Here is a 57,671-nt window from a genome sequence, read left to right as displayed (position 1 = left end):
GCGCCGTTGGTCGGCTTGCTGGGGCGCTAGGTCTGAGCGGATCATCTTCTCTGCTGACTCTCGTCACGCGGGCACCGGCACGGTTAGCGGCACGTGGCGGCTGGGGCGACCAGAGCGTGGACCTCCCTGAGGGGCGGTGGCACGATGTGTTGACCGGTCGAGCCGTGGACGGTGGCCCGACCCGGGTCGCTGCGGTGTTGGCCGAGCTCCCGGTGGCGGTGCTCGTGTCCCGTTGATCTCGTCACCGCCCGGCGAGCGCCGCTATCCCTGCCCGATGTGCCCCTGATCGAGGACCCCATGACGATGTCGCGTGACAACTTGACCGAACCTGATCCGATGTCACCTCCTGGGGAGGTCGACGTACCGGTTGGGGACGATTCTGAGGCGTTGGGGATCGTCCCGGAGCAAGAAACGCGGGTGCCGGTGGCGGTGAGCCCGGACGAAACGTTGGTGTGGGCGCCGTTGGCGCAGCATCGTGTGGATTTGATTGTCGACGGGGATGCTCGACCGATGACCCCGGTGGGTCAGGGGTGGTGGTGTGCCCAGACGGTGGTGGAGCCGGGGTGCCGATATGGGTACAGTCTCGATTCCGGTCCGGTCCGGCCGGGGCCGCGGACTCGTCGACTCCCTGACGGCCCGCACGCTCTGGGGGAGGTGTTCGATCCGCACCTGTGTGATTGGACAGATCAGGACTGGGCTGGGGTCGAGTTGGCTGGCAGTGTTTTATACGAGATGCATGTGGGGACGTTCACCGCTGAGGGCACCTTCGATGCGGCGATCACTCGGTTGGATCACTTGGTGGACCTGGGAGTGGACGTCATTGAGCTGATGCCGGTCGCGGCGTTTCCCGGACGGCACGGCTGGGGGTACGACGGGGTGGCGCCGTGGGCGGTGCATGAGCCGTACGGCGGACCTGCTGGTTTGCAACGGTTCGTCGATGCGGCTCATCGGCGTGGTCTGGGGGTGTGTTTGGACGTGGTGTACAACCATCTGGGCCCTGACGGTGCGGTGTTGCACACCTACGGCCCCTATTTCACTGATCGGCACGAAACGCCGTGGGGTCAGGCGTTGAACCTGGACGGTCCGGACTCTGATGCGGTGCGGGAGTTCATCGTGGACAACGCAGTGTCGTGGTTGCGTGATTTTCACGTGGACGGCCTGCGTCTGGACGCTGTCCATGAGTTACATGATGAGCGAGCGGTGACCTTGTTGGAGGAGGTGTCAGCTCAGGTCAGGGCGCTGCGTGCCGAGCTGGGGCGTCCGGTGTGGGTGGTCGCAGAGAGCGATCGCAACGATCCGCGGACGGTGATCTCGACCGAGCAGGGCGGAGTGGGTCTGGATGGGCAGTGGGCTGACGACGTCCACCATGGTTTGCATGTCGCGTTGACCGGTGAAAAGCAAGGGTATTACGCCGATTTCGCAGCGCCGGGGGCGTTGGCGGAGGTGCTGCGTACCCCGTTCTTCCACGCCGACACCTGGTCTAGTTTCCGCGGTCGTCGTCATGGCCGGCCGGTCCCACCCGGCGTACCGGGGTCTCGTTTTGTGGTGTTTTTGCAAAACCACGATCAGATCGGTAACCGGTGCGTCGGGGACCGTCTCTCGGAGACCTTGTCGACGCGTCGGTTGCAGTGTGGCGCAGCGTTGTTGCTGACTGGGCCGTATACGCCGATGGTGTTTATGGGGGAGGAGTGGGGGGCGAGTACGCCCTGGCAGTACTTCACCGATCATGTGGACCCTGCTCTGGCGGATGCGGTCAGTCAGGGGCGGCGGCGTGAGTTCGCGACGCATGGATGGGATCCTGACCGAGTCCCGGATCCGCAGGACCCGGTGACGAGGGGACGGTCGATCCTGGATTGGGGTGAGGTCGATGAGGGGGAGCATCGGGTCTTGCTGCGGTGGTATCGCGCGTTGATCGCGTTGCGTCGCTCCCGGGCTGATTTGCGTGCCGATGACTTGTCGGCGGTGCAGGTGCGCCATGACGAGGACAGTGGTCTCGTCGTAGTCCATCGGGGTCGGCACCGGGTGGCGGTGAACCTGGGTGCGCACAGCGTTGACGCGGACCTTGAGATGGAGTCGACCCGAGGCATGGTGGTGCTCTTGGCGACTGACCCGACTGTCACGTTGACCGAGGAGGGGCTGGTCACGTTGGCTCCTGATGGGGTGGTCATCGTCGGACCGAGCAGCGCCTCATGACGGGTGTGCTCAGGATGGCCGTCGGTGGTGTTGCGGGTGGATGAGCGACCGGCCCGGCGGATGCATCGGCGACCGGTGTATCTCGATCATGCTGCTTGGGAAGGGTTCGGCGTGGAACGTCTGGACCCAGCCGTGATCACTGAGGTCGCCCATGAGACAGCGGCGGTGCTGGTGCACACCGGTCGGGCAGCGCAGGATCCGGAACTCACCGACAGGTTGGTCCGCCTGGTTGAGGAGATCGGGTTGGATACCGTGGCTGAGCTGTGGTCGGACCGGCCGGGCCGGAGCCTGCCAGGGGCGTTATGGCGTCTCTATCTGCTGCGCGAGTGGGTACGTCGGGATCCGGCGGGGGCGGGACGCGATTTTGAGGACGGAATTGGTCACGCCGATGTCGCGGCGGTCATCGCTGGGGTGGCGGGATCGGGCGGGTCGGTGTTGCCGGGGACGCCCGGCCCGCCACAGGTGCGTGAACTTGCCGACGAGATCCTCCGAGGGGTGTACGACGGAGATCTCGCGTTGGCATTGGAGCGGGCTGCCGCATTTTGTGTGGTGGTCGCTGCGGGGCGTGCTTCTCGGGAAGAACCGGGGCCGACGACTGTGGTCTCTGCGGCGCGTGGTCCTGGGTGGACACAGGTCGATCGGCAGGCGTGGTCTGCGGCAGCGATCCAGACGATGGGAGAGGATTTGCAGCGTTCAGCGGCGTCCTGGCGTCGAGGTGACCTGAGCTGAGCGTGCCTGGTACGGCGGCAACCTCACTGCGGCGCAGTTCATCTGCTGGTCATGCAGTGGTCGAATGGCACCTACCACACGTGCGTGTCTTGTTCACTCGCTGTTCATGGTGTGCATGGCCGGGGGTCACCCGCCCTTCCTAGCGTGCTGACCGGTGGGCGTCGTGCGAACACCGACGGGTGGCCGGGCCCCGGCTGCCCCCGACGACCGGGGAGAGGTACAAAACACGTGAAGACGCAGCGCAGGTCATGGGCGTTCGGCGTCGTACTGGTGGGGGCACTGGCCCTCAGCGGATGCGGCAGCGACGCGACACCGGCGGCAGGTACCGCCTCCGACACCGGTTCGGGGTCCTCAGCGACCGCGAATTGCTTCAGCGGGAACCTCACGGGGGAAGGCTCCTCAGCCCAGAAGAACGCCATCGAAGTGGCGATCTCGCAGTACAGCCGGAAGTGTGCCGACGCAAACATCTCCTACAACCCCTCCGGATCTGGCAGCGGGATCAAGCAATTCACCGCAGGTCAGGTGGACTTTGGGGGCACTGACTCTGCGTTGACCACCGAGGAAAAAGCCAAGGCAGACAAGATGTGCGGCTCCGAAGCCATTGACCTGCCGATGGTGGTCGGCCCGATCGCAGTGGCTTTCAACGTCAAGGGTTTACCGAAGGTGGCTCTCGACGCGCCCACGGTCGCCAAGCTCCTCAGCGGTCGCATCACCAGCTGGAATGACCCGCAGATCGCCACGCTCAATCCTGGGGTGGATTTGCCGAGTACTCCGGTCAAGGTGTTTTTCCGTTCCGATGACTCCGGCACCACCGACAACCTCACCAAGTATTTGCACGCTGCCGCTCCGACCGACTGGCCACATGCCCCGGCGAAGAAATGGACCGGGGCGGTCGGCGAAGGCAAACAGGGCAGCGCTGGTGTCGCCCAGGCCGTCAAGGGCCAGGACGGCGGCATCGGCTATCTCGAATGGTCCTACGCCTCCCAGAACTCGTTGTCCACCGCAGCGATCTCTACCGGTAGTGGGACAGCAGTGCCGTTGACCGCTGAATCTGCGGGACGGGCTGTGGCGGCAGCCCACCAAGTCGGTGAAGGCAAGGATCTGGCCCTCAAACTGGATTACACCACCAAGGCTGAAGGGGCCTACCCAATTGTGCTGGTCACCTACGAACTGATCTGCAGCAAATACACCGACCAGGCGAAGGGCGCCAAAGTGAAATCGCTCATGTCGTTCATGGCGGACCCCCTGACCCAACAGGCTATGCAAGCCAAGGGATATGCCCCATTGCCCTCGCAGGTCCGGGAGAAAGTCGCTTCCACGATCGCTGCGGTGTCCTGACCGCAGACCGGTATCCCGGGTCGGCCCCACAGGGACACCGGCCCGGGATACCGTGCATCCACCCCGTCCAGTAGATGACGGGAGGACGATGATGGTGCAGGGGAGGCGGCGTGGGGCCGCCGGGTGAATCGCGGACGACGGAGGAATGGGTGACACGGCACAACAGCCCACCGGCCCCGAACGAGGACGCCGGACAGCAGGAACCAGCAGAAGGCGAACCCGCTAGCGGCATCACGGTGGTTGGTCTGGGACACACCGGCGACCGGATCTTGGCCTGGTCAACCTGGGGAGCTGGAGTGGGGGTGGCCTTGGTGGTCACCATGCTTGGAGCGTTCCTAGCAGCGCAAGCTTGGCCAGCGCTCCAAGCCAACTCGGTGGATTTCCTCACCTCACGGGAATGGCAGATCGACGGCACCCCGCTGCGTTTCGGTGTTCTTGACCTGATCTGGGCGACCGTGGTGTCCGCCACTGTCGCCATGGCTGTCGCCGTACCTTTCGGGGTGGCGATCGCGCTTTTCCTGACCCATTACGCGCCCCGGTGGCTCCGCGGACCAGGAAGCACCCTGATTGACTTGCTCGCCGCGATCCCCTCCGTTGTCTACGGGCTCTGGGGTCTCGCCACGGTCATTCCCCTGTTTACGCCGATTCAGACCTGGTTGCAGACCCATGCGGGGGGCTTCCCGCTCTGTGCCAACGCCGGGATCACCGGCGGAACACTCCTGCTCATTGGTCTGGTGCTGGCAATTATGATCCTGCCGATCGTCACAGCGCTGTCTCGTGAAGTCTTCGCCCAGGTCCCGCCCTCCCATATCGAAGGTGCCTTGGCGTTGGGAGCGACCCGGTGGGAGATGATCCGAGTGGCGGTCCTGCCCTACGGTCGACCGGGCGTGATGAGCGCGGCAATGCTCGGCCTGGGTCGTGCCCTCGGTGAGACGATCGCGGTGACCTTCTTGGTCTCCTCGTTGCCTGTCGGGTCGGCGTGGAGCTGGTCGTTATTTAACGGTGGCGAGACCTTCGCATCGAAGATCGCCAATAACGCCGCCGAGTTCAACGACCCGACAAAGACTGGGGCGTATATTGCCGCCGGTCTGGTCCTTTTCGTGTTGACCTTTGTGGTCAATGCACTCGCTCGGCTCGTCATCGACCGCAGGAAGGCCTTCGCCGCATGACTTCGACCACCAAGAGCAATGGATCAGGGCAAGGTGAGGCCTGGGTGGGCGTGGGTGGCAGTCGGCGGGCCCGTAACGTCCTGGCTACCGTGGTGGTCTGGTCAGCCTTCGGGATCGCGCTGGTCCCGCTGATCTCCATCATTGGGACGGTCTTCACCAAAGGCATCTCCGTGGTCGCCACCTCGCAGTGGTGGTCGCAAAACCAGCGGGGCATGTTGGCCGACGTCGCCGGTGGCGGAGCATGGCATGCGGTGCAAGGCACCTTGCTCCAAGGCGCAGTCACCGCCCTCATCGCTTTGCCGATCGGGGTGCTGACCGCCGTTTATCTCGTTGAATACGGTCGCGGACCGTTGGCGCGAGTGATCAGTTTCACCGTCGACATCCTCACCGGCGTTCCATCCATCGTGGCGGCCCTCTTCATCTATTCACTGTGGGTGGGGCTATTTGGTTTTGGGCGGGTCGGTTTTGCCGTGGTCCTGGCTTTGGTGCTGTTGATGATCCCCACGGTCACTCGTTCCACTGAGGAAATGCTCAAACTTGTCCCGCAAGAGCTGCGGGAGGCGTCGTACGCCCTGGGAGTGCCGACCTGGGTGACAGTGATCCGAGTGGTGCTGCGCACTGCCGCCTCCGGGATCATCACCGGTGCCCTGCTCGGTCTGGCCCGAGTGATGGGGGAGACCGCGCCTCTGCTGATCTTGGGGCCGTACACCAAGAACTTCAACCTGGACCTGTTTGACGGCAACATGGCGACGTTGCCGACGATGATCGCCTTCGACCGGCAGAACATCGCCTTGGAAGCGACCGCTGCCCGGCTGTGGGCGGCTGCGTTGACCTTGATTCTGCTGATTCTGCTGCTCAACGTGATCGGTCGTGCTATCGGTCGGTGGGGCGCGGTGAAACGGTGAGCCTTGCAGCACCAGTCGGGGCCGTCGTACGCAGCAGTCCTGCCACGCCCCGGACCGGCAGATCCGTCCCGTCCGTCACCACGATTAACTGAGGAACCCATGGCCAAGCGCATCGACGTGAACGACGTTTCCGTGTTCTACGGCAGTTTCACCGCGGTGGAGGGCGTCACCATGACGATTGAGCCCCGGTCGGTCACCGCGTTCATCGGTCCGTCCGGATGTGGCAAGTCCACGATGCTGCGCACCCTCAACCGGTTGCACGAAGTGATTCCCGGTGGTCGGGTCGAAGGGGAGATCACCTTGGATGGCAAGGACCTCTACGCTCCAGACGTCGATCCCGTGGCGGTACGACGTACCGTCGGGATGGTTTTCCAGCGACCCAACCCCTTCCCGACGATGTCGATCTTCGACAACGTCGCCGCTGGACTCCGCCTCAACGGAGTGCGCCATCGCAAGCTGTTAGCTGAGGTCGTGGAAAAATCGCTGCGCGGCGCGAACCTGTGGAACGAGGTGAAGGATCGCCTCGACCGTCCTGGTGCCGGACTCTCCGGTGGACAGCAGCAACGGCTGTGCATTGCACGCGCTATTGCCGTCTCTCCCGAGGTGCTGCTGATGGACGAGCCATGCTCCGCGCTCGACCCGATCTCGACGTTGGCCATCGAGGACCTGATCAACGAGATCAAAGAGCGTTACACCATCGTCATCGTCACTCACAACATGCAGCAGGCAGCTCGGGTCAGTGACCGTACGGCGTTTTTCAACCTCGCGGCGACCGGTCAACCGGGCCGATTAATTGAGATTGGTGACACCCACAAGATCTTCAGCAACCCGACCCAGCGAGCTACCGAGGACTACATCTCCGGTCGTTTCGGCTGAGCCGTGCGGAGACGCTGCGGCGGCCGGGGCATCCGGCTGCTTCATGGGATGAAGTAGTCGTCCGGTATCTCCCGGTGCGGCAGCAACCCCGTGCCATGATGAAGCCACCGTGGTCGTCCTCTCCGCGAGTTTCGGGAGGTCACATGGCCTTCAGGCCTGTGTTCAGCGTCAAGAGGAAGGTGATGCGACCCGTGTGTGATGACAGGGGTGGTCCTCATCCAGCACGGGTCTCCTTCCACAACGAGGTCATGCTCGACGCCCTGGTGTGTTGCATTGACCGAGGATCGTTTGCCCATGGCCGATGTGCCCACTGTGGGTGGGTTGGTCCGGCTCGGCGATCTCGGCATCGCGCGGTGCGGGATCTGGTGGGGCATCGGGTCTCTGGCTGTGTGCTCGCCCCGGAGATTGAGGCGCCGGACCGGGAGCGCCTCTCGGCGCGCGGCCGCTCGTAGCGGCGTATGTTGGGACCCGGGGCTACCGCGGCCCGGCGCATCACCACGGTAACGGGTGAAACCGCCAGGCGCCCAACCCGGGGGTATACCCAGGCGTGTCGGATGGCGCGATCTCAGTGGTCCACGCAGGCGCCCTCGCCCTCGACCCTCCATCTTCCAGATACCTATTTTTTGCCATGAATTGAATTCTCTTACACGGTTTTTCGATCAACTGCGGGGCTACATTGAGGGCGATCCGCATCCCTGTCACGGATCACCGCCAGTGGTGATCGTTCCTGGGCTTCTGCCTGCCCCGATCGCCATGTCGTCATGACACTGCAGCGACCTCCCCAGTCGAAGGAGACTGTTCATGAAGAAGATCACCCGCCCCTTCCTGGCATTGACCATGGCCTGTGGGATCGGACTGGCAGGAATGCCGGCAGCAGATGCTGCCCCCACCTTCAAAGACTTCGACGCCACCATCAACATGGGTAATTGTTCTGGTTCGATCGTGCGTTTCCCCGGCGCCTCAGATCAGGACCGTGCCTTGGTTCTCAGTAACGGCCACTGCCGCAAAGCTGGGATGCCAGAACCGGGGACCTTCATCCTCGACGAGCCGGTGACCCAGACCGTCTCTATCCTGGCTGGCGACACGGGCGAACGAGTCGCCCGCATGGACCTCGACCGGATCGTCTACGCCACCATGACCGGCAACGATGTCAGTCTCTACCGGTCCACTAAGACCTACGCCCAGCTCAAGCGCAGCGGGATCAACGCTCGCCCGATCAGCACGGCCCATCCCGCCGACGGGACGGCCATCAAGATCCCGTCCGGCTACTGGCGCAAGAACTACACCTGCAAGATCAACGGCTTCGTGCCGACCCTGCGGGAAGCCGGTTACGAGTGGACTGACGCCGTGCGTTACAGCTCATCCGGGTGTGACACCAAGCCCGGGACCAGCGGATCGCCGGTCGTGGATGCCCGCACAGGCACCGTCATCGCGATCAACAACACGATGAACGAGGATGGCGAGCAGTGCACGATGAATAACCCGTGCGAGGTCGATGAAAACGGTGAGATCACCGTCCGTCATCGTCAGGGCTATGGCACCCAGACCTACACTGTGACGACCTGCTTCGACCGTGGCCGGTTTGACCTCAACATGGAAGGCTGTCAGCTGTTCGGCGCGGGTGAGGGCGTACGCCGCTCCTGACTATCCCCTCTAAGCCGCCGCTGCGGCACTATATCCGGCAAGGGCGCGGTACCACCTAGGTGTCGCGCCCTCGCCGTACCTCCCCAACGGCCAGGAGGGCAGGATCAAGCTCGTGTTACCGGGTCCGTTGCTGACGACGATGTGAGTGCTCCTCGATCAGCACAGACTGCAGATCCGTCAACGGTGCCCCCTGCGCGTCCCGATGCCGACGCGTCCATCGTCCGGAACCGTCCAGATGCCAACTGGAGATCTCATCGCTCATCCCCGTCGCGATGACCCATACCAGCTGCTCCACATGGCCTGGATCGCGCACCTCTACTAACGCCTCCACCCGCCGGTCCAGATTGCGATGCATCATGTCGGCGCTGCCGAGAAACACTCCGTCCCGGCCCTGACGGCCGAACGCAAATATCCGACTGTGCTCCAGGAACCGACCCAGCACCGACCGCACCCGAATCCGTTCAGACAAGCCCGGGATGCCGGGACGCAAGGCGCAGATCCCTCGGACCAACACCTCCACATCCACCCCGGCCTGCGAAGCACGGTACAACGCGTCGATGATCCGCTCATCGACGATCGAATTGACCTTCAGCCCGATGTAGGCGCTCTTGCCAGCTCCCGCCCGAGCGATCTGCTCTTCAATTTTCTCCAGCAAACCAGACCGCAATGACCTCGGCGCTACCAGTAGTCGGGAAAACCTACTGCGCGGTGCCCACCCCGACAGCTGGTTAAACAGGCGGGTCAGGTCCTCGCCCACGTCTGGTGCGCAGGTGAACAACCCGAAATCCTCATATAACCGTGCAGTCTTCGGATGGTAATTACCGGTCCCGACATGGCAGTACCGGCGAAGACCATCACTTTCTTGACGCACCACCAAGGACAGCTTGCAATGCGTTTTCAAACCCACCACGCCATACACCACATGAACCCCGGCGTGTTCGAGCTTGCGAGCCCACTCAATGTTGTTTTGCTCATCAAAACGGGCCTTGATCTCCACGACCGCCAACACCTGTTTGCCGGACTCAGCAGCATCGATTAGCGCATCCACGATCGGAGAGTCACCACTAGTGCGGTACAACGTCTGTTTGATGGCCAGCACCTTCGGATCGGCAGCGGCCTGCTCCACAAAGGCCTGCACTGACGTGGAAAAACTGTCGTACGGATGCTGTACCAACACATCTTTGGCTCGCACCGCCGCCATGATGTTGGCAGCCTTGCTGGACTCGACCCGGGCAAGATCCGGATGGGTCCGCGGCACGAACCCTGGATACTTCAACTCGGTCCGATCCAGATCTGCGACATCCCCCAAGCACCGCAAATCCAACGGCGATGGCAACCGGAAGACTTCCTTCGGCCCGATCTGCATCTCGCGCGTCAACATGTGCAACACGTGATCGTCGATGTCAGTGTCGACTTCCAAGCGCACCGGCGGGCCAAACCGACGACGGATCAACTCTCGCTCTAAGGCTGTCAGCAAGTTCTCCGCGTCGTCTTCCTCCACCTCCAAATCCTCGTTGCGTGTCACCCGAAACGTGAAATGCTCCTGCACGTTCATCCCTGGGAACAACAAATCCAAGTGCGCCGCGATGATCTCCTCCAACGCCACAAACCGGGCGCCGTACAGATCCTCCTGACCGTCTTGAGACTCCACCCGCACCAGCCGTGGCAACAACGGCGGCACCTTCACCCGGGCGAAATGTTCACTACCCGTCTTGGGGTCTGTCAACGTCACCGCCAGGTTCAGCGACAACCCAGAGATGTAAGGGAACGGATGCGCTGGATCCACCGCTAGCGGCGTCAACACCGGGAAGACCTGGGACTCGAACCACGCCGACAACGACGCCCGCTCCTCATCGGACACGTCGATCCACCGGCCCAGGACAATGCCCTCCTCGGCCAGCGCCGGCTGTATCTCCTCGGCGAACACCCGCGCCTGGGTCTCCGACAGTTTCCGCGCCCCCACCAGGATCCGATCAAGCATCTCCCGCGGCTCCAAACCTGACGCCGAACGCACCGCCAACCCAGTGGCAATCCGGCGTTTCAGCCCAGCGACCCGCACCATGAAGAACTCGTCCAGGTTGCTGGCAAAAATCGACAAGAACCGGGCCCGCTCCAGCAAATACAAGTCGGGATCCATTGCCAGCTGCAACACCCGCTCGTTGAACTGCAACCACGAGATCTCCCGATCCAGGAAACGTTCGTCCGGCAGCGCCCCATCCTCACCGGATTGGCGCTCCTGCTCGGGCAAACGCACAAAACGCCCATTGGCGCCCCGCGGCCGGGGCGGCACCGGAGCTGCGGTTAATGCGGTCTCCACATGCGAGGTTTCTTGTCCCTCACAAGGATCAGGTACCGCACTGGAGATCGCCGTCGGAGCCAAAGTGGCTTCATCGGCAGGAGCAGGGTGAGCTTTCTGCGAGCGCGCCATGACCCCTATCGTGGCATTGTGGCCGCCCATTGAACATCCTGGCCCACCCGGATAAATCCGAGCTTCTGACCGGGGTTGTGATGGTCAAGATCCGATTGCTTGAGTTGAGATGGGTTGGGGATCAGTACGTCGTGTCCGCGGGCCTGGCTGCCCACCGTTGATGACACGGTAGGCGCGGTGGTCGCCTCGCTGTGAGCTGCCGTGTCTCTGGTTTGCCTCGCCGAGCGCCGCATGTCTGGCAAAGTGCCTCATCAGCGAGTCGGATCGCATCGACGCGTGCGGCGGTTGTGCTCGAGTGCAGGAATGGTCTCGATCGACGGCCTTCAAGACGAGGTGACCTCGGGGGGCGAGTCAGGCATGTTTGCAAACCTTTGTTTGCAAACAAATCTCTGCAAGCGGTATCGTGGCGCCATGGAGTCGTCCAGTGGACATGCCCCGACCCCCGAGCAACTAAGGGGGCTTGCCCACCCCACCCGGTTGAAGATGCTCGGGCTCCTTCGTAGCGACGGCCCGCAGACCGCCACGATGCTGGCGGGCCAGCTGGGCCTCAATACCGGAGCGACGAGCTATCACCTGCGCCAACTCGCCTCACACGGGTATGTCACGGAAGCGCCAGAGTTGGGGACCGGTCGGGAGCGCTGGTGGCGGGCGGCCCACCGCTCCACCCGGCTCGAGGACAACACGTCGCCAGCAGCGGGCGCCTTCTTGCAGTCGGTTGTCATCCGTCACACGCAGACCCTGCAGCAGGGGGCCGAGGAATTTGATGAGCTGCCTGACGCGTGGAAGCGCGCATCGACGCATAGCGACTGGTTGATGCGACTCTCCTCGAAGCAGGCTCGAGAGCTCGTGATCCAGATTTCGGATTTGCTCACCGATGCGATGCACGCTGCCGAGGAGGAACCCGAGAACGGTGCAGCCTCCGGGGACGGTATTGAGCAGGTCATGTTTCAGTTCCACGTGTTTCCGCGCCCCGGCCGCATCCCATACCGCACGGACGCCGATGACCCGACCAGGTCCGCTGGTGACGCCGTCCGAGGTGACTGAGATGGACCTCCAGCAGTCGACCGGCCTGCCACGCACGCCCGGTGGACGTCATGTTTTTGCAGCGTGGGCCGCCGCCGACATCGTGTCCGTGGTGGGCAGCCGTATCGCGTCTCTCGCCATACCCTGGTTCGTCTTGACGACCACCGGGTCAGCAGAACAAACAGGGGCGGTTGTCATGGCACAACTTGCCCCTATGGTGGTCACGAAGGCCTTGGCCGGGCCGGTCCTCGACAGAGTCGGCCCTGCTCGAGCGGCCCCCTGGCTTGATACAGCTAGCTCACTGACCGCATTCTGCATCCCGGCATTGCACGCGACACAGCACCTCAGCGCCGCCACGCTACTCTTCTTGGCCGCAACTTTGGGCACACTACGCGGGCCCGCAGATGCCGCCAAGTATGCACTCGTTCCGGACGTGGCACACGTGGCCCAGCAGCCCATGGAGCGAGTCACCGGCATCGCCGGCACCACCGAGCGGCTTGCCAGTAGCGCCGCCGTAGCGGGCGGTGGGTGGCTCATCGCCGCCATGGGAGGCCCAGGCGCGATTGTCGTCACCGCTGTGGGGTTTGCCGGGTCGGCAGCTCTTCTGGCGCTTGTCGTGCGACCGTCTATCGCCGCCCCCGGCATTGCCGAGACTAGCAAGGGCCCAGCTGCCGGGCTACGCTCGTACGTCCGGGATCTCGCAGACGGTGGGTCCTTCGTCCGACGAGAGCCCGTCTTGCGTGCGATCGCGATGATGACGGCCGTGACCAACATGATCGACCAAGCATGGATCGCTGTCCTCGTACCCGTCTGGGCGGTGCATCACCAATACGGCTCAGACACGGTCGGCACCATCCTCGGCACCATGACCGGGGCCGCGATCATCGGGTCGCTGGCCGCGGCGGGACTCGGCCCCCGGATGCCCCGTCTGGCGACCTATTCGGCGGGTTACCTCATCGCCGGACTGCCCCGGTATCTGGTCTTCGCTCTGGACCTTGACTTGCCGGTCATCCTGACCGTGCTCGCTATCGCTGGCATCGGCTCTGGCGTGCTCAACCCGATCATCTCGGCTGTCCAGTTTGAGCGCACCCCGACCTCGGCAGTCAGCCGGGTTAGCTCCCTCATGACAGCTACGGCATGGATGCTGATGCCCTTCGGGGGATTCCTCGGTGCGAAGCTGCTCGGCTGTCTGGGCCTGAGTGCCGCCCTCACCACATTGGGGACGGTCTACCTCGCCGCTACTCTCGCGCCGCTAATCCGGCCTTCCTTCCGCGCAATAAGCCATCGTCCCTGCGAGGCCAGCGACGGCGGAGAACGCACGGACAACGTTGCGCCGCGCCCAGCCTGACACATTCATCAAGCCCATCAGCAGGAGCAGGGTGAGCTTTCTGCGAGCGCGCCATGACCCCTATCGTGGCATTGCGGCCGCCCATTGAACATCCTGGCCCACCCGGATAAATCCGAGCTTCTGATATGTGCGGATGGCAGCGATATTGTCCCCGTCGACGTACAACTCGACGGTGTCCAGGCCACGAGCACGCAGATGCGACAACCCCACGGCGGTGACAGCTTTGCCTAGCCCCAGGCCCTGCCGGTCGGGGTCGACTCCGACGACGTACACCTCCCCGATGCCGTCCTCGACTTTGGTCCAGTGGAAGGCGACCACACGATTCTCGGCGTCTCGGACCAGGAAGAACCCTGCCGGGTCAAACCATGGTTCGCGCTCTCGGGTGCGCAGGTCATCCAAGCTCATCCGGCCCTGCTCGCCGTGGTGGGCGAACGATCGAGCGTTCAGGGCAACCCAGTCGGGGCCGTCTTCCGGGGTGTACGTCGTCACTCGGTGCCCGGGCGGCCAGGTGGGTTCACGGTCGTCAATGCCATGCAGCGGTCGGGACATCCGCCACAGGTCACGTACTGCCACCAGGGCGTGGGTGTCTGCGATTTCCTGGCTGCCGGGGAGCATGCCGTGCGACCAGATCCGAGCGGCTGGGCACCGCTGCAGCACCTGAGTGGTCAGTTCGTGACCCAGCCCTTGCCGGCGTACGGCGGGGTTGACGACGAGTTCCGCTGCGGGCTCCCCACCGGGGCGCGCGTCGATCTGGGCGTATCCAGCCAGCGAGGGGATGTCGCCCTCTGAGGACGTGGTGTATGCCGTCAGGTGGCGCACCCCGTCCTGGGGGCTGGCGTGCACGTTGAGCAGTCCCTGCTCGGAGATCGGCGCGACCCCGTCGGCGCGGGTTGCCGCTGCCGCGAGGGCATCGATCGCGGCAGCGTCGATGTCGTCAGGTCTGTTCTCTTCCACCACCCACATATCGCCATTGCATCATGCGCGCTGTGGCCGGTGACGCTGGCCTAGGGTGACTAGTGACCGTCCCGGTGGCACATCGAGGTGTCACCGACGACTTCGAGGAGTGCCAAGTGATGTCTTCTCGTCGTACGCGCGCCGTGGCTGCAGCGTTAACTGTCTTGTCGTGTGCTGCAGTCGCCGCTGTAGCTGATCCGCGCTCGGCGCTTGCTGAGGATGAGCGAGCACGGTCTGGGCGATACCGGGACGTCCAGGTTTTGGCGTTCAACGATTTTCATGGCAATTTGCAACCGCCCTCGGGCAGCGGCGGCCGGGTCGTGGTCGGGCATACCGTGGGGGCTGGGGGTGCGGTCACTGACGCGACGGTGGATGCGGGTGGAGCAGCGTTTCTCGCCACGCATTTAGGTCGGCTGCGCGCGGGGCGGCGGGCTACGTTCACGGTGGCCGCGGGGGATCAAGTCGGGGCGTCGCCGCTGTTGTCCGCGGCATTCCATGATGAACCGACCATGGAGGCGTTGCGGTCCATGGGGGTCAGTGCCGCGTCGGTGGGCAACCACGAATTCGACAAGGGAGAGAAGGAACTGCTGCGGCTGGTCCGCGGAGGCTGCGCGGACGACTCTGCGCCGGGCACGTCGTCGTCCGCGGCCGCGTCAGTGGAGAGCGGTCGCGCCCAGTCGTGTCCGCAGGGCCGTTATCCCGGTGCGGGTTTCCCAGTGCTTGCTGCGAACGTCTACCACAAAGGCACGACACGTCCGATTCTGCCCGGTGGGGTGGTGTTGCGGGCCGGGGGGATCCGTCTCGGGGTGATCGGGGTGGTCCTCAAAGACACCGCCACTATCGTCACGCAAGAGGGGATCCGTGACCTGACTTTCGGTGACGAGGTGGAGGCGATCAACCGGCAGAGCGTGCAGTTACGGCGGCAGGGAGTCGATGCGATTGTCGCGCTGGTCCACCAGGGCGGGCCGATTCCGAAGCAGCCGTGGACTGCACCGGACGGGAAGACCTACCCCGCGAATACGACGTACGACGCGAGCTGCTCACCTGGGCGCACCGACCTGCTCACGGGCTCCCCGGTGCTGCCCATCGCGGCGAAGGCGGATGCCTCGGTCGATGCGATAGTGACCGCGCACAGCCATCAGGCGTATGTGTGCAGCGTGCCGGACCCGCGGGGACGTCCGCGACTAGTCACTCAAGCAGCGTCGTTTGGTCGTCTCATCACAGACCTGCACTTGACCTATGACACGCGGACCCGGGCGGTGGCGCGGGACCGCAGCTGGGCGGCGCAACAGGTCGTGACCCGTGATGTTCCTGCTGATCCGGGCGTGAGCGCGCTGATCGACCGATACAGCCAACGCGTCGCGCCTATTGCTGGCCGAGTGGTGGGCCGGATCAGCACGGACGTGACGGCCGCGCAAAACCCTGCCGGAGAAAGCGCCCTAGGTGACTTGATCAGCGACGCGCAGCTGGCTGATCCGTCAGTCGCCACGAAGGGCGCCCCGGCGGTGGCCTTCATGAATCCTGGTGGGATCCGCGCTGACCTGACCTATGCCCCCGGCGGCACTGACCGCCCAGGGGAAGTCACCTATCAGGAGGCCTTCGCGGTCCAGCCGTTCGGCAACTATCTGGTGTCGATGGACATGACAGGTCGGCACATCTATGACCTCCTCGGGCAGCAATTCACCGGACCGAATGCTGCCGCCCCGAAAGTCCTCGCGGTCAGCAAAGGGTTGACCTATCGCTGGCGCCGCGGGCAGAGCGGCCCGGACATCGTCCCCGGAAGCGTAGCGATCGGCGGGGTCCCAGTGGATCAAGCCAAGACCTATCGAGTTGTCGCTAATTCGTTCCTCGCTGACGGTGGCGATGGGTTCGCCGCGTTCACCCAAGCCACCAACAAGGTCGTGGGGCGCGCTGACCTGATGGCGTTCGAGGCGTATCTGACGGCGCATTCGCCGTACACTCCTGGACCGTTGGAACGGATCACTCTGGGGTGAGCAGCGCCCCTCCGTGAAGATCGCTTAGCGGGGAGTCTCCGCAGGCACGAAGCGGTACCCGACGTTACGGACCGTCCCGATCAATGCCTCATGCTCGGTGCCCAACTTGGCCCGCAACCGGCGGACATGGACATCGACGGTGCGGGTCCCGCCAAAGTAGTCATATCCCCAGACTTCTTGAAGCAACTGAGCCCGAGTGAACACCCGCCCCGGATACTGCGCGAGATACTTGAGAAGTTCAAACTCCTTATACGTCAGGTCCAACAGGTGCCCGTTCAACCGGGCCGAGTACGTCGCTTCGTCGATGACGAGGTCCCCGGACGAGATCGTCGCAGCCAGGTCATCGTCGGCATTCTGACGTTTCGTGGTAGCCAACCTGAGTCGCGCTTCAACTTCGGCCGGGCCTGCCGTGTCAACCAGCAGGTCCGTCAAATGCCAATCAGCTGAGACCGCCACCAACCCGCCCTCAGCGACGATCGCCACCACTGGCGCGGACACACCGGTCGTCGCGAGAGTGCGGCACAACGTCCGCGCTCCTGCCAGATCTCGGCGGGCATCAACCAGGACCACATCCACGGACGGGTCGGCCAGCACCGTCCCGACATCACCGGCAACGATCCGCACCTGGTGAGGGAGCAGCCCCAGGGCGGGCAACACATCTGCGCCGGGTCCCGGTGCAGAAGTCATGAGGATCAGCTCCGCCATCACACCAGAATAGGCAGTCTCGCGGTATGGCCTCCTTCCGCTCGGGGCGCGAGACACGCAGCACTCGTCCCGGTCGGAGCAGCGTGAGGACCGTGGCAGGCTAGACCCGTGAGTCAGTCCACCGTCACAGTGCGTTATTGGGCAGCAGCCAGAGCCGCCGCCACCGTCGCCGAGGAGGAACGCCCTCCCGGCAAGGTGTCGGAGGTCCTTTCAGCCGCCTCGGCCGATCACCCCGACCTGGTGCCAGTCCTGGCTGTGGCCTCAATCCTGCTCAACGGGATGGCCGTCACCACAGACGACAACGCCCCCGCGGGCAGCCTGCTCGAAGTCCTCCCGCCGTTTGCCGGTGGGTGAGCTGACAATGACCCAGCCGACCGACCGCAGAGATGACATGACCGATCCTTCCGAGCAGGCCGCGTCCGTCCCGGGGACATCCCATCCGGCCCCGCTGCCCAGCGCGCTCGCCGGCCCGTTAATGCCGGTCCGCCCCTGGCGGCCACTGGTCACCGGCACAGCCGTCGCCGCTGCGCTCGCCTCAGCAGGATCAGCCTTAGCCGGACGGCCGCTCGGAGTGGCCCTCGTCGGAGGCGTCGGCGTCCTCGCTCTCGTCCTGGGATGGGCTCCCCTCCTCAACCTGCCCAGTCCCCGCGGCACCACCGCGGTCCTCGCGACCGCAGCCGCCACCGTCGGAGTGACCGGGTGGCTAGCCCGCCCAGTCCGCTCTGGCATCGGTGACCTTGACACGGTCCTCGCCGCCCTCGCCGTGGCCATCACCGCAACCTTCATCCACCAACTCGCTCGCCGGGACGGACGCCCCCGCCTCGTCGAATCACTGGTGTCCACCGTCGCCGGGGTCCTCCTCATCGCCTCCTGGGCGGTCAGCCTGCCCGCGCTGACCCGTCCCGGAGCCCTCGGGATCGTCGTGGTCGTCGCCGCCGGAGTCGTCGGAGCCGCATTCGCTGACATCGTGCGAGGCCGGTGGGTCGACGACATCCCCGCCGTCATGACCGCAGCCCTCCTCGCTGCCGTCGGCGCCGGTGCCTGCGGCGGCCTGGTCGACGCCGCCGCGCTCAACCGACCGATCCTGATCCTCGGTGGGGTCATCGCTGGCCTCGGCTCCTACTCCCTGCGACAAATCTTCTTCGTCCAACCCACCCAATCGCGGCGGCGACCCCAACTCGCCTCCGGAGCTGGCTCATGGCTGCTGGTGGGCGTCGTCGTCAACGCTCTGGTCGCATTGGCATCCTGAGCTGCGATCACCCGCACTGGCACCACCCCCGCACGCCGGGAGACAATAATCCGCCCCCTTCCACCTGCCCAGGAGCGATCATGGCGTTCGAACTCGATGTCACCCTCAACCCGATCATGGCGCCACTGGCCTGGATGGTCGGCCGTTGGGAAGGCGCCGGCGTGATCGGATACCCCGGAATGGAATCAGCCAACTTCGGGCAGGAAGTCATCTGCAGCCACGACCAGCGGGCCTTCCTGCGATGGGAAAGCCGCACCTGGCAGCTCGACGATGCCGGCAACCAAGTTGCCCCGTTAGCGACCGAACTAGGATTCTGGCGCGTCCTCGACTCCGGCGAGATCGAATTCCTGCTCGCCCACCCCACCGGCATTGTGGAGATGTACGTCGGGGATCGTGACGCTCACCGCCCTGTGGTCAACCTGCGCACCGACGGCGTCATGCGCAGTCCTCAAGCCAAGGAATACAACGCGGCAACCCGGATGTATGGCTTCGTCGAGTCCCAACTAATGTGGGCGATGGACATGGCCGCACAGGGACACCCGATGCAAAGCCACGCCTCCGCGACCCTCAAACGCGTCGGCTGACCTCGCAGCCCGCACCCCGGCTGAATGCTGCGGGAGGTGCCCCACGATCATCCCCGGAAGGTCGACATCCGATCCTCAGCGAGCGCCGCCCCCAAGGCTTTCATCCGAGGCAGATCGACCACATCGATCGCTGCACCATCAGGTCGAGTCGCAAATCCGGAGATGGGTGCGGTCACAAAGCTGATGTCGCCACCTCGCAACGACCGCATCTGCACCGCCAACGAACGCACCACGTCCGCAGTGAGCTGATCGTCAACCGTGGTATGCCGAGCCACCGCATCGACAAAAGCGGTCGCTTTGCGCGGATCACCCACGGTCTGCCCCGACACTGCTTTCAACAGCAAACCCTTCAAGAAGGCCTGTTGACGACGTCCCCGGGAGATATCCCCTTCAGCGAGGTGATAGCGCTCGCGGACGAAGGCCAAGGCCTGACTTCCGTCCAGGTGGGCCCGCCCCACCGGAAAACCAGGTGAGGCTTCGGCGACGTCGACATCGATTCCGCCGATCGCGTCGGTCATTGCGGTGAAACCGTCGAAATCGGTGATGGCGACATGGTTGATGGTGATGCCCATCAAGTCCTGGACGGTGCGGACCAGCAGCGTGGATCCGCCCAACGCGTAGGCAGCGTTGATTTTGTCGGAGCCGTGCCCTGGGATGGGCACCTGCATATCCCGGGGCAAATGGATCAAGGTCACATGGCGGCGGGCGCCGTCAAGATGTGCCACGACCATGACGTCTGAGCGACCGACGCTCTCCCCGTGACGTTTGTCTGAGCCGACGACCAGGATGTTCATCGGGCCGTCATCGCGGGAAGCTCCGTCGGCGGTGCCATGGTCCGAAGGCAACAGCGACTCTCGGGTCAGGGACGACTGGACCAAATGATCAAGGTAGACGCCGTACCCGATGATGCTGCCTAGCACGAGGAGCACCACGGCGATCGCGGCGACCACCACCCGCCGTAACATGCGGTGGTTGCGTCCTCGCGGCGCCTCTCCGGGCTCAAGGTGCGTGCCGGGAAGCTCGATCTCCGCTGGTGGTCTTTCTGGTGACGGCACGTCATGGGTACGTCGTGACACAGCGATATCCCCTCCTGCCCTGTCGTCGCAGTCCGCGATTCCGGGCTGTCATCCCCTCCGTGTCGTGCTGATCCCGGCGGGATCGCGCCGACCTGCTGTCAGGCGGGTCGTTCCTGATCCGGCGATGGATCTGTGATGCAGACACGAACGCTTCATGATCGGGTCGGTCGTCCAGGACGGTCAAGTTGCTGAGCTGCAGACCAGCGACACTCCCACCGCGGCGCCCGCCCACACCACGGATAGGCTTGGCCCCCATGGGGACGGCGAGCACAGCGGCTGATGAGCCGGATGACGCCTTGGCACCAGAGGTGACCAAGGCGCTTCGGGCCCGGGGGATGCGGATGACCACGCAGCGGGAACGGGTCCTCGCCGCAGTGAGCTCGGTGGTCCATGCCACCCCGGACGCCTTAGCGGCGGTCATCGCCGCTGACGGGGGGCCGCCGTTGTCCTTGTCGACGGTCTATCGCAACCTGGAGGCGCTGCAGCGTGTCGGGGTCGTCAGCTGCACCAGCATGGGGCAGCGAGCTCCGTCGTATCATCTGGCCACGCACACCGACCACGTGCACTTGGTCTGTCGTGGCTGCGGTGAGATCGCTGAAGTGACCGGGCGATTCGCCCGTGATCTCGCCGAATCTGTGGAGAAGGAGAGTGGTTTCGTGGTGGACAGTCGTCATTTGGCGTTACAGGGATGGTGTCGCCACTGCGCCGACGTCACTGCCGCCCGGAGCGAGGCATGAGGTCGCCGCTGCTGGACCGACCCGGGGCAGTGGAAGCAGACGGCGTTGATGCTGGAGTTGCCGCCCATTACGGCGATCCGCTGCGTGAGCAGCGCGCGTTGCTGGCCGGCGAGGCTGTGGTCGATCTGAGTCACCGTGGGGTGGTGACGGTGTCAGGCCCGGACCGGCTCACGTGGTTGCATTCGTTGACCACTCAGCATCTGACTGAGGTCGCTGCTGGGGTGGGAACGGAGAGCTTGGTGCTCAGCCCGCACGGGCATATCGAACATGCGCTGCATCTGGTCGACGATGGTGCGACTGCGTGGATCACCGTCGAACCGGGGACAGCAGGGGCATTGACAGCCTGGTTGGACTCGATGCGTTTCATGTTGCGCGTGGAGGTCACCGACGTCAGCGATCAGTACGCCGTCCTGGGGGTCGCTGCGGAAGTCGACGCTGACAGGTGGCAACTGGCCGGGCCGACCTGGGTGGATCCGTGGCCGGGACCGGTAGGTGACACGGCGACCTACGGTCCGGTGGCGGATCACCCGGCGGCAGGACGACGGTGGCGGGAGTTGCTCGTCGCACGCGCCAACCTGGCCGAGGTGGTGGGCGATCAGCCGATGGCTGGCAGCTGGGCCGCGGAGGCTGAACGGATCGCGGCATGGCGTCCTCGCTGCGGCGTGGACAGTGACCATCGGACCATTCCGCACGAGCTGGATTGGTTGCGGACAGCGGTTCACCTGCACAAAGGCTGTTATCGCGGGCAAGAGACCGTGGCTCGCGTGCACAACTTAGGACGACCGCCCCGGCGGCTGGTGTTCTGTCATCTGGATGGGTCAGGACATGTGCTGCCGGAAGCAGGTGCGGAGTTGCGCGATGCCCGTCGAGTCGTGGGACGACTCACCAGTGTGGCCCGTCATCACGAGGACGGCCCGGTGGCCTTGGCGGTGGTACGTCGAGCCACCGATCCCGATGCGGTGCTTCATGCTGGCGAGGTCACGGTCGCGCAGACCACCATCGTGCGTCCCTGACCGGAGGAGCAATGACGTGGCGAAGATCGCATCGTGCACCCTTGCCGGGCGCTTGCACCGGTGAGCAGACTGGGGGAGGTGACCACCCTTCCTTCCCCTGCTCATGGGATGCGCGACCTGGGGGCGTATCTGCGGCAGCAGCGTGTGGCGGCGAATCTGTCGGTGCGTCAGCTGTCCGCACTGACCGGGATCAGCAATCCCTACTTGTCCCAAATCGAACGAGGGTTGCGTCGACCCAGCGCGGACATTCTTCGGCAGATCGCCCAGGGTCTGTCGTTGTCCGCCGAATCCTTGTATGTGCGCGCCGGTCTGTTGGATCTGGAGCGGGCGCCGTACGGGACGGACACGCGCACTGCGATCCGGCGAGACTCCCGGCTGGATGGTGCGCAGCGGCGGGCGCTGCTCGACGCCTACGCTCGGGTCGTGGGGACACCTCCGTACGCAGTGGTTGATACACCAGCGGTCGATGACGCCGCTGCATCCAGCGGTCCGGTGCGGCCGGACCTCAGGCAACACGACTTCGAGGAGCCCCTCATGAAGGACCAAGCCCGGACATCCGGTCAGGGCAGCGCCCGGCTGCGTGCCGCCGCGCCCTCGCTGACCCCGTTGTACGCCGTCGTCGGTGCTTCCGACCTGGCGGTAGAAAAGCTCCGCGAGATCGGGACGCGAGCTGCTCAGGACACTACCCACGGTGTGGCTGGGCTGCCTCATCGGGCCGGGGATGACCTGGCACGGGTGGTGCACGGCGCCCGCCAGGTGCCACAGCTGGCGTTGAACCAGGCGTTGGGCATGGTCAGCAAGGGACTCCAGCAGTACGACGCACTGGCCCGTCGTGGCCGGGCGGTAGATATCCCTGGTCAGGCGCTCGGCACAGCAGCAGTCCTGGTGCGTCAGGCTGGCGAATTGGTCAGCCAAGGTCGGCGTCAGGCCGGTCATGTCGTCGATCAGGGCTTGAACACTGCCGGTCACGTCGTCGAAGAGGGCCGTGCACAGGCTGGTCACGTGGTGGAAGCTGTGACGCATGTGGCGCGTCGTCCGGCCGGGTCGAGCTCTGGAGAGGTCACCCGACCGACTGCTCGTCGTCGGCGTTCCCCGGGGGCAACGTCCGCTCCGGCCGCGAAGCCGACGACCTCGCGGCGGGCAGCTCCAGGACGAGCGGGGAGTCGCACGACAGCTGCTGGTACGGCGGCAGAACCTCCGGCGAAGAAAGCCGCTCGGTCGAGCACCGCACCGGCGACGAAAACGGCTGCGGCGTCGCGGTCGACTGGCCCTGCGGCGGCTAGGCCCACGGCACAACGGTCGGCGCCAGGACGGTCCAGTGCGCGGGCTGCTGCGGGGAAGACCCCACGGGCTCCACGGGCGGTGAAACATGCTGCGACGACGCCGACCTCGGTGTCAGTGACTCCGCCCGCGGCATCGGCAGCTCCGACGGGAATGCCGCCGCGAGCTGAGGGCGAGAAGACGGCCACGTCCGAGTGAGAGTCCCCCCGGGGAGGGTGAGCGACCTCCGGATGGGGTGGGCTCGCAGGCCTGCCCTTACCCTGGGGACATGACGGCCATACACTCCCTGCAACAGCTGGTCATGCTGGTCTTGGGCTTGGCGGCGTTGGGGATGGAGATCTTCGCGTTCGTTGAGGCAGTGCGCTATCCCGCGGCGGCGTACGCAGCAGCGGAGAAGCTCACCAAGGCCGGTTGGGTCGGCATCACGGGTGTGGCGGTGCTTGTCGGGTTCGTGAGTGTGAATGCGGTCCTGGGGATTGGGTTGATCGCGGTGGTGGCTTCAGGGGTCTTCCTCGCCGACGTGCGGCCTGCAGTTCGCAGGTATGCGCCGCGCCGCCGCGGTAAGGGCGGCCCGTCGGGGCGCGGGCCGTACGGCTCCTGGTGACCGGAGCGCGCTCGAGGACGGATGCGTCCGGGCCGATCCGGTGGCAGACCTTCGGCGCGGGGGAGCCAGTGACGGTTTTTGCCCACGGGTTGGGGTCCAGCATTCACCAAACCCGTCCGTTTGCCTCCGGGGTGCGGGGTCAGCGGGTGTTTTTTCACTTCCGTGCGCATGGGGGTTCACCGGCCCCGCCAGGACCGTGGTCGTACGCCGATCTCGCCGAGGAGCTGCGATCGGTCGCCGATGGTACGGCGGCGACGCGGGCGCTGGGGGTGAGCATGGGAGCGGGGGCCTTGTGCAGGTTGCTGACCGAGGATCCGACCCGTTTCGAGCGGGTGGTCTTGGCGTTGCCGGCGGCATTGGACCGGCCACATCCGGTGGGCGAAGTCGAGCGATATCACGCCTTGGCTCGGCTGGTGGAGCAAGGAGATCGCGCTGCGGTGGCGGCCTTGGTGGCCTTGCAACCTGCGGGGGTGCGGGCGCGATCGGACGTCATTGACTGGGCCCTGGAGCAGATCAGCGACTGGCGGGGCAGCGCGGTGCCATTGGCGCTACGCCAGGTGCCAGGGATGGTGCCGGTGCCGGATCGGCGGCAGTTGGCGGCGGTGACAGCGACGACATTGGTGATTGCTCAGCGAGGAGATCCAGCACATCCAGTGTCGGTAGCGGAGGAGATTGCGCAGGTCATCCCGGGTTCTCGGCTGGAGATCTTGGATGACGGGGGTGTGTTGTGGGCCCATCGCGCTAAGCTGAGGTCGCTCGTGGGCGAGTTCCTCGGGGGGTGAGAAGCCCGCCATCCCCAAGGCGTCGCGTGGGCAGTGAATGCGGGCGAGCTGGTGAGCAGATCTCTGCGGGAGGAGCCGTACATGAGCATCGAGGACAAAACCCAGGACGTCTTTGGGGTGGATCGCCCGTGGGGTGATTTCCGGAGTTTCTGCCAGAACGAGCAGGTGACAGTGAAGGTCATCACGGTCCGTCCAGGGCAGCGGTTGTCCTTGCAGAAGCATGGGCAGCGGGCGGAAATGTGGACGGTCCTCGATGACGCGCCGATGCAGATCACGGTCGACGACCGGACGTGGGAAGCCAGTCAGGGCGAGCTGATTTGGGTGCCGCAGGGTGCCGTGCACCGGATGGCTAATACCGGTGATCGGGAGGCGCGCATCCTGGAGGTCGGGTTCGGTCATTTCGATGAGGACGACATTGAGCGTCTTGAGGACGACTACCAGCGCGCTTAAGCCGCGCGAGGGGTCATGGGCGGGGTCGGACAGCTTCCCAGGCCACAGTGATCTCCCCGAGGCGCCAGCGATGGGCGCTGTCACACAGGGGCCACCCGTCGCTGCGCAGCTGGTGTGCTGTCGCCAAGAAACGTTGTTGGCGTCCGTACGCCGACAGCGGGGCGTGATAAGTCCATGCCCGGTCTAGGGCGTGGAGGTAGTCATAAATCCGTTCGCCAGGGATGTTGCGGTGAATGAGAGCTTTGGGGAGTCGTTCGGCGACGTCTGATGGGCGATCTATGGCGGTCAACGCGACGGAGATGGTGAGCGACACTGGACCGGACCGTTCCAGGGCGATCCAGGTGGCTCGGCGCCCGAGTTCGTCGCAGGTGCCGTCGATGACCACCCCATCTGGGGTGAGTCGCCGTTGCAAAAGCGACCAGGCAGCAGGCACCTCGGTTTCGTCGTACTGCCGTAGGACGTTGAAGGCCCGGATGATTTCGGCGCCGCGCCCTCCGGGCAGCGGGACCTCAAAGCCACCGCGGACGAAGGTGAGTCCAGGACCACTGAGATGGTGGGCGGCGGCAACGCGTTGCGGATCGATTTCAATGCCGACGACGTGGAAGGTCGGGCAGACCGCTAAGAGGCGGTCACGCAGTTCCACCGCGGTGACCGGAGAAGCGCCATATCCCAGGTCCACGGCGATGGGGGCCTGGTCATGGCGCCATCGCCACGCCCGCGTGCCGGTGAGCCAGCGGTCGCAACGCCGTAATCGGTTGGGGTTGGTCGTCCCCCGGGTGATGCTGCCGACCACGTCCCCTGTTTTCACGACGACCACGGTACGACGTACTGCGCCCGGGGTGGGAAGTCCTGGGGCTGTCCTGCTGTTGCCTTCCACGGCGGCCAGGTGTCGTCATTTGCGCGGCGTGCCGGTGTCGACGGTGCGTCCTGTGATCGGAAGGACGTGGCATGAGCCCCCAGATTGAGCGTGTGGCCATGATCGCGGTGCACACCTCACCTTTGGCGATGCCGGGCACTGGTGATGCCGGGGGGCTGAATGTGTATGTCTTGGCGACCGCGGTGGAGATGGCTAAACGTGGCCTTGAGGTTGAGGTTTTTACCCGCGCTACCTCCGGGGATCAAGGTGATGTGCATGCTGCGCCGGGTGTGGTGGTCCGCCATATCCCAGCTGGCCCTTTTGAAGGGCTGGCCAAGGAGCAGTTGCCCAGTCAGCTGTGCGCGTTTACTGCCGGGGTGATGCAGGCTGTCGCGGCGCAACCGGAGGGATATTACGGGGTGGTGCATTCGCACTATTGGCTGTCGGGCCAAGTGGGGTGGCTGGCAGCGGAACGTTGGCATGTGCCGTTGGTGCACACCATGCACACGATGGCACGGGTGAAGAACGGTCATTTGGCCTCCGGGGATCGTGCCGAACCGGAAGTGCGGGAGATTGGCGAATCGCAGGTGGTGGCGGTGGCTGATCGGTTGGTCGCCAACACCGCAGCGGAGGCTGGTGAGCTGATCGAGTTGTACGACGCCGACCCTGACCGGGTGCAGGTGGTGCATCCGGGGGTGGACCTGTCGGTGTTTTCACCGGGTGATCGTGGTGCGGCCCGGGCGGCGCTGGGCGTGGATCCGGAAGATCTGGTGATCGCCTTTGTGGGACGAATCCAACCGCTGAAGGCTCCAGATCTGTTGATTGCTGCGGCGGCAGACCTGATTCGTCGTCGGGCGGATCTGGCGGGGCGGGTGCGGGTGGTGATCAACGGTGGCCCGTCAGGGACTGGGCTGGAGCGGCCTGATGCTTTAGCGGAGTTAGCCGCTCAATTGGGTGTCGCTGATCGGGTGCGTTTTGAGCCGCCAGGTCCCCGGGAGCGACTGGCCCAGTGGTATCGGGCGGCCGATGTGGTGGCCGTTCCGTCGTACAGCGAGTCTTTTGGGCTGGTCGCACTGGAAGCGCAGGCTTGCGGGACCCCAGTGGTCGCCGCTGATGTGGGGGGGTTGCCGACCGCAGTCGGTGGGGGAGTGCTGGTCAAGGGACATGAGGTGGCGACGTGGAGCCACACTCTTGAGGCACTGCTGGACGATGTGCCACGTCGTCAGGAGCTGGGTCTTCGCGGGGTGGAGCATGCACGTCGTTTCGGATGGGATGTGGCGGCAGCCCAATTGGCGCAGGTGTATGAGCAGGCTGCGTCGAGCCGACGTTTGGATACGGCGATGGCCTTGGCCCGGGCCAGTGCGCAACGGCGGCGTCGCTGATGGCAACCCCACGATTCGCGGGATCTGTCGAGCAGCAGCGGGTTTGGCGGTTAGTCGAGTCTTTTGCCCAGGCGCAGGGCCTCGAGTTCGAACCTGGTCGGCGAGATGACGAGATGGTGGTGGTGCTTCCGGGGGAGCAGAAGCTGCGGACAGTGTGTTCGGTGACCGTGGGGACCGCAGACCTGTCAGCGGTGGCCTTTGTCATCCGTCACCCTGACGAGAATCACACGGAGTTCTTTCGGGCCTTGTTGCGGCGTAACCTGCGTCGGCGACCGGTGGGATATGCCCTCGATGCTCTGGATGATGTCTATGTGGTGGGTCGGCTGCCGTTGGCAGGGGTGGACGAAGACGTCCTGGACCGATTTTTTGGAGCAGTGTTGGAAGCCGCTGACGGGGCCTTCAACGACCTGTTGCTGCTGGGTTTTCGGACGTCGATGCAGCGGGAATGGGCGTGGCGGATCGCGCGGGGGGAGTCACTGCACAATTTAGAGGCGTTTCGAGACGACCTGGCTGGCAGTGAGCACGACCCACGGTTCGCGATCACTACGACGCCAGGGCTAGACCTGCATCAGGCGGGCCGTCCGTCCCCAGAGGGCTCTGCTGGGCCGAACTAGAGTGGTGCCATGACCTACACCCTCGTGTTGTTGCGTCACGGCGAGAGCCAGTGGAACGCGAAAAACCTGTTCACCGGCTGGGTCGATGTTGACCTGTCCGACAAGGGCCGTGCGGAGGCCGTCAAGGGCGGCGAGCTCCTCAAGGCCAAAGATGTGCTGCCTGACGTGGTGCACACCTCGGTGTTGCGGCGCGCCATTAACACTGCCAATGCTGCTTTGGACGCCGCAGACCGGCACTGGATCCCGGTGAAGCGCAACTGGCGCTTGAACGAACGCCACTATGGTGCCTTGCAGGGCAAGGACAAGAAGCAGACCCTGCAGGAATTCGGCGAAGAGCAGTTCATGTTGTGGCGCCGTAGCTATGACACCCCGCCGCCGCCCATTGACGCGGACGACGAGTTCAGCCAGGCCCATGACGTGCGCTATGCCCACATTGATGGGGAAAACCCGGCGACCGAATGCCTCAAAGATGTCGTCGCTCGCCTGGTGCCCTACTGGGAGAACGAGATCATCCCAGATCTGAAAGCGGGCAAGGTGGTGCTGGTCACGGCACACGGCAACAGTCTGCGGGCTCTGGTGAAGCACCTTGATGGCATCTCGGACGAAGACATCGCTGCGCTGAATATCCCGACTAGTCAGCCGCTGGTCTACCGCTTGGACGACAACTTCGCCCCGATCGTGAAGGGCGGGGAGTACCTCGACCCCGAGGCGGCTGCGGCGGCAGCGCAGGCGGTGGCCAACCAGGGACGCTGATCGTGGAGTGTCACGATGCCGGATCGCGGTGGCGGTAAGCGCCGTCGCGATGTCCCCAGTGGTGAGGGTGTCCCCGGAGGGGCCCCTCACCACTGCCGGTGTGCGGGCGGGTGCTCAGATCGGCGGAGCGTCATGTCGTTCGACGAGTCGTTCATCGGCGGCACGGACCTCAGGACTGCGCCACTGCCCGGTGACTAAGTAGGCGACGCGGTGGGTGACCAGGACGGCGTGGTCGGCAAAGCGTTCGTAATAGCGGGCCAGCAAAGTGATGTCGATGATCGTTTCGACAGATAGCCGGGTGTCTTCGTCGCGCAACAGAGTAAAAACCTGCTTATGCAGTTCATCCATGCGATCGTCGGCTTGGGTCAGCGTCGCGGCGCCGTGGGCGTTCTTACTGGAGATCACCGCGCCGGTCTCGGTAGCGATGGAGCCCGCGACCGAGTTCATCTCTTCGATGATGCCGCGGAGATGGTCGGGGACGGCATGGTCAGGGAAACGTAGCCGGGCCACTTTGGCGATGTGTTTGGCGAGATCGCCCATCCGTTCCAGGTCGGCTGCCATCTGCATCGCGGTGACCACCATGCGCAGGTCTGTGGCGACGGGCTGTTGACGTGCCAGCAGATCAACCGCGCGGTCATCGACCTGGGACCGGATCTCGTCCAGATGCTGGTCTTCGGCGATGACCCCTTCAGCCACGGAAATATCCGCATCGAGCAGGGCGATGGTGGCCTGGGAGATAGCTGTCCCGGCCAAGGCCGTCATCTCGACCAGTTGGTCGGAGATTCGGTCAAGATCCTCGTGGAACGCGTCTCGCATGAATGTCCTCTTGTCCATCGACGGTCGATAAGCGAGCCTGTCCGAGGCTTGCAGCCTCGGGTGAACGAGCCCGAACTCTGAGGTGAACACTAAGCGCCACCACCCTAGACGTGCAGGTGAAACGCAGGGACAGGACAACCTGTTGCGTAATCTCGTGGCGTGAACTTCTCCGGATGGGCGTTGCTGACCTTGACCATGGCGATCTGTGTTGCCGTGGGCTTGGTCATGGGTGCGGGGGGTGTGCGGCGCTCCCGGCCAGGGGACGATCCCGGCGCCGAGGTGACGCCGTCTGAGGCATTACGGCAGGCCAGAGCGGCTGGAGTGGCCGATGTCCTGCATGTGTTGCGCAGCGGCGCCATCATCCTCGACGCCGGGGACGCGGTGACCGTAGCCAGCCAAGCGGCCCGGGCGCTCGGTCTGGTCCGGGGCGTCAACCTGATGCATATGGAGCTGCGGGACATGGCACGCGCGGTGCGCCGTGACGGGGTGACTCGGGAAGCTGAGCTCGAACTGGCCCGTGGCCCGCTGGGACCGGGAACGTTGACGGTGCAGGTGCGGGTGGCGCTGCTGGGAGAGGACGATGTCCTGCTCTTGGTGGAGGACCACACCCAGGCGTTGCGGTTGGACGCCGTACGACGGGATTTCGTGGCGAATGTCAGTCACGAGTTGAAAACCCCGGTGGGAGGGATCTCGTTGCTCGCTGAGGCAGTGCTGGACGCTAGCGACGATCCGGAGGCCGTGAGTCGGTTTGCTCGCCGGATCCGCGTTGAGAGTTCTCGGTTGAGTCGGCTGGTGCAGGAGATCGTGGACCTGTCCCGGTTGCAGTCTTCTGATTCATTGTCCGAGCCAGTGCTCGTAGAAGTCTCCCCTGTCGCTCAGGATGCAGTGGAGCGAATCGGTACTCTCGCTGAGGCCAAGGACATTCAGGTCGTCCTCGCCACCGAGGATGAGGTCAGTGTGTACGGCGATGCGCACATGCTCGGCACTGCCATCGACAACCTCCTCACCAATGCTGTGAACTATTCCGCGGAGAACACCCGGATCGCCGTGGGGGTCAGGCAGGTCGACGGGATCGTGGAGATCATGGTGGCTGATCAAGGACAGGGAATCCCTGAGGACGATCAGGAACGAATCTTCGAACGGTTCTATCGGGTGGACCCTGCTCGGTCGCGGGCCACCGGTGGCACCGGATTGGGACTGGCAATCGTGAAGCACATTTGCGCCAATCACGGAGGAGAAGTGCGAGTGTGGAGCAAGGAAGGTCAGGGCTCGACGTTCACCTTGCGGATCCCTGCCGCTGCCGATGTCCGCCCTGCCCCCGATCGGTCCCGACGGGTCGCCGCCGAGACGACCTCTGCAGTGGCCCGCTCACAGCTCGACCAGGCGACTCACAGTTCGCCGCTGCCGAGTCGGTACGACGTATCGACTTCGACAGCACACGACAGCCGCGCCGAACGGCCGGCGGAAAGGTGAGGCGATGACCCGCATCCTGGTGGTCGAGGACGAGATCTCGTTCTCCGACCCGCTGTCCTACCTGCTCAAGAAGGAGGGCTATGAGGTCACGGTGGCTGATACCGGGCCTGCTGCCCTCGAAGAGTTCGAGCGGGTCGGTGCGGACTTGGTCCTGCTCGACTTGATGTTGCCCGGCCTCTCTGGAGTTGACGTCTGCCGGGCCCTTCGGCAGCGGTCGACGGTGCCGGTGATCATGCTCACCGCGAAGGACGGCGAGATCGACAAAGTCGTGGGGCTGGAGATCGGTGCCGACGACTATGTCACCAAGCCGTATAGCAGCCGGGAACTTTTGGCTAGAATCAAGGCAGTATTGCGTCGGCATTCTGACCCGGAGGAACTATTGCCCACGGCTTTGACGGCCGGGCCGGTGCGAATGGATGTTGAACGACACGTGGTGACAGTCAATGGGGCGCAGACACCATTGCCACTGAAAGAGTTTGAACTTCTGGAGATGCTGCTGCGCAATTCTGGTCGGGTGCTCACCCGCATGCAGCTCATTGACCGAGTCTGGGGCAGCGATTATGTCGGGGACACCAAGACATTAGATGTGCATATCAAGAGGTTGCGCGCGAAAATCGAACCAGATCCCGGGGCGCCGCGCTACATCGTCACGGTGCGCGGGCTGGGGTACAAGTTTGAGGAGGGGGAGGGGCCAGATCACGCGGCTCGGCTGGAGCGACAGGTTGTCGTGGACTGATTCCGTCGCCGATCGGAGGTCCACGTCGGCAGTGGACCTCCCGCAGGGCGGACCTCCTGCGGAGAGGTCGAGCGGCGTTGAGTCGTCGAGCGGGACGGTGTCAGTGGGCTGACGTCGCGTTCGGGGCGGGGCTAGCGCTCTCGGTCGGGGCCGGGGATGGCGATGTTCCCGGCGCGGTGGAGGGTGCGGTGCTGGATGTCGATGGCGTCGGGGAAGCGGTGCCCGTCGGAGCAGCGGTTCCGCCAGTGGGGCCGCTCGCGCTGGGAGTGGCGGTGGGCGTGAGCGTGGCATACGGCCCGTTCGGGGCAAGGATGGGGACGCTCAGCTCGGTGACCAGGCCACCCTCGCTGATCAGCGAAATGTTCATCATCGCGCCAGGGGCAGCCGGGACCTTGCCAATCACAGCGGGGCGGGCCGATTCGCCAGCACCGAGGCGCACCGACTGCCGAGCTGGCACTTCAACCGCAGGCAGGGATTCCTGTCCGATGCGAAACATCAGGTGTCCGGTGGTGTTGGTGTCGGTATTGGCGATGGTGGCCACCAGAGTTCCAGGCGCCCCTTCTTTCGACGCGACGACCAAGGCGTTACGGATGTGCAAAGAGCCGATGTCGACCTGGCTGCCGTCGGCAGGGGTGTAACTGAGCTGGGTGGTGATCGGAGAAGTCCACTGGCAGGCACTCAGCAACAAGGCCGTGGCCAGTGCTCCCCCGGCACTGAGAACGGTTCGGGCGGTACGGCCGCGAGGGAGGCGACTGGCCTGGACGCTGCGTTCCTGGTCGTTAGGTCGGATCACGCCTGGCAGCGTAATGGTCACTGACAGCGGGTACGGCGGGAGTCGCCGCGGAGGAGCGGCGGGCGGTCAGGCAGTGCGACAGGCGGTCAGGCAGCTGCGGTGGACTGTGATCGATGGATCGCCAAGGAATCATGGTGAGGCGTATGGCGCGGCGCTAGGGGGTTCCGGCATCGGCTATCTGACCTGGGCAAACGAAATGGACAGAGTTCCGGCGGTGGTGACAGGCATGTTACGATCGTTACCGCGAAAGGGGATTTGAACACATGGTCTTCAATGTCGGCGAGACGGTTGTGTACCCGCACCATGGTGCCGCTCTGATCGAAGAGATCAAGACACGCACGATCCGAGGCGAGGAGAAGCTCTACCTAGTTCTGAAGGTCGCGCAGGGAGATCTGACGATCGAAGTGCCCGCCGACAACTGTGAGGACATCGGCGTTCGTGATGTTGTCGGCCAAGAAGGCCTGGACCGCGTCTTCGCCGTTCTTCGCGCATCTCACACTGAAGAGCCCACCAACTGGTCGCGCCGCTATAAGGCGAACTTGGAAAAGTTGGCTTCTGGCGATGTGATCAAGGTGGCCGAAGTGGTCCGGGACCTGTGGCGTCGCGAGAAGGGCCGGGGACTGTCCGCAGGTGAGAAGCGGATGCTCGCCAAAGCCCGGCAAATCTTGGTGTCCGAATTGGCGCTGGCCGAAAAAACCGACGAAGGTAAGGCCGAATCCATGCTGGACGAGGTGCTCGCCTCCTGAGTACCGCAGTTGTCATCGTGGCAGCCGGGGCGGGACATCGCCTCGGCTGTTCTGTCCCTAAAGCTTTTGTCGAGGTGGCCGGCCAGCCTCTGGTGCGTTACGCCCTAGATCGAGCGCTTGCTCTGGGCCCAGACATCCATGTTGTGATCGTCGTGCCATCGAGCCATCGTGACGCCACTGATGCGCTGCTGAGCGTCGATGAGCAGGCCCGAGTCCATAGTGTCTCCGGTGGAGCTGAGCGCTCCGAATCCGTCGCCTGCGGACTGGCACTGTTGCGCCCCGAAGATGACATTGTCCTGGTTCACGACGCAGCTCGATGTCTTGCGCCGACAGAGCTGTTTGCTCGCGTTCGTGACGCCGTCCGCGCTGGCGCACCTGCGGTCGTCCCTGGTCTGCCCGTCGTGGACACCATCAAGCAGGTCGATGATCAGGGCTTGGTCGCCGCGACGCCTGATCGGAGCACCCTCAGGGCAGTGCAGACACCTCAAGGTTTTTCCCGAGAGGTGCTAGTCCGGGCACATGCCAGCGGTGCAGATGCCACAGATGACGCTGCGCTGGTCGAGGCACAGGGAGTCCCTGTTCTCGTGGTCCCAGGTGACCACTTGGCGTTGAAGGTGACCGCGCCGGAAGATCTGGACCTTCTGGCACGGATCATCGGCGGTCGATGACCACCTGGCCACTGAGGTGTTCGTCTTCGGGCCACCCTGTGGACCTGTTGCGTATGCTCGGTGAGTGACCAGGGACCCTCATGATGCTGATGTTGCCGGGCCTGCGCTGGCGGTGACCTCCCCCGTCGTCCTGCCCAGGGTGGGTGTGGGGGTCGACGTTCATGCGTTTGCAGCGAAGAACTCGGGTCGGCCATTGATGGTCGCCGGTTTGGAATGGGCCGGTGAGGTCGGTCTTGAGGGTCATTCCGATGCTGATGTGGCCTGCCATGCTGCTTGTGACGCCTTGTTTTCCGCTGCTGGGATCGGCGACCTCGGCGCTCACTTCGGCACCGATCGACCTGAATTCGCCGGTGCGTCCGGGTTGGCTTTGTTGGCTGAGGCGGCGCGGTTGGTCCGCGCGAGTGGATATGACATCGGCAATGTCGCCGTCCAGGTCGTCGGGAATCGACCCAAGATCGGGACGAGGCGTGCCGAGGCCCAGGAAGCCATGGGTCAGGCGTGTGGAGCACCGGTTTCGGTCAGCGGCACCACAACCGATGCTTTGGGGCTGACAGGTCGCGGCGAAGGCGCCGCCGCGATCGCTACTGCAGTGGTGTTTCTGCGTCACTGACCGGGGCGGTCAACGCCGTTGCGGCGTCGATCGCGGTCGGTGACCTGACGCGCCAGCCTGGCTTCCGCCACGAGATAGAGGCAGAGCGGCCGACGCCGAGAGGAAGTCCTCGCGGCGTAGTGCCCCCTGCCTTCGAGAGCAACTGTTAAAGCAAACCGTTTCAGCGTTCTCCTCTGTGTGAAGAATATGGACGACTGTCCATATTCTTCACACAGAGGAGAAGCCACAGATCATCAGTGGTGTGAAAACGCAGCGCTCCTTCAGTGAAGAGAGCAATGATTCACTGAACCGGGCTAAGAGTTAACGAAAAGTGATGGAATCGATGCCTCTCGGTCTGGTCGAAAGGGATGATCTTAGGGCACCCTCAATCGGGAAGGTCAGCGCGTGACACGCGATCGGGCCCGTCACCGGGACGGGACGTTGCCAATGGGTCGACGGCAACGCGAAACGCCGGTCCGTTGAGGTCATGCGTCTCGAGTGAACATATGTCGCAGAACATCCGCACGCACGTTCCCGGACGTGCCCGCGTCGAGGCTGCCGTCCCCAGGGGGTGGCTGCAGGACCACGCCACCGACCCGGGCATGTCGGCAGATCTCGTCCTGTGGGGCCCCCGGGGCAGGCGAGGACGTCGTCCGCGCCTCACCGTAGAGATCCAAGACAGTGATGTTGACCTCACGTCCACCGCAGGCGGTGTCGCCCGTTCTCACGATCAGCGACATCCCGGGTCGGTGATCGTCAGCACTGACGTCTGGCCGCACCCGGTATGGGGCGATGGTCTACTCCTGCAAACAGCTCGGGTCGACGGTGATCACGCCCTCGCTCACGATTACTACGTCTTCCTCGACGGTCCCCACACGGTGTGTATCGACCTGGAATGTCCGCTCGCCGATCTGCTCGGCATTGAGGACGAGGTCGCCGACATCGTGTCCCATATCCGACCCAAGGTGGCTTGACATGTATCCCATCCTCTCCACTGACGTCGCTCCACTGACGGTGTCACCGCGCGCGGCTGATCTCCTGCGAGGGATCGGCACGGTGCAGATGCTTTCGGACGCCGACCGTTTGGTCCTAGCCGAATCGGGCTATCTCACCGAGGATGGCCGCTTCACCGACGTCGGCCTGGACATCCAGGAAGACCTCCAGGACGCAGCGGTGTTGCTGCTCTGCGCCGGGGACGGGCTGGTGTCACATCGGGCTCGAATCCACGCTGGACGTCAGGAACTGCTGTATGTCGAGCAGGGCGCCGATCCGCAGGAATGCCACCTCTACCGGCTTCCGGTCGAAGCGGTGCCCATCTTGGTCGCCCAGTGGGGGCGGTGGCCGGTCGATGAAAACCATCAAGAGCGGACGTGGGGACCCTTTGACCACCATGACGTCATGGCACGGTGTACTGATCCACATCGCCCACTCCCTGACGGACTGGCGCCAGATGCCGCCCGGTTGTGGAATTCTCGGTGGCGGATGTGGAGCGTCCAGTGTGATGCGCGCGACATCTCGCTGATTTACACCGACATTGAAGATCATGGGATCTACCTGGTCAGGCGCGAAGAGGACATGGTCCGACTGGTTGAACGGCCCAGCTCGTTGCTGTGGGGAGATGTCCTGAACTTGTTGGGGCCACTAATGTATGACCCCGAGCCGTCCTGGTGATGGCCCAGATGCCCTGACCGTCGAGGCGCCAACGACGTCGTCTCGACGGCCGAGGTGAGCCGGGCTAGCTCGGTGACGCCGACATACTTTTCGTCATGACAGGACCGCCCTGCACGTCGTAGGGCGGTCCTGTCATGTCCCCCGCGGCATTGAAGCACCGGCCCCGACCGGTAGCCTTTCCTTTCGTGAGCCTTCATCTCTACGACACCGCCACCCGCGAGCAGCGTGAGTTCGTCCCCGTCCAGCCCGGCAAGGTGGGGATGTACATCTGTGGGCTCACCACCCAGGGCACCCCGCACATCGGTCACCTGCGGTTTGCGGTGGCGTTCGACATCTTGCGTCGCTGGCTGACCATCGGCCACGGATATGAGGTCACCCTCGTCCGGAATGTCACCGACATCGACGACAAAATCCTGCACAAAGCCACCGAGCATGGCACCCCCTGGTGGGCGTGGAGCTACCGGCACGAGCAAGAGACCTCCCGAGCTTTGGAGATCCTGGGAGTGCAGCCAGCGACATATGAGCCACGAGCCACCGGGCATATCCCGGAGATGGTCGAACTCATGGACACGCTCGTCGAACAAGGACATGCCTATCCCGCGCCCGACGGCAGTGGGGACGTCTATTTCGACGTCCGGTCATGGCCGTCGTACGGCGAACTGACCCGGCAGAGCATCGAGGATATGGAAGCCGCCCAGGACGCCGATCCGCGAGGGAAGCACGACCCTCGCGATTTCGCGTTATGGAAAGGCGCTAAGACCGACGAGCCGGAATCCGCGAGCTGGGCTACGCCGTACGGACGCGGACGGCCCGGTTGGCACCTGGAGTGCTCAGCGATGGCCCGGAAATACTTGGGTGACACCTTCGACATCCATGGTGGTGGCGTGGACCTGCGTTTCCCCCACCACGAAAACGAACAAGCCCAGTCCCGGGCCGCGGGATACGGGTTTGCTCGGTACTGGATGCATAACGGCTGGCTCACCACCGCCGGGGAGAAGATGAGCAAATCCCTCGGCAATGGGATGACCGTCACGGAAATCACCCGCATCGCCCGTCCGTTGGCGGTGCGCTACTACCTGGGATCGTCGCACTACCGATCCACCTTGGAATATCACGCCGGATCTCTGGCCGAAGCCGAAGCTGCGGTGGAACGCATCGAAGGTTTCTTGCGTCGTGCTGCTGTTGAGATGATTGATCCTCGGACGGTGGAGCTTCCTGCAGCGTTCCGGGCCGCCATGGACGACGACCTGGGCGTGTCCGGTGCGTTGGCGGTCATTCATGACACTGTCCGGGAAGGCAACACTGCGCTCGACGAGGGATCACCCGAGGCGGCGCAGGAGGCGGCCCGCGCGGTGGTGGCGATGACGTCGATCCTGGGGATCAATCCGCTCGACCCAGCGTGGAGCGCGGGGACAACCCATCAGGACGACGGTGCGGCGGCCGCGCTGGAAGCTCTGATCGGTGAGCGGCTTGACCAGCGTGCAGCGGCGCGCAAGGCCCGCGATTTCGCGGCTGCTGATGCGATCCGGGACCACCTCGCTGCGGCGGGAATCGTGGTCGAGGACACCCCGACCGGAGCCAGGTGGACCCTGGCTCGTCGGACTGACAAGGAGATCTGATGGCTGGCAATTCACAACGTCCCGGAGCGACCCGTAAAGCCGGGTCGAAGAAGGGCGCCACCATCGGTTCCGGTGGCAAACGACGTCGCGGTCTGGAAGGGAAAGGCCCCACTCCGAAAGCCGAAGAGCGTCCCTATCACAAGGCCTTCAAAGCGGCTCAGCGCGGGGGGCAGCAGACATCAGTGGCGGGGCGCTCTCGGGCTGCCGCGCGCCCAGGGCGACGGGCGAAAAGCAGCACCGAGGTCGTTGCTGGTCGCAACTCGGTGTTGGAGGCGTTGCGGGCGCATATCCCCGTCACCACGATGTATGTCGCCAGCCGAATCGACTCCGATGACCGGGTCCGTGAGGCTCTCAAACTGGCTCATGAGCGCGGATTGCCGGTGCTGGAGTCGCCGCGCACCGAACTCGACCGGCTGACCGACGGCGCTGTCCACCAGGGGCTGGCTTTGGCGGTCCCGCCGTATCAGTACGCCGACCCGCAGGACTTCGTAGACCCGCAGACCCCGGGGATTCCGCTGGTGGTGGCGTTGGACGGGATCACCGACCCCCGCAATCTTGGGGCAATCATCCGATCGGTGGCGGCATTCGGTGGGCACGGTGTCGTGGTTCCGGAGCGGCGTTCGGTGGGGATGACTGCGGCCGCTTGGAAGACCTCAGCTGGTGCTGCAGCCCGGGTTCCGGTAGCTCAGGCGGGCAACTTGACCCGCGCCTTGGAGGAGTATCGCAAGGCAGGATTTTTCGTGGTGGGGCTGGATGCGGGGGGCGAGGTAGAGCTGCCGGATCTGCAGCTGACTGATGTCCCGCTGGTCGTGGTGGTCGGTTCGGAGGGCAAAGGGCTGTCCCGACTGGTTCGTGCCACGTGTGACCAGGTCGTATCTATTCCGATCAATGCGATTGAGTCGCTGAATGCCGGGATCGCGGCCGGGGTGGCGTTGTATTCGATTGCCTGTCAACGATCCGGTCGTTGATGATCTCGTCAGCGACGCCAGATGTGGAGCGTTGACCTGTGCGTGGGGTGACCCGGTCCACTCAGGGCCGGGTCACTCTTGTCTGGTGGTGGGGGAGTCATCAAACGCAGCGGACATGGGTGTCTCAGTCGCATCGACAGCGACTAGCGCTTCCTCATCGCGGCGCCGGGGAAGTTCGGTGTTGAGGTAGTCCACGAATGCCCACAGCGTCGTCACGTCGTGTCCGACTCGTTCGGACATATACCAGCGGTGCTCCAGCACTTCGTGGAAGATCTCCGCTGGTTCCAGTTTGGCTTGCAGGTCAGGCGGGATGTTGGAAACGATCGGTTCGTAAATCTGGGTCATCCAGGTGTGCGCGACGCTTTCTTCCCGTTCGGTCTGCCGACCGGTGTCGGCGCGGAAAGAATCAAGGTCGTTGAGGAGTCGGCGGGCCTGGTTTTCTTGCACGTCCAGGCCGGTGAGGCGCATCAGGCGGCGACTGTGATGTCCGGCGTCGACGACCTTCGGTTGCACCTGGACAGTGCGCCCGGACAGGTCGGTGGAGAGGGCGAGCTCGTCGACGTCGAAGCCGAGAGAGTTGAGTCGGCGGATACGTTCATCGACACGCCACCGATCACCAGTGGCAAACCGCTCGACGCCGGTGAGTTCCTGCCAGAGTTGGTGGTAACGCCCCACGACCCGTCCAGCGAGGTCGACGGGGTCGCCGACGTCGTCCCGGCCGCCTTCGGCCTGAAGATCCATGAATTCTCCAGCGATGTTGACGAGGGCGATGTCCAGGTCGTGTTCGCGTTGGCCTCTGGTTAAGGAGGGCAGGATCTGCCCGGTTTCGGCATCCACGAGGTACGCTGAGAACGCGCCGGCGTCGCGGCGAAACAAGGTGTTGGACAACGAGACATCGCCCCACCAGAAACCAGCGAGGTGGAGCCGGACCAGCAGGACGGCTAGTGCGTCGATGAGACGAATGACGGTGTCCGGGGTGACTTCTCGGCTGAAGACTGCCCGGTACGGCAGGGAGAACTGCAGATGTCGTGTCAGGAGGCAGGCATCCAAGGGTGTGCCGTCAGCGTCTTCCCGGCCACTGATCACTCCGAAGGGCCGCACGGTGGGTTCTTCCATCCGGCGTAACGCGCGCAAAGTGGCGTATTCACGGCGGGCGATGTCCTCGGTGATTTCTTTGATAGCGAGGACCCGTCCGGAGACCTTCACAAACCGGACGATGTGGCGGGAGATGCCGCGAGGGAGGTGTGCCATGAACGGGCCGTCCCATTGCTCCAGCGGCAGTGACCAGGGCAGGTCCAGGAGGGCAGGGTCGGGACGTGAAGCGGTGATCTGCAGGGGCACACGACCATGCTCGCATGGCCTGACTGGTCGCACGGGGTGACCTTGGCAGGGGAGCGGATGCCACCGGGGCGGTCGGCACCCGCTCCCCTGCCTGCGTGCTGTCTGCGTGATCAGGCGCCGAGTCGAGCGCCGGTCGTCATATCGAAGTAGTGAACATGACCAGCCTTGGGCTGCAAGTGAATTCGGTCACCCTTGGCTGGCGGCGTCCGCCCGTCGACCCGCACCACGATCGGTCGGTCAACAGCATCAGCGCCATCCATGGAGCCGTACACATAGGCGTCGGCGCCCAACTCCTCCACGACTTCCACCGTGATCGGCAGGCCGGTCTCAGCGATACTCAGATCTTCCGGACGCACTCCCAGCGTGACCTGCTGCCCAGCCTTGACTGTGCTCCCCAGATCCGCGGAGATCGTCGCCGTACCCAGTCGAACGCCATTGCCCTCCACTGGCACCGGCACGAGGTTCATCGCTGGCGATCCGATAAACCCAGCCACAAATACGTTGCTGGGGTGGTCGTACATCCGGCGTGGGCTGTCACACTGCTGCAGCAATCCGTCCTTGAGCACCGCCACCCGATCACCCATCGTCATCGCTTCCACCTGATCGTGGGTGACATAGACCGTGGTGATGCCCAGTCGGCGCTGCAGTGAAGCGATCTGAGTGCGGGTCTGGACGCGCAGCTTGGCGTCCAGGTTAGACAGGGGCTCATCCATCAGGAAGACCTTCGGCTCCCGCACGATGGCTCGCCCCATCGCCACGCGCTGCCGTTGCCCACCGGAGAGAGCTTTAGGCTTCCGCGCCAAGTACTCACCCAAGTCCAGGATCTTTGCTGCTTCCTCCACTCGACGGCGGATCTCGGCTTTATCGACCCCCGCGATCTTCAGCGCAAAACCCATGTTGTCGGCCACGGTCATGTGGGGGTAGAGCGCGTAGTTCTGGAACACCATCGCCACATCGCGGTCTTTGGGGGAGAGGTCAGTGACATCCCGGTCGTCAATAAAAATCCGGCCCGAGTTCACCTCCTCCAAACCAGCTAGCATGCGCAAGCTGGTGGACTTCCCACAGCCCGAAGGGCCCACCAACACGAGGAACTCCCCGTCGGCGATGTCGAGATTGAGCGCATCTACGCTCGGAGTGTCGTTACCCGGGTAGGTGCGGGTGGCATTGTCGAAACGCACGGTGGCCATGACGTCGTTGTCTTCCCTTCACCGGCAGGAACGTGCCGGACGATCCGTTGTAAAGGTGGCCTGCCCTGGCCGGGCAGGCATGATGTAGTGATGGTCACGACGGTGATCCGTTGCGACGCCTGACACTCTATCCACGCCGTCCAGGTCGCCGGTACAAGTCCGTCGAAAAGGTCATCCCCGCCAGGTCATCCCTTCGTTGATCCTGCCGTGAGTCCGGCGACGAGATGACGCTGCGCGAAGAAGAACACCAGACCGGCAGGAATCGTGATCAGCACTGCTGCTGCTGTCAACAGGTCCCAGTGGGGCTCGGAGGGCGGCCTGGGAACGAAGATTTGCATTCCATATGCCAAGGTGTATCGATTGTCGGTGTTGAGGAATGCACTGGCATATGCCACCTCACCCCACGCAGTCAAGAAGGTGTAAAAAGCCGTCACCGCCAAGCCGGGGCGAGCTAGGGGAAGAATCACTCGCCAGAATGTCCCAAACGGTCCGAGTCCGTCGATCTGGGCGGCCTCATCTAGTTCTTGCGGAATCGAATCGAAGTATCCCTTCAGCATCCAGGTGCAGAAAGGAACGGCAATCGTGCAATAGGCAAAGACCAATGAGGCATGCGTATTGATCAGCCCGAGCGTGCTCATGATCGTGTAAATCGGCACGATCAAGATCGACACTGGGAACATTTGCGTGATCAGGAAGGTCCACATCAGGGTGCGACGACCTGGGAAGTTGAAACGGGACAGAGCATAGCCCGCCGTCGCTGACATGGTGATCCCTATGATCATGGTGAAGATCGCTAACGACACAGAGTTCCAGAACCAGGTCAGGAACTCTGTGGTGGACAACAGTCGGATGTAGTTGTCCAACGATGGCGAAACCAGCGGATTTAATGACGAAATCTGAGCTGCTGGCTTGAATGACGCCAACGTGATCCATGCGATCGGGAACACTGCGATCACGCAGGCACTGATCAACGTCGCATGCAACGCGATCGACGCGCCAACGGTGCGTCCCCGACGGGTCTGTCCGGCGGGTTTCCGGCCCATCACCACACCTCTCCCTGGTGTCGCAGCACTCTGCGGTACACCAACGAATAGATCACCAAGATGGAAAGGATCACCACGCCGTACGCGGCAGAGAATCCGTAGTTGCGGATTCCCTCGAAAGCTGCCCGATAGGCCCCGGTCACCAAGATTTCAGTGCCACCTGCGGGGCCGCCTCGACTGACCAGATAGATAATCGGGAACATGTTGAACGTCCAGATAGTGCCCAGCAGTATCACTGAGTTAGATACCGGGCGCAACCCTGGAAGGGTGACGTTCACGAATTGCTGCCACGGGCTGGCGCCATCCATCTGTGCGGCCTCGTATAGCTCCCCAGGGATGGATTGCAAGCCGCCCAGGAGGGCGACCATCATAAAGGGAACACCCAACCATACGTTGACCACAATCACCGCCACCAAAGCTTTGGGGGTGCTGTCGAAGAAATCAATGGATTGGCCACCCAGTGCTCGGATTGCGGCGTTGAGGATGCCCGCATCCCGGTCGTAGATGAACTTCCAGGCAAATGCCGAGACGAATGCGGGGACAGCCCAGGGCAGGATCAGCAGCACTCGATAGAGACTGCGCCACCGCATCTCCCGGTGCAGCAGGATCGCTAATCCTAGTCCCAGGGTGTAGTGGAAAAAGACGCACGCCCCGGTCCAGATCAATGTGATCAGCAGTTGATGCCAGAACTCCCCGACCCGACCAGAAAACAAGTCGACGTAATTGTCCAGACCCACGAATCGTGCCCGATTCGGATTGTCGACGCACGTCTGGGCGCCACCGAGGGTCTTTTCGCAGATCTGTGCAGCTTGGTTGGCTTCGGTCAAGTTAGTGAACGACTGCCAGATGCCCTGCACCAAGGGGAAGAACACCATCACGGCCAGGACGATCACCACTGGAGCGACGAAGGCCCAGGCATACCAATGTTTATCCCAGGTGGTCCGGAGCCTGTTCATGGCAGGTCGGTCAAGGTCAGGGCACAGTCCGTCATGAGGACCTCTCGCGCAGATCGAACAACGACACACAACGTCATCACCCTGGATCCAGCTCCGAATATGCCTCCCAACAGGCGTGACTCAGAGCGGTCGTACGGCGGTGGGAGCGCCGGTCCAGGGCAGCTGGCGCCCCCACCTGACGGGATCAGCCGATCGTGTAGTCCTTCACCACTTCGGCCTTGTACTTGTCGGCGACCTCAGTGAGGGCACTCTTCGGGTCGGCCATGTTGACCATCACCTTGGTCGCGGCCTGGTCCATGGGGCCAAACAGCTGGCCGCCCTCAGGCACCCACGAGCGAGGCACCGCCACCGCCATGGACGGCTGGAAGAGTTTGACCATAGGGTTGGTCACCTTCTCATAGGCGGACTTCCGTGACGGCAAGACGCCGAGCTTGTCGGCGACCTTCGCCTGGGTTTCCGCCGAGGACATGAACTTGATGAACTCGGTGGCGGCTTTCGCCTTGTCGTTGCTCATCCCGGAGTAGACGACGTAATCGTGGCCACCCACCGGGGCGCCAGCCTTCTTGCTTCCCGCAGGGACCGGTACGACGCCCAAGTTGTCGGCGCCGCCGAAGGCGGCGGCCTTGGTGATGCCGGCGACCTCCCACGGACCCTGAATGATCATCGCGGCCTGACCGTTGATGAAGGCGTCGTTCATCGCCTTATACGCCTCGGTAGCCGGGGCTTTCGTGAATCCCGGCGATTTCAGCAATTCCTGCGCCTTGGTGATTCCGGCCACGGCCGGTTCGGCGTTCACGGTGATCTTCTTCGCAGCGGGGTCGAGCAGGTCGCCTCCCTCGCCGTAAATGAACGGAAGCAGGTAGTAGCCGACCGGGTTTAAGTAGACGCCGTCTTTGCCAGTTTTGGATTTTACTGCTGCCGCAGCGGATTTCATCTCGTCCCAAGTTGTGGGGGCCTGAACTCCGGCTTCCGCCAGCATCTTCTTGTTGTAGAACAAGGCGAGCGTGTCAGTGACCTGCGGGACGCCGTACGTGCCGCCGTTGTACTGGGTGGATCCTCGGGAAGCGTCAAGGAAGTCGCCCATGTCCTTGGTCAGCTCGGTGCCATCGAGTTTGTACAGGTACCCCAGCGAAGCGAACTCAGGCACCCAGGCGACCTCAGCGCGCAGGATGTCAGGTGCTCCGGACTTCGCGCTGGCCGCCGTTTTGAACTTGCTCTGCGCTTCACCGAAGGGCACCGACTGATAGGTGACCTTGACCTTGGGGTATTTCTTCATGAACTCGGCGACCATCTCCTTGTAGACGGGCGCTTCGTTGGTGACGTCGGAGGTGTCCCACCAGGTGAGCTCCCCGGCCACCTCGGTGGAATCTCCGGAGGTGGGGGAGGAAGAGCCCGATCCCGAACCGCCGCAACCGGCGAGCGCGATGACCGTCGTGGTGAGCAGTGCTGTGAGCTGGATGCTTCGGCGCATGTCGTGGTGCTCCTTGGGATCTTCTACCCGGGCGCCAGTGCCCGCGTCGCGTGCCACAGTAGCCGCCCTGCAAGTTCTTGCACAAGGTTTTCTGCAAGAACTTGCAGAAAAGTCCTTGCGGTCGACACCTGGGGTGCGCCATTCTTCAAGGGCCCGCCCACGACCGGCCGGGCGCGTCGGACCCTGACCCGACACCAAACTCGTCACCAGGAGCGGCCCATGCGTGCACCCCGTCTGGCAGATGTGGCCGCTAAGGCCGGGGTGTCCGAAGCCACCGTCAGTCGCGTCCTCAACGACAAACCAGGCGTTGCCGAGTCCACCCGCATCGCTGTCCTGGCCGCTGTCGACATGCTCGGCTATGACCGGCCCGCCAAGCTGCGCCGCATCAGCGCCGGACTCGTGGGTCTCGTCGTACCCGAACTGGTCAATCCGGTCTTCCCCGCCTTCGCCCAGGCCATCGAATGCGCCCTCGCCGCACGCGACTTCACCCCCGTCCTGGGCACTCAGACACCAGGGGGCATCGCCGAGGACGACTACCTGCAAATGATGTGCGACCGAGGTGTTGCCGGGATCATCCTGGTCTGCGGACTGCACGCCGACACCACCGCCGACCTCGACAGGTACGTCGATCTGCGCCGACGCGGCATGCCCTTAGTCCTGATCAATGGCTACCGCGAAGGCATCGACACCACCTTCATCAGTTGTGACGACGTCGGCGGAATCCACCAGATCGTCAGCCACCTGGTCGACAGCGGACACCGCCGTATCGGTGTGACTGTCGGACCGGAACGTTTCGTCACCGCCCAACGCACCATCACCGGATTCCGTCAAGCCATGGCCCAACTCGCCGGTGTCGACGCCGTCACCGACCTCATCGCCACCACCTGGTATACGGTCGAGGGCGGGGCCCAAGGCGCCGCCCAGCTCCTCGACGCAGACTGCACGGCTCTGATTTGCGGCAGCGACATCATGGCCCTCGGCGCGATCCAAGAGGTACGACGACGCGGCCTGCGCGTCCCCGAAGATATCTCCGTCGTCGGACACGACGACTCCCCGCTGATGGCGTTCACCGACCCGCCCCTGACCACGTTGCGGCAAGACGTCGACGGGATGAGTCAAGCCGCCGTCGCTGCCCTGCTCGACGAGATCGACGGCCGCACCTCCCCGCGAGCCGAACTGGTCTTCCGCCCCGAATTAGTGGTGCGGCGATCCACCAGTACGGCGGTGGTCAGTGCCCTGCACCGACGGCCCGTCGTACTCGGACGAACTCCGCGAGGAGCGTGACGGCCTCCTCGACTCCATCGACCCGCCAGGAAGCAGCCGTCGACCCGGTCCCCACCTTCACCGTCACATCCTGCGCACCCGTGAGCACCGCAAAGGCCCTCTCATCTGTGACATCGTCACCCAGATAGAGCGTCCCCGCCGCTCCCACATGAGCGGCGCAATCCCGCAATGCGCTGCCCTTATCTGCCTGCAGGACCCCCAACTCCAGCACGTTTTTCCCCGCTAACCGATGCACCTGCGGGTGCGCGCTCGCGGCGATCGCTGCTGCCGCCAACGCCTGCAACCCGGCGGTTTCCGGCATGGTCCGGGTGTGCAGGACCACCGCGGCGGGCTTGCGCTCCACCCAGGCGCCGGGATGCGCGTCGGCGATCTCTGACAGTTCAGCGTCGAGGACGGCGAGGAGTTCCTGCTGCTCAGTGGTGAGCTTGCCGGAATCTGGGTCCAGGCTGGACTGGGCGCCGTGGGTGCCGATCAGGACGATGCGGGGGTCGTCGGCGAGGCCGGACAGGTCACGCAGCACGGCCAGCTCCCGCCCGGAGACCAGAGCCACGTGCACGCCGGGCATCGCGGCGGCCTCGCGCAGTGCGACCGTCGCCGCTGGCAGCGGTCGCACCTGCATGGGGTCGTCAGCGAACGGGGCGAGGGTGCCGTCGAAGTCGCTGGCGACGAGGACCGTCTCCAGCTGAGCTAATCGGCCGAGGGCGTGCGTCAGGTCGGCAGTGGGGTCGGACGTCGGCGCGGTCACCGTCAGCCTCGGGGGGCGGCGTACGGCGGTCGGGCCGGTGCGTATTTCAGCGCATCCAAGAATCGGGCTGCCCATTGTTGTACGTCGTTCTCTCGGATCTTCTTACGCAGCGAGCGCATCCGGCGGCGTTTTTCAGCCGGGGAGGCGTGGGCGGCGCGCAGGATGGTGTTTTTCAACCCTTGGATGTCATGGGGGTTGCACAAATAAGACCTGCCGAGTTCTTCTGCGGCCCCTGCAAATTCGGAGAGAACCAGCGCTCCGCTTTCGTCGTGGTGGCAGGCGACATACTCCTTCGCGACCAGGTTCATGCCGTCACGCAGCGGAGTGACCAACATGATGTCCGAAGCGAGATACATTGCCGCCATCTCCGCCTGATCAAAGCTTTGATGCAAATATTCCACCGCGGTTTCCCCGATGTGCGAATAGTCGCCGTTGATCTGACCGACTGTGAGTTCGACTTGACCGCGCAGATCCCGGTAGGCATCGACCCGTTCCCGGCTAGGCACGGCGATCTGCACTAGACACACCTCCGGCGGGGACACCTCACCGTCACTCAGCAACTCTTGGTACGCCTTGAGACGGTGCCGGATGCCTTTGGTGTAGTCCAGGCGATCCACCCCCAGCATCAGGATGTCCGGGTTGCCCAGGGACGCACGGATCTCCGTGGCGCGGGCCACCACCTCAGGGGAGCGGGCCAACGTGTCCAAGTGGCCGAAATCAATCGAGATCGGCAACCCGGCCGCGCGCACCACCCGGGAGCTGCCGTCAGCGTCGGTCGTGGTTACCGTGTCGCGGCGGGTCGGCAACCCCGCGAGCTGCCGACACGCTCGACGGAAGTTGCCAGCGTCACTGGGTTTTTGGAAGCCCAGGAAATCCGCACCGAGCAGACCATCGATGATGTCGCGACGCCAGGGCAGCTGCGCAAACAGCTCCACCGGCGGGAACGGGATGTGATTGAACCAGCCGATACGCACATCCGGGCGAAGCTTGCGCAACATGGCGGGGACTAACTGCAACTGATAGTCGTGCACCCACACTGTCGCTCCAGGCGCAGCCACCCGAGCGACCTGCTCAGCGAACTTCCCGTTGACCCGCCGATACGCCGCCCACCAGCGACGATGGAAAGTCGCCGGAACAATGACGTCGTGGTAGACCGGCCACAGGGTGTCATTGGACAAGCCCTCGTAATAGTCAGCGATATCCTCCGCGGTCAACGCCACCGGCACCAGGAACATCCCCGAATCCTCAAACGGCTCCGGGGCGTCACCAGCATCACCAGCCCACCCCACCCAGGCCCCACCCCGCCCGCGCATCACCGAATCCATTGCCGTGACTAGCCCGCCCGGGCTGCGCTGCCACGTGGGAACCCCATCCGGCCCTTCACGCCGATCGACCGGAAGCCGGTTGGCAGCCACCACAAAGTCGTATGTTTCGGTCCCCGGTGGTGTTCCGGTAGCGTCGCTCACCGTCGTCCATCTCCTCACGCGTCAAGTCGTCAGGGCGGCGGAATCACCGAATCGTCCTGTCCCTCTATGCCCGTAGGCATGTCCCACTCTACGGGCGCGTCAGTGCAGCAGCCTCCTGGACAAGGGCCGTAGGCTGGCCGTCGGGTGCACTGCACGCGACTGAGGTCACAGGCAGCACACCAGTACATCACTCCACAGCGGAGCCGGATGCTGATCGGGAGGTATCCATTGAGTCCGAGTGGCGCCAGCCAGACGCCAGCGCGCGTCGGTCGTTATCGACTGTGTTCAGAACTAGGTCGCGGCGGTATGGGCGTCGTCCACCTCGCCGTCGACGACGCCGGGCACACCGTGGCGATCAAAATGCTGCGCGAGTCAGCCCTGGACGAACCGGATGCCCGCGCTCGCCTAGCGCGTGAGGTCGATCATCTTTCCCGTATTGACCACCCCGGGGTGGCTGGCATCATCGACGCCGATGTCACTGGCGCCCGACCGTACGTCGTCACCAGGTATGTTCCGGGGCCGTCCCTGGACCGTTACATCTCTCAGCAAGGCCCACTGCGCCCGGTGGAGTTGTTTTCCCTTGCCGCAGACCTCTCCGTGGCTCTGTCAGCAGTGCACGCCGTCGGGGTGGTGCACCGCGACCTCAAACCGGCGAACATCCTGCTGCAAGATGGCCATCCAGTGCTGATTGACTTCGGGATTGCGTTTGGCTCCGGTGATGCCCGCCTCACCTCCACCGGTCTGGTCATGGGCACCCCAGGTTTCCTCGCCCCGGAAATCCTCGACGGCGCTGACGTCGATACCTCCACTGACTGGTGGGCTTGGGCTGCGACCTTGGCGTACGCCGCCTCCGGGCGGGTGCCCTTCGGGGATCGGCCAGTAGATGCCGTCCTAGCCCGCATCCGCGCCGGAGAATGCGACCTCAGTGGCGTCGATCCTGCGCTCGCTCCGCTGCTCCGCGCCGCACTCGACCCGCGACCGTTTGCTCGCCCCACCCAGCGACAGATCCTCGCCGAACTCGAGCGCTACGCCCACGCCCACGGCGCCACCGGCGCGACCGTTGGCCTGCCCGCGATGACAGCTACCACGGTGATGCCTGGTGCAGGCGCCACCCGACCTCACCGGGTCGCTCCTGCCCGAACAGCAGCAGCTGCCGCCATGGCAACTCCGCCGCCGTGGGGGCCTCCAGGAGGTGCGCCTCACGCGCCAACGACTCGCCCGACGGCACGGGCCGGTGCCACCGCCGCCTGGCCGACCCCGGCCAATCCGCCCATGCCCGCCACAGCCACCACTCCCGCTCAGGCTGTGCGCACCAGATTCCAGCGAGTCATCGCCGCCTCCAGTGACGCGGCACGCACCCATTTGCAGAGCGTGCTGCCGACGCGTGCCCAGAGTGGTCCCCCCGCCGGATATGCCTCCTGGAATGCGGCACCCACTGCACCGCCGCCGTATGGCACCACTCCTCATCCCGGTGCGGCTCCCACCGCTAGCGGATGGCATCCTCCCCAGCAGCACCTCGGCAAACCAGCTGCGGCGCCTCCACACCCTGGCGCCGCCATGTCCGGCGGGCACCACAAGCCAGGCCCCTCGCCGTACGGGCAGCCGAGCACCGTCCTCGACCGGGGCGGGCGTGCTCTGACGACCCTCTCGTTGGGTGTCTTCTTGGCCTGTCTGACCCTGATGGCGCCGGTGTATGCGCTGTTCTTCGGAGTGTTTTGGTCGTGGCTGACGCGCACTGTCGACCGAGTGATGACCGGTCACTACCTGCGACGCAGCAGTTACGGCGCCGGGCAGCACGACATCATCGGGACCGTGCTGCGCTCCCCGATGAACATCATCCTCGCCGCGACCGGGACAGTGCTCTCTGCGTTCTTCCCGCTGCTGGTGGGCTATCTCGGCATCCTGCTGGGGGTTGTCGGTCAGGACTTCGGGGTGATTCCCGGATCCCCGCTCAATCCGTCCGCCCCGGTGCCGCTGTTCATGGGCGGGGTGAGCACCCTCATCATGGCCTGGTGGGGGCCAGGTGGCAGCAGTGTGCGGCGCGGGACCCGGATGACGGTGCGAGCGTTGACGCCTCCGCCGTTAGGCCCGGTGCTGATGACCTTGCTCTTTCTGGTTGCCGCCGCCGTCGTCGGATTGATTTCCCAGTCCACCGGCCACCTGCCGGTGTGGGGATGGCTCGGCCCAGACCCCTTCTCCTGGGTGCGTGGCTGACGTCGGCCTGACCACTGTTGAGGCGATCAACCACTGCTTCATCCCGAGATGCGGACGCGCTGTCGGTCGCTGAGCGAGATTGTTGTCAGATCCGTGATCTGATGGCCGAGGCTTCTTGACGGGGGAGTCACGTACTGCCACGTGCGGGTCGCCACCCATAGAAGTCAGGTCGGACGCACGTCCATGACCTTTTTGTTGCTCAACTGTGACATTTCCGTGTGCGAGTCGCTACGCTGATGACGTCATCCCGGCCGCCATCGAGCCCCATGCGGGTCTCACCAGGCACCGGACCGCACCTCATCCGCGCGGGACACCAGCACCACCCAACTGCACATCCACCGACCGTGTCCGTGCGCCGCACCTTCGTCGACGGGCACACCCGGCCACCAGCCGGAACTGTCAGACGAAGGTGGGGGACCACGACCGGCACCAGCCGGTCGGCCGTGGAACACTCCACGGCTCGGGGTGATACCGGGACACCGGCCAGACACCTGACGCCTGGACCCAACAGGAACCCCCGCAGGCGCCGTCAGGAAGGACACCACGCAGCACATGAGCTACACCCCGAAGCACGCCAGACCCCGCCGACCCGTCCGCAAGACCGTCGGAGTGGGCATGTTGACCGCAGCAACCACCGCCATCGGCGTGGGAATGAACACCGGTGCCGCACACGCCGACGACGCCGTCTGGGACCGCGTCGCAGCCTGCGAAGCCGGCGGCAACTGGCACATCAACACCGGCAACGGCTTCTACGGCGGCCTGCAGTTCACCGTGCAGAGCTGGAACGGAGCCGGCGGATCGGCGTACGCCTCCCGGCCCGACCTCGCCACCCGCGAACAACAAATCGCCGTCGGCCGTAAGCTCCTCGCGCTGCAAGGACCAGGCGCCTGGCCCAGCTGCTCCATCAAGGCGGGCCTGACCCGCGACAACGGTGGCGTCGGCGCACCAGCCCCAGCCCCCGTGCCCGGCGGCGGTAACAGCGGCGGTGGCGGCAACACCGGTGGCGGCACCAAAGCAGCCACCCCCACGCCTACCCCCTCCGAAACCGCCACCCCCAAACCTGCCCCCAAACCGGCACCGCCCGCCCCGGGACGCAGCGACACCCAAGGCACCGCAGCCATCCAAACCTGGATCGGTGGCAACCTCTCCGGCAAATGGGACGAAGCAGCGATCAAGGCCCTCCAAGCCAAACTGCACAGCCCCATCACCGGCAAGATGGACAAAGCCACCGTCAAAGCCACCGAAGCCTTCCTGAAGATCACCCCCACCGGGGTCGACTACTTCTCCCAAGCTGTGCTGGACAAGCTCAGCGACTACGCCCGCAAGAAAAACTCCGAAGCCACCCTCACCTCCCTGGCAGCAGCCGTCGAAGGTGGCTTCGTCTCCCCGGGCACCGTCCAACTCGCCACCAACCCCGTCACCTACCGCTGACCTGGTCACCCCACCCCCCCACGGTGCGGGTCAGGACTCACCCCTGGACGAGTCCCGACCCGCACCGTTACCCAGCGGAATCGGCCAGCAGCGGCCACTACGGGTACGATGCCTGAAGTCCACATGCACATGTGGGCGTGCTGGAGTGGCGCAATCGGTAGCGCACCTGTCTTGTAAACAGGTGGTTGAGGGTTCGAGTCCCTTCTCCAGCTCTCAGACCAGGGGAAACGAATCACAGCATCCTCCCCGACACGGTCGGGCCACTCTTTTCGTGACCGGATGACAGCCGCGGATTCACGAGCTTGAGGGCTTCGACGACGCGCGGGTCGCGGAACCCGGCGTCGATGGTGCCGAGCACGGGTTCGCTGCGACTGCACCCTAGTGGTCAAGGGTCGACGGCGACCTGATCGCCTATCGCGACGAGGTCCGCGAGATCGTTGATCCAAGCCATGATGTCGCTCTCTCGGTACTGCAGGTGAGGACCGATCTTCAGCGGCGGTGGCGGTGACCGGTTGCTGGGTTGTTCTTGGTGAAGTCTTGACGTTTCGGTTCGGCTGTTGGGTTGGTGGTGGGTGGACGATGGCGGAGTCTGGCGCAGTGCCGCGTCGGGTGACGATGGACTTCAGCCCGTCCGGGCAGCTGGGCAACTTCTGGGACGCCAATGGCACCGGCCTGGCGCTGTACTACAACACCGACGGCACGACACGCCAGATCGTGGATGCCGCCGGGCGGAAGGTGGACTACACCTATGTGCCCGGCACGAGCAGGGTCAGCAAGGTCACCCAGAGCGGGGACAACAGCGAGACCCGCTCGATCAGCTACGGCTATGACGCTTCGGGACGACTGTCCTCGAGCACCGACGCCAACGGCGCGACCACGACGTACAGCTATGGCGGGAATGGGAAGTTGTCCACGGTGACGACCTCGCGTGGGGTCAAGCTGACGATCGAGTACGACTCCTCTGGGCGGGCGAGCAGCGTCTCGCGGTGGGATGACGCTGGGAAGGAGAACCGGACCGGGTTCAATTATGGTTCCTCGACTCAGACGGTCGTGACTGACCCTAACGGGGGTACGTGGATCTACGCGATGGATTCCCAGAAGCGGCAGACCGGTACGAAAGACCCGTACCGCAACTCCAGGAGCAAGACCTATACGGCGAATAATGCGGTCGCGACCAGCACTGCGGCCGTGGCGGCCGGTGGGGTCGGCGCGGATGTGACGTCGTTCTCCTGGGACACCAACAACAACCCCTCACAGGTCAAGATGCCGACCGGCGCGACCACGACGCTAGGGTACGGGTCCGCGGCGAACTGCGGCACCGATGCTGGTTCGAGCGGGGACAAGCTCAAGTGCGTCACCGACCCGGCGGGGAACAAGACCGCGATGAACTGGGACGCTCAGGGGAACCTGACCAGCTCGACCAGCGGGGACGGCACTGCTGGGGCGGCGACCTCAACGATCACCTATCAGAAGGGCGGCAACCTCCTCACCGGGGACAGCTGTGGTGGCAAGCCCGGGCAGATCTGCTCGGTCACCCAACCCAAGGTCGCCGGGCAGAACAGCGGGTGGAAGGTCACTAACGCCTACGACACCCACGGGAACCTGATCTCCTCGACCGGGTCCGACACCGCGCTGCTGGGCGCACGGAAGTACACCTATGACGGGTTCGGGCGGGTCAAGACCGTTACTGACGGCAAGGGCGCGACGTTGACATACACGTGGGACAACCGGGATCACGTGACCGCGGTCAGTGGGGCCGCGTCATTGTCGTTGGCGCACGACTCTGATGGGAACCTGACCAACAACGCCGGCGCCACGCTGACGTATGACAAGCAGAACCGGGCCACGTCGTTGACGGTGGCTGGGGAGAGCACTCGGGTGACGTACGAGGCCAGTGGCAACGTCTCGACGTACACCGATGACACTGGCGCGACGACGACGTATCGGTATTTCTGGCACAACCGGGTTTCCTCGATTTCGGTTGATGGGACGGACTGTCAGTGGGATCGCAGCGTTGGCAATCTGTCGCCGTCGGCGGGGGTGTCGGGTAAGGCGGGGTGTGTGCGGTTTGCGTATGACGCTGGCGGGCGTGAGACGCAGCGGGCGTATCCGGGTGGGGCGATTCAGTACCGTGGGTATGACGGGTCTGGTCGGGTGGTGGGGATCTCGGCTAATAGTGGTGTTGGGGCTCGGATCACTTCTCAGGCGTACAACTACCTGGCGGGGGCGAAGGATCAGGTGAATGTGCAGTCCTGGAGCACTGGGGCGGTGCCGAGTTTGGCTCCTGGGCCGGCGGCGGGCGCTTCTCAGAGTTATCTGTATGACTCGTTGAACCGGTTGATCAAGGTCAGTGAGAGTTCTGGGGCGGTGTGGGGGTATGCGTATGACCCGATGGGGAACCGGACCTCGATGACGAGGGCGGGCACGGCCACGATGGGTGTCTCCGAGAGTGATACTGCGACGTATAACGCGGCGTCGATGTTGGTGAGTAACTCCAAGGGGTCGTTCGCGTATGACAAGAACGGTAACGAGGTGTCTGCGCCGGCGGGGCCGGGTGGGTCTGGGATTCCGGCGCGTACGAATGAGGTCACTGATGCGTTGGGGAACACGACTGCGATGATGGTGGCTGGGTCGGGGGTGAACTTCTCGTACGGGTCGACCACCCCGGGGATGTATAACCAGCTGTTGGGTGCGGGGAGTTCGACGTACGGTCGGTCGATTTTGGGGTTGGCTTTGTCGAGTCGAAATATGGGTGGGGTGGCGACCCGATATGTCGCTCATCCTTCGGGGCAGAATATTGGTTACGTTGCTCCGCAGGGGCAGGCGTGGTTCTTGACTGACAAGCTGGGGTCGGTGATCGGCTTGGTTGATTCCAAGGGTGCGTTGATTGGGTCGTACAGTTATGACCCGACCGGGGTGAATCGTGCTAACACTGCTACTGGCGCCCTGGCTGCGCGGAATATCCACCGCTACGCGGGCGGACTGTTCGAGCCGGCCACTGGTCTGACTCGGTTCGGGGTGCGTTGGTATAACCCGGTCACTGGTCGGTTTACTACCCCTGACCCGTCGGGGAAGGAGAAGAACAACTACCTCTACGCTGGCGGGAATAGTTGCAACCGGGTCGACCCAACTGGTGAGTCTTGGGATGACCTAGGTAATCTCCTCTTGGCAGGAGTGGCAGGAGTGGCAGGAGTGGCAGGCGGAGTTATTGGGGGCGCCGTGGGTGTGTTGGGTGGTGAAATTGGTGTTTCAATTGGGGTCACCGTGGGCGGTGGCTGCGCATTTAATACGGTCCTCGGTGCGCGCACGGGAAGCCAGAATCCGGGCTTCGACTGTGTCGCTGGCGCCGCGGGTGGACTAGCCCTTCTCGCAATGCCAAAAATGTTCGGACCTGTACTGTCCTCGGAGTGAGTTGGCAAGAAAAGCTATCAAATTGAGCGTTTCTTGGGAGGAAGAATGGCGGGAACGCTGCATATCGCCCGCAGTAGGGGTGAGTGGGTCAATGCAATTCGACGGTTTACGATCATAGTTGACGGCGAGATGCGTGCACGGCTCCGACGCGGAGAGTCGGTCTATGTACCTTTGGAATCTGGAAAACATGAGGTGCGACTTCGGTTGGATCGGTCCGCCTCACCCAGCATTATGGTCGAATTATCCGATGGTGAGACCCAGAGTTTCTTGGCTCGCAATGGCGATATATTGGGCGAGCGAGGGAATCACCTTGCATTAATTCCCCTAAGCAAGTCCTCGGCGGTGAAGTTTGATAGCCATGGGCAGCGGGCATCCAGCCGTGCTGCACCGTGGCTGGTCGCAGTCTCCGTCCTCTATCTCGCGCTTCTATATTTCCTGCCCTCAGATCCTTGGCCTTGGGTCAGTTCAGCCGCGTACGTGATCACGGCGGGCCCTCTGATTTTCTTCCTCTTTAACAGATGGCGCATGCACAAAAGCGGCTCTTCACGGACGAATTTGGGGGACATTGAGTAGTCGCTGGCGATGAGGGGTATGAGTAGGTGGTGGGCGGTGCGGTTGCGTTAAGGTGGCAGTTGTTTCTTTCCTTGAAGTGGGTCGCGAAATGTCCGCGGGTGATCGCTGTTGCGGGGCAGGAGGACCTCTTGTGGCCGGTTTCTCATACGTCCGCGGGGAGTTTCCCACGGAACCGGTGTCGGGTAAGGCGGGGTGTGTGCGGTTTGCGTATGACGCTGGCGGGCGTGAGACGCAGCGGGCGTATCCGGGTGGGGTGATTCAGTACCGTGGGTATGACGGGTCTGGTCGGGTGGTGGGGATCTCGGCTAATAGTGGTGTGGGGGCTCGGGTCACTTCTCAGGCGTACAACTACCTGGCGGGGGCGAAGGATCAGGCGAATGTGCAGTCCTGGAGCACAGGTAACCAGCTGTTGGGTGCGGGGAGTTCGACGTACGGTCGGTCGATTTTGGGGTTGGCTTTGTCGAGTCGAAATATGGGTGGGGTGGCGACCCGGTATATCGCTCATCCTTCGGGGCAGAATATTGGTTACGTTGCTCCTGAGGGGCAGGCGTGGTTCTTGTCTGACAAGCTGGGGTCGGTGATCGGCTTGGTTGATTCCAAGGGTGTGTTGATTGGGTCGTACAGTTATGACCCGACTGGGGTGAATCGTGCTAACACTGCTACTGGCGCCCTGGCTGCGCGGAATATCCACCGCTACGCGGGCGGACTGTTCGAGTCGGCCACTGGTCTGACTCGGTTCGGGGTGCGTTGGTATAACCCGGTCACTGGTCGGTTTACTACTCCTGACCCGTCGGGGAAGGAGAAGAACAACTACCTCTACGCTGGCGGGAATAGTTGCAACAGGGTGGATCCGTCTGGGGAGGAAAATTCTGACGCGTGCATAATTGGCGGTGTTATCGGGGCCGCAGTCTATGGGGGGCTGGCTTCTCTGATCATGTTTGAGGCCGACTTGTTGTCGGGTGGAGCTGCGGCCTTTCTCAACGGTGCGGTGACCAATGCGGCCGGTGCGCTCGGTGCAGGCGTTGGATGCAATCTAGCTGAAAAAGGTCTTGGAAGCGCGGCGGATCCGGGCGAAACTCCGGTCCAGTACCTCATGCGTTACAAATAGGAGGAATTGTGCACGATTTTCAGCGAAAGGGATGGGTGCGCGCTGGCTCTGTGGTCCTTTCGGCGTTTCTGATTGTAACGGCTGTTTCTTGGCCTGTGCTTGTTGACTCTTCGTGGTACCCCTCATCGACCCTGGGGCGATATGCCTTTGCTGCTGTAGTGTCATTTTTCATCGTGTCGATTGTGCAGGGTGTCGTATTTCTATTTCTTCGCCAAGTCAGCGGGAAAGGGCGTAGGGAGGGCGGGGATCCTAGATGAGCAGACCCTGCCTGTCCGATCACTCTCTTTTTCGAGGGATGAGACGGACGAGGCGTCGGGGGTCGCTCGGCGCGGGGAGTAAACGCCGCGCCGGGCGTTCGCCCACGAGCAGGTCCGTGACGAGTTCGGCCCGGGTGGCGTACGCCCGCTGCACCCCAACTCCGTTGGCTGAGTCCATCCTCATGTACGTCTTTACGAGATCTTTGCCCGATTTCGCTGGTGTGATGGGTGGGCGCGGGTGGATGCTTCACGGGTCCGGGGCATTGCCGCTTTCGGGTGACGGGCGTTGTGTCCGTAGGCCCTGGGGAACACGACTGCGATGATGGTGGCTGGGTCGGGGGTGAACTTCTCGTACGGGTCGACCACCCCGGGGATGTATAACCAGCTGTTGGGTGCGGGGAGTTCGACGTACGGTCGG

General features: G+C 64.0%; 55 protein-coding genes and 1 tRNA gene (1 of these 56 running past the window's edge). 39 read left to right on the top strand and 17 right to left on the bottom strand.

The window, feature by feature from the left end; genetic code table 11:
• The 9 genes from treY to KEM60_RS00235 form a co-directional block, all read left to right on the top strand.
• Positions 1–236, top strand: partial view of a malto-oligosyltrehalose synthase gene (treY, locus tag KEM60_RS00275; RefSeq protein ID WP_219105510.1) — the 3' portion only. 2,272 nt of this gene lie to the left of the window's left edge; the window shows 236 of its 2,508 coding nt (coding positions 2,273–2,508); the start codon falls outside the window, past its left edge; it ends in the stop codon at positions 234–236.
• A 61-nt stretch (positions 237–297) separates the two neighbouring features.
• Entirely contained in the window at positions 298–2,193 is a 1,896-nt protein-coding gene (gene treZ / locus KEM60_RS00270) for a malto-oligosyltrehalose trehalohydrolase (RefSeq protein ID WP_255574075.1), read from the top strand.
• Positions 2,194–2,217: 24 nt separating this feature from the next.
• Positions 2,218–2,922 (top strand): hypothetical protein, encoded by a 705-nt coding sequence (locus KEM60_RS00265; protein ID WP_255574074.1) that lies wholly within the window; start codon positions 2,218–2,220, stop codon positions 2,920–2,922.
• Positions 2,923–3,150: 228 nt separating this feature from the next.
• Positions 3,151–4,260: a phosphate ABC transporter substrate-binding protein PstS gene (pstS, locus tag KEM60_RS00260; protein WP_255574073.1), complete on the top strand. Its 1,110-nt coding sequence runs from the start codon at positions 3,151–3,153 to the stop codon at positions 4,258–4,260.
• A 149-nt stretch (positions 4,261–4,409) separates the two neighbouring features.
• Positions 4,410–5,429: a phosphate ABC transporter permease subunit PstC gene (pstC, locus tag KEM60_RS00255; protein ID WP_255574072.1), complete on the top strand. Its 1,020-nt coding sequence runs from the start codon at positions 4,410–4,412 to the stop codon at positions 5,427–5,429.
• Entirely contained in the window at positions 5,426–6,334 is a 909-nt protein-coding gene (gene pstA, locus KEM60_RS00250) for a phosphate ABC transporter permease PstA (RefSeq protein ID WP_219105508.1), read from the top strand. The genes pstC and pstA overlap by 4 nt, the downstream gene beginning before the upstream one ends.
• 99 nt (positions 6,335–6,433) lie before the next feature.
• Positions 6,434–7,210, top strand: coding sequence for a phosphate ABC transporter ATP-binding protein PstB (gene pstB, locus KEM60_RS00245; RefSeq protein ID WP_219105507.1), 777 nt, complete (start codon positions 6,434–6,436; stop codon positions 7,208–7,210).
• Between the two features lie 191 nt (positions 7,211–7,401).
• Entirely contained in the window at positions 7,402–7,662 is a 261-nt protein-coding gene (locus tag KEM60_RS00240; protein WP_219105506.1) for a hypothetical protein, read from the top strand.
• 349 nt (positions 7,663–8,011) lie between these two features.
• A complete protein-coding gene (locus KEM60_RS00235; protein ID WP_219105505.1) occupies positions 8,012–8,854 on the top strand; it encodes a trypsin-like peptidase domain-containing protein in 843 nt (280 codons plus the stop codon).
• 115 nt (positions 8,855–8,969) lie between these two features.
• On the opposite strand, the gene KEM60_RS00230 is transcribed toward KEM60_RS00235, so the two are convergent.
• Entirely contained in the window at positions 8,970–11,282 is a 2,313-nt protein-coding gene (locus tag KEM60_RS00230; RefSeq protein WP_219105504.1) for an RNA degradosome polyphosphate kinase, read from the bottom strand.
• A gap of 411 nt (positions 11,283–11,693) precedes the next feature.
• On the opposite strand from KEM60_RS00230, the gene KEM60_RS00225 reads away from it, so the two are divergent.
• Positions 11,694–12,326 (top strand): winged helix-turn-helix domain-containing protein, encoded by a 633-nt coding sequence (locus KEM60_RS00225; protein WP_219105503.1) that lies wholly within the window; start codon positions 11,694–11,696, stop codon positions 12,324–12,326.
• A 1-nt stretch (position 12,327) separates the two neighbouring features.
• On the top strand, positions 12,328–13,653 hold the full coding sequence (locus KEM60_RS00220; protein WP_219105502.1) for an MFS transporter: 1,326 nt from the start codon (positions 12,328–12,330) through the stop codon (positions 13,651–13,653).
• Positions 13,654–13,713: 60 nt separating this feature from the next.
• Here the strand turns inward: KEM60_RS00220 and mshD are convergent, their stop codons facing one another.
• A complete protein-coding gene (mshD, locus tag KEM60_RS00215) occupies positions 13,714–14,607 on the bottom strand; it encodes a mycothiol synthase (protein ID WP_255574071.1) in 894 nt (297 codons plus the stop codon).
• Positions 14,608–14,669: 62 nt separating this feature from the next.
• Here mshD and KEM60_RS00210 point away from each other — a divergent pair, with 62 nt between their 5' ends.
• Positions 14,670–16,601, top strand: a complete 1,932-nt coding sequence (locus tag KEM60_RS00210) for a bifunctional UDP-sugar hydrolase/5'-nucleotidase (RefSeq protein ID WP_219105500.1) — start codon at positions 14,670–14,672, stop codon at positions 16,599–16,601.
• Between the two features lie 24 nt (positions 16,602–16,625).
• Here the strand turns inward: KEM60_RS00210 and KEM60_RS00205 are convergent, their stop codons facing one another.
• On the bottom strand, positions 16,626–17,306 hold the full coding sequence (locus KEM60_RS00205) for a response regulator transcription factor (protein WP_219105499.1): 681 nt from the start codon (positions 17,304–17,306) through the stop codon (positions 16,626–16,628).
• Positions 17,307–17,414: 108 nt separating this feature from the next.
• On the opposite strand from KEM60_RS00205, the gene KEM60_RS00200 reads away from it, so the two are divergent.
• The 3 genes from KEM60_RS00200 to KEM60_RS00190 all read left to right on the top strand — a co-directional run bounded on the left by KEM60_RS00200 (position 17,415) and on the right by KEM60_RS00190 (position 19,139).
• Complete coding sequence (locus KEM60_RS00200) at positions 17,415–17,660, top strand: MoaD/ThiS family protein (RefSeq protein WP_255574070.1); 246 nt, start codon at positions 17,415–17,417, stop codon at positions 17,658–17,660.
• Between the two features lie 37 nt (positions 17,661–17,697).
• On the top strand, positions 17,698–18,555 hold the full coding sequence (locus tag KEM60_RS00195; RefSeq protein ID WP_219105498.1) for a hypothetical protein: 858 nt from the start codon (positions 17,698–17,700) through the stop codon (positions 18,553–18,555).
• 80 nt (positions 18,556–18,635) lie between these two features.
• Positions 18,636–19,139: an FABP family protein gene (locus KEM60_RS00190; protein WP_219105497.1), complete on the top strand. Its 504-nt coding sequence runs from the start codon at positions 18,636–18,638 to the stop codon at positions 19,137–19,139.
• A 47-nt stretch (positions 19,140–19,186) separates the two neighbouring features.
• Here KEM60_RS00190 and KEM60_RS00185 read toward each other — a convergent pair whose 3' ends face one another.
• On the bottom strand, positions 19,187–20,215 hold the full coding sequence (locus tag KEM60_RS00185; RefSeq protein ID WP_255574069.1) for an LCP family protein: 1,029 nt from the start codon (positions 20,213–20,215) through the stop codon (positions 19,187–19,189).
• Positions 20,216–20,469: 254 nt separating this feature from the next.
• Here KEM60_RS00185 and KEM60_RS00180 point away from each other — a divergent pair, with 254 nt between their 5' ends.
• The 6 genes from KEM60_RS00180 (at position 20,470) to KEM60_RS00155 (ending at position 25,082) form a co-directional block, all read left to right on the top strand.
• Positions 20,470–20,952 (top strand): Fur family transcriptional regulator, encoded by a 483-nt coding sequence (locus tag KEM60_RS00180; protein ID WP_219105496.1) that lies wholly within the window; start codon positions 20,470–20,472, stop codon positions 20,950–20,952.
• Positions 20,949–21,965 (top strand): folate-binding protein YgfZ, encoded by a 1,017-nt coding sequence (locus KEM60_RS00175; protein WP_219105495.1) that lies wholly within the window; start codon positions 20,949–20,951, stop codon positions 21,963–21,965. The genes KEM60_RS00180 and KEM60_RS00175 overlap by 4 nt, the downstream gene beginning before the upstream one ends.
• A 78-nt stretch (positions 21,966–22,043) precedes the next feature.
• Positions 22,044–23,444 (top strand): helix-turn-helix domain-containing protein, encoded by a 1,401-nt coding sequence (locus KEM60_RS00170; RefSeq protein ID WP_255574068.1) that lies wholly within the window; start codon positions 22,044–22,046, stop codon positions 23,442–23,444.
• A gap of 70 nt (positions 23,445–23,514) precedes the next feature.
• Positions 23,515–23,850 carry a DUF2516 family protein gene (locus KEM60_RS00165; protein ID WP_219105494.1) on the top strand — a complete coding sequence of 112 codons (336 nt, stop codon included), beginning with the start codon at positions 23,515–23,517 and terminating at the stop codon, positions 23,848–23,850.
• Positions 23,847–24,632: an alpha/beta fold hydrolase gene (locus KEM60_RS00160; RefSeq protein ID WP_219105493.1), complete on the top strand. Its 786-nt coding sequence runs from the start codon at positions 23,847–23,849 to the stop codon at positions 24,630–24,632. Before KEM60_RS00165 ends, KEM60_RS00160 begins: the two co-directional genes overlap by 4 nt.
• Positions 24,633–24,713: 81 nt before the next feature.
• Positions 24,714–25,082 (top strand): phosphomannose isomerase type II C-terminal cupin domain, encoded by a 369-nt coding sequence (locus tag KEM60_RS00155; RefSeq protein ID WP_219105492.1) that lies wholly within the window; start codon positions 24,714–24,716, stop codon positions 25,080–25,082.
• 13 nt (positions 25,083–25,095) lie between these two features.
• Here the strand turns inward: KEM60_RS00155 and KEM60_RS00150 are convergent, their stop codons facing one another.
• Positions 25,096–25,890: a class I SAM-dependent methyltransferase gene (locus KEM60_RS00150; RefSeq protein WP_219105491.1), complete on the bottom strand. Its 795-nt coding sequence runs from the start codon at positions 25,888–25,890 to the stop codon at positions 25,096–25,098.
• Positions 25,891–26,030: 140 nt separating this feature from the next.
• Here KEM60_RS00150 and mshA point away from each other — a divergent pair, with 140 nt between their 5' ends.
• From mshA to KEM60_RS00135, 3 genes are read left to right on the top strand one after another with little or no spacing between them, the layout of a single operon-like run.
• Positions 26,031–27,320, top strand: coding sequence for a D-inositol-3-phosphate glycosyltransferase (mshA, locus tag KEM60_RS00145; protein ID WP_219105490.1), 1,290 nt, complete (start codon positions 26,031–26,033; stop codon positions 27,318–27,320).
• Positions 27,320–27,934, top strand: a complete 615-nt coding sequence (locus tag KEM60_RS00140; RefSeq protein ID WP_219105489.1) for a YbjN domain-containing protein — start codon at positions 27,320–27,322, stop codon at positions 27,932–27,934. Before mshA ends, KEM60_RS00140 begins: the two co-directional genes overlap by 1 nt.
• 9 nt (positions 27,935–27,943) lie before the next feature.
• Positions 27,944–28,687, top strand: coding sequence for a phosphoglyceromutase (locus KEM60_RS00135; RefSeq protein WP_219105488.1), 744 nt, complete (start codon positions 27,944–27,946; stop codon positions 28,685–28,687).
• Positions 28,688–28,801: 114 nt separating this feature from the next.
• Here KEM60_RS00135 and phoU read toward each other — a convergent pair whose 3' ends face one another.
• The gene (phoU, locus tag KEM60_RS00130; protein WP_219105487.1) at positions 28,802–29,503 is read right to left on the bottom strand and encodes a phosphate signaling complex protein PhoU; all 702 of its coding nucleotides are present in this window, start codon (positions 29,501–29,503) and stop codon (positions 28,802–28,804) included.
• A 159-nt stretch (positions 29,504–29,662) separates the two neighbouring features.
• Here phoU and KEM60_RS00125 point away from each other — a divergent pair, with 159 nt between their 5' ends.
• Positions 29,663–30,976, top strand: a complete 1,314-nt coding sequence (locus KEM60_RS00125; protein WP_255574067.1) for a cell wall metabolism sensor histidine kinase WalK — start codon at positions 29,663–29,665, stop codon at positions 30,974–30,976.
• A gap of 4 nt (positions 30,977–30,980) precedes the next feature.
• Complete coding sequence (locus tag KEM60_RS00120; protein WP_219105486.1) at positions 30,981–31,712, top strand: response regulator transcription factor; 732 nt, start codon at positions 30,981–30,983, stop codon at positions 31,710–31,712.
• 100 nt (positions 31,713–31,812) lie between these two features.
• On the opposite strand, the gene KEM60_RS00115 is transcribed toward KEM60_RS00120, so the two are convergent.
• Positions 31,813–32,505, bottom strand: a complete 693-nt coding sequence (locus tag KEM60_RS00115) for a hypothetical protein (RefSeq protein WP_219105485.1) — start codon at positions 32,503–32,505, stop codon at positions 31,813–31,815.
• A 263-nt stretch (positions 32,506–32,768) separates the two neighbouring features.
• On the opposite strand from KEM60_RS00115, the gene KEM60_RS00110 reads away from it, so the two are divergent.
• The 7 genes from KEM60_RS00110 to rlmB all read left to right on the top strand — a co-directional run bounded on the left by KEM60_RS00110 (position 32,769) and on the right by rlmB (position 38,766).
• Positions 32,769–33,251, top strand: a complete 483-nt coding sequence (locus tag KEM60_RS00110) for a CarD family transcriptional regulator (protein ID WP_219105484.1) — start codon at positions 32,769–32,771, stop codon at positions 33,249–33,251.
• A 17-nt stretch (positions 33,252–33,268) separates the two neighbouring features.
• Positions 33,269–33,919, top strand: a complete 651-nt coding sequence (gene ispD / locus KEM60_RS00105; RefSeq protein WP_255574066.1) for a 2-C-methyl-D-erythritol 4-phosphate cytidylyltransferase — start codon at positions 33,269–33,271, stop codon at positions 33,917–33,919.
• 112 nt (positions 33,920–34,031) lie between these two features.
• Complete coding sequence (gene ispF / locus KEM60_RS00100) at positions 34,032–34,529, top strand: 2-C-methyl-D-erythritol 2,4-cyclodiphosphate synthase (RefSeq protein WP_219105851.1); 498 nt, start codon at positions 34,032–34,034, stop codon at positions 34,527–34,529.
• 485 nt (positions 34,530–35,014) lie between these two features.
• Positions 35,015–35,482, top strand: a complete 468-nt coding sequence (locus tag KEM60_RS00095; protein WP_219105483.1) for a hypothetical protein — start codon at positions 35,015–35,017, stop codon at positions 35,480–35,482.
• A 1-nt stretch (position 35,483) separates the two neighbouring features.
• The gene (locus KEM60_RS00090; protein ID WP_219105482.1) at positions 35,484–36,179 is read left to right on the top strand and encodes a hypothetical protein; all 696 of its coding nucleotides are present in this window, start codon (positions 35,484–35,486) and stop codon (positions 36,177–36,179) included.
• A gap of 185 nt (positions 36,180–36,364) precedes the next feature.
• On the top strand, positions 36,365–37,798 hold the full coding sequence (gene cysS, locus KEM60_RS00085; protein WP_219105481.1) for a cysteine--tRNA ligase: 1,434 nt from the start codon (positions 36,365–36,367) through the stop codon (positions 37,796–37,798).
• Positions 37,798–38,766 (top strand): 23S rRNA (guanosine(2251)-2'-O)-methyltransferase RlmB, encoded by a 969-nt coding sequence (gene rlmB / locus KEM60_RS00080; RefSeq protein ID WP_219105480.1) that lies wholly within the window; start codon positions 37,798–37,800, stop codon positions 38,764–38,766. Before cysS ends, rlmB begins: the two co-directional genes overlap by 1 nt.
• A gap of 72 nt (positions 38,767–38,838) precedes the next feature.
• Here rlmB and KEM60_RS00075 read toward each other — a convergent pair whose 3' ends face one another.
• The 5 genes from KEM60_RS00075 to KEM60_RS00055 form a co-directional block, all read right to left on the bottom strand.
• Positions 38,839–40,107: a DUF4032 domain-containing protein gene (locus KEM60_RS00075; protein WP_219105479.1), complete on the bottom strand. Its 1,269-nt coding sequence runs from the start codon at positions 40,105–40,107 to the stop codon at positions 38,839–38,841.
• 110 nt (positions 40,108–40,217) lie between these two features.
• Entirely contained in the window at positions 40,218–41,294 is a 1,077-nt protein-coding gene (locus KEM60_RS00070) for an ABC transporter ATP-binding protein (protein ID WP_219105478.1), read from the bottom strand.
• Between the two features lie 185 nt (positions 41,295–41,479).
• The gene (locus KEM60_RS00065) at positions 41,480–42,337 is read right to left on the bottom strand and encodes a sugar ABC transporter permease (RefSeq protein ID WP_219105477.1); all 858 of its coding nucleotides are present in this window, start codon (positions 42,335–42,337) and stop codon (positions 41,480–41,482) included.
• The gene (locus KEM60_RS00060) at positions 42,337–43,293 is read right to left on the bottom strand and encodes a carbohydrate ABC transporter permease (RefSeq protein WP_219105476.1); all 957 of its coding nucleotides are present in this window, start codon (positions 43,291–43,293) and stop codon (positions 42,337–42,339) included. Before KEM60_RS00060 ends, KEM60_RS00065 begins: the two co-directional genes overlap by 1 nt.
• Positions 43,294–43,477: 184 nt before the next feature.
• The gene (locus KEM60_RS00055) at positions 43,478–44,764 is read right to left on the bottom strand and encodes an extracellular solute-binding protein (protein WP_219105475.1); all 1,287 of its coding nucleotides are present in this window, start codon (positions 44,762–44,764) and stop codon (positions 43,478–43,480) included.
• A 219-nt stretch (positions 44,765–44,983) separates the two neighbouring features.
• Here KEM60_RS00055 and KEM60_RS00050 point away from each other — a divergent pair, with 219 nt between their 5' ends.
• Complete coding sequence (locus KEM60_RS00050; RefSeq protein WP_219105474.1) at positions 44,984–46,048, top strand: LacI family DNA-binding transcriptional regulator; 1,065 nt, start codon at positions 44,984–44,986, stop codon at positions 46,046–46,048.
• Here KEM60_RS00050 and otsB read toward each other — a convergent pair.
• Both otsB and KEM60_RS00040 read right to left on the bottom strand, forming a co-directional pair.
• A complete protein-coding gene (otsB, locus tag KEM60_RS00045) occupies positions 45,993–46,793 on the bottom strand; it encodes a trehalose-phosphatase (protein WP_255574065.1) in 801 nt (266 codons plus the stop codon). The two genes, KEM60_RS00050 and otsB, sit on opposite strands and share 56 nt — an antisense overlap.
• A 2-nt stretch (positions 46,794–46,795) precedes the next feature.
• A complete protein-coding gene (locus KEM60_RS00040) occupies positions 46,796–48,259 on the bottom strand; it encodes a trehalose-6-phosphate synthase (RefSeq protein ID WP_219105472.1) in 1,464 nt (487 codons plus the stop codon).
• A gap of 207 nt (positions 48,260–48,466) precedes the next feature.
• Here KEM60_RS00040 and KEM60_RS00035 point away from each other — a divergent pair, with 207 nt between their 5' ends.
• From KEM60_RS00035 to KEM60_RS00025, 3 genes are all read left to right on the top strand, one after another.
• Positions 48,467–50,473, top strand: a complete 2,007-nt coding sequence (locus KEM60_RS00035) for a serine/threonine protein kinase (RefSeq protein ID WP_255574064.1) — start codon at positions 48,467–48,469, stop codon at positions 50,471–50,473.
• A gap of 552 nt (positions 50,474–51,025) precedes the next feature.
• A complete protein-coding gene (locus KEM60_RS16740; protein ID WP_219105470.1) occupies positions 51,026–51,904 on the top strand; it encodes a transglycosylase family protein in 879 nt (292 codons plus the stop codon).
• 139 nt (positions 51,905–52,043) lie between these two features.
• Positions 52,044–52,116 (top strand) — tRNA-Thr (locus tag KEM60_RS00025).
• Positions 52,117–52,136: 20 nt separating this feature from the next.
• On the opposite strand, the gene KEM60_RS16315 is transcribed toward KEM60_RS00025, so the two are convergent.
• Complete coding sequence (locus tag KEM60_RS16315; RefSeq protein WP_255574063.1) at positions 52,137–52,262, bottom strand: hypothetical protein; 126 nt, start codon at positions 52,260–52,262, stop codon at positions 52,137–52,139.
• 221 nt (positions 52,263–52,483) lie between these two features.
• Between KEM60_RS16315 and KEM60_RS00020 the strand changes: the two genes are divergently transcribed.
• Entirely contained in the window at positions 52,484–55,315 is a 2,832-nt protein-coding gene (locus tag KEM60_RS00020; RefSeq protein ID WP_219105469.1) for an RHS repeat-associated core domain-containing protein, read from the top strand.
• 703 nt (positions 55,316–56,018) lie between these two features.
• Positions 56,019–56,996: an RHS repeat-associated core domain-containing protein gene (locus tag KEM60_RS00015; RefSeq protein WP_219105468.1), complete on the top strand. Its 978-nt coding sequence runs from the start codon at positions 56,019–56,021 to the stop codon at positions 56,994–56,996.
• Positions 56,997–57,272: 276 nt separating this feature from the next.
• Here KEM60_RS00015 and KEM60_RS00010 read toward each other — a convergent pair whose 3' ends face one another.
• The gene (locus tag KEM60_RS00010) at positions 57,273–57,437 is read right to left on the bottom strand and encodes a hypothetical protein (RefSeq protein ID WP_219105467.1); all 165 of its coding nucleotides are present in this window, start codon (positions 57,435–57,437) and stop codon (positions 57,273–57,275) included.
• Positions 57,438–57,445: 8 nt separating this feature from the next.
• A partial coding sequence (locus KEM60_RS00005; RefSeq protein ID WP_219105466.1) for a hypothetical protein occupies positions 57,446–57,671 on the bottom strand: 226 nt, incomplete at its 5' end.

Source organism: Austwickia sp. TVS 96-490-7B (assembly GCF_019331795.1).
Classification (GTDB): Bacteria; Actinomycetota; Actinomycetes; order Actinomycetales; family Dermatophilaceae; genus Austwickia.
Note: the sequence above shows the minus strand (reverse complement) of the source record. Positions and strands in the feature narration are given on the sequence as shown.

Coding starts and splice junctions, on each gene's coding strand:
- treZ (WP_255574075.1), top strand. CDS start 298: ATGACGATGTCGCGTGACAACTTGACCGAACCTGATCCGATGTCACCT.
- KEM60_RS00205 (WP_219105499.1), bottom strand. CDS start 17,306: ATGGCGGAGCTGATCCTCATGACTTCTGCACCGGGACCCGGCGCAGAT.
- rlmB (WP_219105480.1), top strand. CDS start 37,798: ATGGCTGGCAATTCACAACGTCCCGGAGCGACCCGTAAAGCCGGGTCG.
- KEM60_RS00140 (WP_219105489.1), top strand. CDS start 27,320: ATGGCAACCCCACGATTCGCGGGATCTGTCGAGCAGCAGCGGGTTTGG.
- KEM60_RS00035 (WP_255574064.1), top strand. CDS start 48,467: ATGCTGATCGGGAGGTATCCATTGAGTCCGAGTGGCGCCAGCCAGACG.
- KEM60_RS16740 (WP_219105470.1), top strand. CDS start 51,026: ATGAGCTACACCCCGAAGCACGCCAGACCCCGCCGACCCGTCCGCAAG.
- KEM60_RS00235 (WP_219105505.1), top strand. CDS start 8,012: ATGAAGAAGATCACCCGCCCCTTCCTGGCATTGACCATGGCCTGTGGG.
- KEM60_RS00180 (WP_219105496.1), top strand. CDS start 20,470: ATGGGGACGGCGAGCACAGCGGCTGATGAGCCGGATGACGCCTTGGCA.
- KEM60_RS00065 (WP_219105477.1), bottom strand. CDS start 42,337: ATGGGCCGGAAACCCGCCGGACAGACCCGTCGGGGACGCACCGTTGGC.
- KEM60_RS00155 (WP_219105492.1), top strand. CDS start 24,714: ATGAGCATCGAGGACAAAACCCAGGACGTCTTTGGGGTGGATCGCCCG.
- KEM60_RS00095 (WP_219105483.1), top strand. CDS start 35,015: ATGTCGCAGAACATCCGCACGCACGTTCCCGGACGTGCCCGCGTCGAG.
- KEM60_RS00070 (WP_219105478.1), bottom strand. CDS start 41,294: ATGGCCACCGTGCGTTTCGACAATGCCACCCGCACCTACCCGGGTAAC.
- KEM60_RS00060 (WP_219105476.1), bottom strand. CDS start 43,293: ATGAACAGGCTCCGGACCACCTGGGATAAACATTGGTATGCCTGGGCC.
- KEM60_RS00090 (WP_219105482.1), top strand. CDS start 35,484: ATGTATCCCATCCTCTCCACTGACGTCGCTCCACTGACGGTGTCACCG.
- KEM60_RS00230 (WP_219105504.1), bottom strand. CDS start 11,282: ATGGCGCGCTCGCAGAAAGCTCACCCTGCTCCTGCCGATGAAGCCACT.
- KEM60_RS00010 (WP_219105467.1), bottom strand. CDS start 57,437: ATGAGGATGGACTCAGCCAACGGAGTTGGGGTGCAGCGGGCGTACGCC.
- KEM60_RS00020 (WP_219105469.1), top strand. CDS start 52,484: ATGGCGGAGTCTGGCGCAGTGCCGCGTCGGGTGACGATGGACTTCAGC.
- KEM60_RS00190 (WP_219105497.1), top strand. CDS start 18,636: ATGGCGTTCGAACTCGATGTCACCCTCAACCCGATCATGGCGCCACTG.
- KEM60_RS00120 (WP_219105486.1), top strand. CDS start 30,981: ATGACCCGCATCCTGGTGGTCGAGGACGAGATCTCGTTCTCCGACCCG.
- KEM60_RS00135 (WP_219105488.1), top strand. CDS start 27,944: ATGACCTACACCCTCGTGTTGTTGCGTCACGGCGAGAGCCAGTGGAAC.
- KEM60_RS00165 (WP_219105494.1), top strand. CDS start 23,515: ATGACGGCCATACACTCCCTGCAACAGCTGGTCATGCTGGTCTTGGGC.
- KEM60_RS00175 (WP_219105495.1), top strand. CDS start 20,949: ATGAGGTCGCCGCTGCTGGACCGACCCGGGGCAGTGGAAGCAGACGGC.
- pstB (WP_219105507.1), top strand. CDS start 6,434: ATGGCCAAGCGCATCGACGTGAACGACGTTTCCGTGTTCTACGGCAGT.
- KEM60_RS00195 (WP_219105498.1), top strand. CDS start 17,698: ATGACCGATCCTTCCGAGCAGGCCGCGTCCGTCCCGGGGACATCCCAT.
- KEM60_RS00050 (WP_219105474.1), top strand. CDS start 44,984: ATGCGTGCACCCCGTCTGGCAGATGTGGCCGCTAAGGCCGGGGTGTCC.
- mshA (WP_219105490.1), top strand. CDS start 26,031: ATGAGCCCCCAGATTGAGCGTGTGGCCATGATCGCGGTGCACACCTCA.
- KEM60_RS00055 (WP_219105475.1), bottom strand. CDS start 44,764: ATGCGCCGAAGCATCCAGCTCACAGCACTGCTCACCACGACGGTCATC.
- KEM60_RS00110 (WP_219105484.1), top strand. CDS start 32,769: ATGGTCTTCAATGTCGGCGAGACGGTTGTGTACCCGCACCATGGTGCC.
- pstA (WP_219105508.1), top strand. CDS start 5,426: ATGACTTCGACCACCAAGAGCAATGGATCAGGGCAAGGTGAGGCCTGG.
- KEM60_RS00220 (WP_219105502.1), top strand. CDS start 12,328: ATGGACCTCCAGCAGTCGACCGGCCTGCCACGCACGCCCGGTGGACGT.
- phoU (WP_219105487.1), bottom strand. CDS start 29,503: ATGCGAGACGCGTTCCACGAGGATCTTGACCGAATCTCCGACCAACTG.
- KEM60_RS00225 (WP_219105503.1), top strand. CDS start 11,694: ATGGAGTCGTCCAGTGGACATGCCCCGACCCCCGAGCAACTAAGGGGG.